The following is a 57,671-nucleotide window of genomic DNA, read 5'->3' as shown; positions in this document are numbered from 1 at the left end:
CCATCTGCAGCACGCCCTGGAATGTCTGCAGGAACTGCCTGCGTCGCAAGACCGCGACCGGCGCGAGATTGATCTGCAAATCACCATCGCGGTTCCTTTGGCGTTTGTACGAGGATACGCACACAATTCGGTCCTTTCCGCATATGCCCGGGCACAAAATTTGTGTCGTGAATACGGCGAAACAGAGCGGTTGTTCAAAGTCGTCTATGGCCAGTTCCGATCGACAATGCTGGGGGGCGAATATGCTGTATCGAAACAGAATGCGGATCGCCTGGTGTCGCTTTGTCAGGATCTGAAAAGCCCTCTTGCTATTGTATCCGCCGAGAGATCACTTGGCTCGCTGCAGACATATCTTGGCCAGCCGCAGGACGCCCTAACGCATTTGCAGGCAGGGATTGATGTCAATCTGTCGCTTGAGCACCGGTTCATGGGGCTGGATTTTGACGTCGTTGATCTATCCGTCGCGCTTCAGGGATATCGTGCGCTGTCTTGCTGGTTGTCAGGCGACACGAAAAGCGCTTTGGAAGCGATCGAAAAGGCCGTGCTTCACGCGGAAGAAACAGCGCATCCCTTCAGTCAATCCTTTGCAAATGCATTTCTGGGTTGGATCTCGCAGTTCCGCGGTGATGAAGACCTTGTACTGGAAAGCTCGGCCAATCTGATTGCGCTTTCAGAGGAGTACTCGTTTCAGTTCTGGCGTGGATGGGCGCGGATCATGAACGGATGGGCACGCCGGAACGAGTTGGGCGACGGCGCGCTGAAGGAAATCGAACTTGGTCTTCAGGAATGGCGGGATACCGGCTGCCGGCTGGGGTTGAGTTTCTTTCTGTATCTTTATGCAGACGCGGCCATCCTGCACGGACATCTCGAACTCGCAGAAGAGCTTTTGGACGAAGCCGAGCAGATCACGTTGGGTGGGGGGGAACAATTCTGGATTGTCGGTTTGACCCGGCTAAGAGGACGTCTGGCGCTTGCCCAAGGTCATGAAGAAGCGTGTATCGATCATTTCGAGCAGGCTGTCAGTTTGGCGCTGGACCGCGGGCATTTTGGTCCGCTGCTGCGTACGATCAAAGAGCTGGCAAAGCTTGATCCAACCCCCGATTGCCTGAACCGGATCAAAAAAGCGGTTGAAGAAGTCGCCGGGTTCGATGGTCCGGATTTGGCCGAGACACGCGCTATTCTGAGTTAACTTGGAACTGCAAAAACGGAGAGCTCCTCACAGGACATTTAAAAAATACGAGATAGTCAAAGCCAGTCGGGAGGACATAGCCATTATGACTAAGAAGAAATCAAAAGGTGACCGCTGCCATCAGACGAATGTCACCGGTGTCATGCCAAAACTGCCCAAGCAGTTTGATACGTTTCCCTTCTATTATGCCTCTCTGCAATGCCAATGGATGTATTGGTATACCTCGGTCGAAGCCGCCAAACCCTTCGTCAAGGGTACAGGATTGTGCGTGGCGGAGTTCCCCGATGAAAATGGAAAGAACAAAGCTGTCATTCTATTGAATTTTCAACGCTACACCGCCCACTATGACAATTCCTTGGGCTTTGTGAACGAGGTTGAATTTAACCTTCTGGCTTACCCTTCGAACCGGGTGCCCGGCGTTCCGAAGATGTCCCTGACCGAGTATCTGCACGGCCGCGATCAGACCAAGACCATCGGGCATCTGCGAATACACGTAGCCGCAGACAATGCGGTTGCTGTCAAAGCTGGGCGTCAGGCCTTTGGTGAGCCCAAGTTTCTGGGGCAGTTCAATTACAAGGTGCCGTCGCTGAACGCCAAGATGAAAGGCCATCCGCCAATCTCTCCGAAATCCTGGTGGATTCAATTGGTCAACCCCGACGACCCGCAAACCATCGTCTACGATTTGACCGCCGATTTGGGAAAGCTCAGCGGCAATCAGTGGACGACAACAAATTGCACTCCGATCCCAGAATTCGCGACCGGTCTTGGCCGCACTGTTTGGACCCGCTGGACAATCTCGGGCCTCTTCGAAACTGCAATGCTGGACAACAAGGACGGCAAGCGCATCGCCAAGAAATTCAAACTGAAACTCGGCAACAACGATTTCCCGATGACACGGGACATGCATCGGTTGTTCACCGACTTCACCCCTGTCGCCGTACAGGTTTTTGAAAGCCCCCCCGCCTGCTTCGAGCCGCGCGGGTTCTACGTGGATGCCATTGATGGAGACCGCCATGTCACAGCATGACAACAGTCCCGCCCATCAGGCCTTCCTGACGGTCAGCGCGGCATTGACGGGTTACAATAGTGCCGAGTTGCAAGGGACCGGGTGCACCGGGGAATACTGGCATCAATTCCGACAGGTTCTACCAGAAGAGATTTTGAACCGGTTTCTGTCTCACGCTCAATCCCTCGGGCAAGGGGACGATGATCAGATTATCCGCCAAACTTATCTGTCGGACAGGTGCCTTGGCCCGATTGCGCGTTCGCTGATTCAGCTTTGGTACACGGGTCAGTGGGTTCCGCTTTCGCAAGAATGGCGCGAAAGCTACGGCGCTTCTCGCTTTGATGTGGTCAAGATCATCTCGACACGCTCGTACAAGGAGGGATTGGTCTGGGACGCCATCGGTGCCCATCCCATGGGGGCAAAGCAGCAGGGTTTTGGTGCTTGGGCGCTTGAACCTCCTCGGAAACGGGAGGCGGGCCAATGAACGCGATTACAGACGACGACAGAACCTATGATGTGGTCATTGTAGGGGCAGGATTTTCCGGTGCCATTCTGGCGAAAGAGCTTGTGTCAGCAGGGCACACTGTTCTGATCCTCGAGGCCGGTGCGGATCATGGCAAAACGTGGGAGACCTACCGATCCTATCTGGATCAGTACTACCTCTCGTTGGCGAAAACACCGAACTCACCCTATCCGGATCTACCGACTTTGCCGTCACCCTCGGTGCTGGACATCACGGCGGTTCGCGGCACCGAACCGGACACAAACGGGTATTTTGTTCAGCGCGGGCCGCTGCCGTTTGGCAGCAACTATCTGCGTGCCTATGGCGGGACCTCCTTGCACTGGCTGGGCACCAGTCTTCGGATGATGCCCGCAGATTTCGAAATGCAGAGCAGGTTCGGCCAGGGGGTCGATTGGCCATTTGGCTACAAGGATATTAGATCCGACTATGAAAGAGCCGAGTGGGAAATCGGCGTCTCAGCAGACGCCGAGGAACAGACACCCAGAGCGCTGGGAATAAAGACCTCAGGCAAGCATGATAACCGTGGGTACTTTGCCAAAGGATATGACTTCCCCATGCACTCGATACCCTCGTCTTATATCGACGGGTTCTTTGCCCGGGCAGACGGCATGCCCATTGAAATTGGCGAAGACCCTAAAGACACGGTCAAACTGAAAGTCTCACGCACGCCGCAAGGCCGCAACTCAACCCCGCGTAAGCCAAAGAATGCCAATGGTATACCCGTGGGTCGCAAAATGCGGTATCAGTTTCGCCCGCGAGGATCGACCGGTCCATTTGCCTATATGGGCCAGCGGTGCGAGGGCAACTCAAGCTGCATTCCGATCTGCCCAATTCAGGCAAAATACAATGCGATGAAGACGCTGGAAGATGCCAAGCACATTCGCAAACATCACATGAAAACAATCACGCAAGCCGTGGCGTCCAAGGTCGAGCTTGCCGAAAGCGGTCGGGTTTCGGGTATCGTGTACAAGAAATACTCGTTCTCCGGTGTTGCGCAATACGAACTGCGCCGTGCCAAGGGCAAACAATACGTCCTTGCTGGTGGAGCGGTGGAAAACGTAACTCTTGCGCTGGCTTCCGAGATTTGTCGGACCAGCGGCGAACTGGGCCGCAACCTGATGGATCATCCCTACATGATGACTTGGGGTTCCGCGCCCGAGCCGGTTGGTCCGTTTCGTGGGCCGGGATCGACGTCAAGCTACGCCAATTTCCGGGACGGGACCTTTCGTGACAGAACTGCCGCCCATAGGCTTGAGATCGGAAACTGGGGCTGGAACTTTGCCACCGGGGCCCCAAACACGGATGTGGCGCGCTTTGTTGAACAGGAGAACCTCTTTGGCAAAGCGCTTCGTGACAAATTATATCACGATGTTCAAAGACAGGTTCGCATCGGTACGATGGTCGAACAACTGCCCCGCTCGACCAACCGAGTCACGATTGATCCCGCCTATCGCACACCGATGGGTGAATATCGCCCTGTGATCAGCTATGATCTGGATGACTATTCGCGGGCCGGTTTGGCGACGGCGTACGACACCTGTACGCAGATTTTTCAGCGCCTGGGTATTCGAAACCACACGGCCTACAATCCGTCTGACGCCGGATATTTCACCTATGACGGCCGGGGATATACGTTCTTTGGCGCAGGTCATCTTGTCGGAACCCATCGGATCGGAACGCACCCGCGCAATTCGGTGACTAATGACGTAATGCGAACCTGGGATCACGACAATTTGTGGATGGTAGGCGCCGGATCGATGCCAACAATCGCAACATCGAACCCGACACTCACGATGTCGGCAATGGCTTACCGAGCCTCCAGAGCAATATCGGATGCTGTTCGGAAAGGGGGGGCAAAATGACCTCGAAAGACAAACTGGAGAAAGAGCGCGCGACACTGTGTAAACTGTTTCAGGACGCGCTTATTCTTGAACTCACTACCATTCCTCCCTATGCGACTGCGTGTTATTCGATCCTCGAACAAGGCCAGTATGACCGGTCTGAGCCAACAATCGTAAACGCCGAACCCATCGAAGTGATCCGGCAGGTTATGGTCGAAGAAATGCTCCACATGGTTCTTGCGGCGAATGTCATGAATTCAATTGGCGGAACTCCGGAGCTGAACAATCCTAAGCTGCTACCCAAATACCCCCAGCCACTGCTGAACGGGCGCGGTCCAACTGTTTATCTACGCCGGTTCACGCCGGACCAAATCAAAAGCTTTCGTGCGGTTGAAACGGCACCAAAAGATGAAAGAGCTGCGAAAAGCGGTGATTATCATACGATCGGAGGTTTTTACATCTACATCCGGGAAAGGTTGCGCAAAGCCTGTAATACTTATGGGGATGCCGCGATTTTTACCGGTAATGAGGTACGACAAATCACCAACGCCGACTATTTCGGAGCTGGAGGTGAGGTGATCGAGGTGATTGGTACCCCGTCGCAGCGCCGTAAGGCCGCGCTGAAGGCGATAAAGAAAATCATGGATGAAGGGGAAGGCGCAGACCTTGGTCACAGAGCTGGCGACAATGACATCATCCCTGGCCCTGACCACCGCGAGGATGTTGCGCACTATTTCAAATTCAACGAAATCCTGCACAGCCGGTATTATAAACCAGATGACAGCATAGACGGCCCGCCCACCGGTGGCGACCTCATCGTCGATTGGAGCGCGGTATCCCCGATGCGGGATGATCCGTCCGAAAGGGACTTCAAGAACGCGCCAGAGATCGCAGAAATATCTGCCGAATTTAACGCGGCCTGGTCCGGCCTGCTTGATGGTCTTCACATTGCGTTCAACACGGACAAGACTGCGCTAAGGTCATTGGTCCCAGCAATGTATGACATCAAGTCTCTGGCGCAGAAATTGATGCGTATTCCTTTGCCGGATGGATCAGGGGAAACTGCCGGACCAACCTGGACGTATCTTGCAAAGAGAAAGAGTTGATCGCTCGTTTCGTTGCAAGTCGATGAATACACGCCGCAGCTATTTGGTCAAATTCGGAAAGCAATAATTTGCTGTATTAACAGCAGCATAGCGAAGTCCTGAATCGGCCAAAATGATCTGAGATAGCACTCGAATAGCGCTATTTATCGTGCGTTGTTTCTTGACTCACCCAGGATGCGTGAGGATTTGAATCCACGACGATGACTTCGGTCAATCGATATGAACCCACCGGGCGCGCATCACATGCCAGTTGGTGGTGAAACTGCGAAACTAACGCATCGCCGTCATCTCCCGTCAGCAATCGCTTTCAGAGACGCAAATGTGGGCACGCGAATGCTGAAGCGAAGACCTAGGGTGTTTTCTGGACCGTGAATAGCTCAATCTCCGAGGGACTGGACTTGCAAAGGTCCAGAAAACCTACCCTATTAACCGCAATCAGCCGCCGCTCAGTCGTAAGCTGCCGTCACGATCATTTCGACCTTCAATACATCACGGGCGAGCTTGGATTCTCCGCAGGCGCGGGCGGGCGCGTGGCCTTCAGGCACCCAAGCGTCCCAAACGGCATTCATCTCGGCAAAGTCTGCCATATCCGCCAACCAGATTTCGCATTTTAGGATGCGGGTCTTGTCGCTGCCTGCCTTTTGCAAAAGATCCTCAATCTTGGCCAGAATGTCCTGCGTCTGATCTGCCACGGTCGGCGCGTCCGAAGTCTGACCGCACAGGTAGGCAACGCCGTTGTGTTTGACGATCCGGCTCATGCGCTGACCGGTTTCGATGCGGGTGATTGTCATAACTTGTACTTTCTCATTGTTGAATTTAGCAGTGATTTGAGCTGCCCACGGCACAAGCGTTTAAATGCCAATGGGAGCCATAGATCAGAAGCCGGCATTACGAGGCCGAGGTTCATTCAAGTCAGATTGTCCGCCAGTTCATTTTGATATCCAAAAAGGGCCGGCAGCCCGCCGGTGTGCAGCAGAATGACCTTCTGACCCGGTTTAATCTTCTGGCTTTCAACCAGATGCATCAAACCGGCGAATGTCTTGGCGGAATAAACCGGGTCGAGGAAAACCCCTTCGGTCCGTGCCATTTTTTCTAGTGCGGCACGCGTTCTTGCGTTCACTTTGCCGTAACCTGGCGGCAATGCATCGTCATAGACATCGATCCGCGCCTGCAATCGAGCGGCATCAACATCCAGCAAGTTTGCAAGGTTCTGTAGAACGATCATCATGCGGGCGTGTTGCTTCTCGCGATCTCTGCGCACGCATATTCCAAATACCGGGGCCGTGCTGCCTTCCAGTGCTAGACCGGTTAGCAAACCGCCATGCGTAGCACCACTGCCTGACGGCACAACCACCGCATCGAAATTGGGCATCTGGGCGCACAATTCCTGTCCGCCAACGACATAGCCCAACGCCCCCAGAGGTGGATGATTCAAGCCCAGATGAATGACGTATGGCGTGCGGCCTTGGGCCTTCAATTCGTCAGCACGCGCGTGCAATGCCGCGTCGGCCCCAGCTTCGTCTTCGCCCTCGGGATAGCTCATATGCTCGGCACCCAGAATCTGTGCCAAAAATACGTTCCCGGACCTGTAATACTCTTCGTCCATATCTGGGACACGCTCTTCTAATTGAAGCACGGATTGCATCCCCAGCTTAGCGGCCGCCGCAGCTGCAGATCGGACAAAATTGGACTGAACAGCACCGGTGATTAGAATGGTATCGGCACCTTGTTGCTGAGCATCGCCGAAGTAGAATTCGAGCTGCCGTGTTTTATTGCCGCCAAACACAAGCTCCGTCAGATCATCGCGCTTGAGCCAGAGATCGATCCCCAATTCCGCCGACAACCTGTCCAAACGTTCCAGAGGTGTCGGGCCCGACATAAGCCGGGCGCGAGGAAATCTCTCCAGATTGTCGTTTCGTTGCATCGTGTACCTCCCGGGATTATGCAATCATATAGGCGCGCTGGAACAGGACACAGCAAGCGATGAAAGAAACCACGCGGATCGCGGCTATGACGACCGATTGCGGCAAGTAAGGGCCCCCTGCCCGTCCAAGCAGGCTGCCTACCAGCGTGATTATGACAAAGCCGAGCAGTTGCGGCCCGTATGTGATGGCCTGCGTTTCGGACAGGCTGTGCAACAGGAATGCAATGCCATAAGCCACCAGCGCGATGGGTTGCACCAACTTGGCCACCTCTTTTGCTGAACGGCCCTTTGCGATCAAACCAAACACCATAAGTGGGCCCGGTGTTGCTGCCCAGACGGTCGCAAGCCCGGACAGTCCTGTTATGGCTGAAAACCCAAAACGCCCGATTGTGCCGCGCAAGGGAAGCAGGGTGGTGATTAAACCGATCAACAACAAGCAGGCCGTCAAGGCCAGAACAAACGCCTCGTTCAACAACGGATAAACAGTAAGACCGGCAGCTACACCGACACAACATGCGATGATCGCATTAAGAATGAGTGGCTTGTTGTTCTTTAGTACATGACGGTCCGTCGCGACTACCGACACAAGGGTATTCAGCAACAGCAATATGGGAACTGCCGTCGAGGTGCCGAGCAGGATCATCATCGGGGGACCCGCGATGATACTGAAACCGATGCCCACGCCAACCTGCAGCATTGCCCCGAGGCAAATGGCGGCCATCAAAATGGACAGATCAATGGTCACATAGCACTCCTGCAGCTTTGGCATTGTTGCAAGACCTCAGATATCCTGAGGTTACGGCCATGGTCCATGTCATTCCTTCATTCGAATTGATTGGCACGCACTAACGCTGCCAGGGCATCAATCCAGAGTATAGCTCGCGGGCCGCTACGGAATGTGCCATTTGCGCAAGTGTCGTCAGATCATACACGGGAAGGCGCAGTTCTTCCTGAAGGCGCGATGCGTAGGGCGGCAGGTCTGTACACTCCAAAACCAGCGAGCGGATATCAGGGGCCTCAAGCATCAGGCTACGGGCTGCGTTCAGGACCTCGGCCTCGATCAGGTCTGTGTCCATACGGGTGCGGGTATTCCGCAAGATCACTTCTGCAAATTCACTAGTGTCCTCCAGTCCCTTCACCGCCACCGGAACACCGGCGGCACCGACGCCTTCAAAATGCCGGGCGGTCAAAGCAGACGCGTCTGCAGTCAAAACACCCACCGGAGCGTTCGCGCCGGTCATGTGATAAGCCAGCGGCACTTGGATCAGGCTGGAGGCAAAGACGGGAACAGAAACCGCTGCCGCCAGTTCCTTTTGAAACAGCGCAAGAAAGCCACAGCTGCCGGTAATGGCGCGCACGCCTTCGGCCTCAAGCCGTCTGGCACCTTCGATGAAGGGTTCAAGCAATTCCGGCGTAGGGTTGTTCAGAAGTGTCGGGACAGTCACCCCGTCGATCATTTCATACAGAACCGGAAATGGCAGGCTGGACGGGTTCTTGATATGGCCCGGTGGCTTTGGGAAATAGCTTTCAAGGCAAAGCACACCGATTGAGGCCCCGCAGATATTCTGGCCGCCTTGATAAATTGGCATTGTCATCAGGTCCTTTTTTGATTTGAACGTTCAAAACCGGGTTGGTGTATACGGTGCTAGATCGATATTCGGGATGCGATCCAAGACGATATCCGCCACTAGCTCGCCGGTTTTCGGGGCCATCATCAGCCCGTAATGAGAATGCCCGAACGCTGCATAGAGCCCCTCTTGGTCCTTTAAATGCCCGATTGCCGGCAAGCTGTCCGGGAATGACGGGCGCCGACCCATCCAAAACCGCGCCTCATCTGTATCAAGCTCGGGCATCATGGCCTTGGCCTGTCGGGACAGGATTTGCTTCTTCCGTGGGTCAGCGGGTGCATCGGCGCTGCCGAATTCAGCCGTACCGGCGACCCTAAGCCCCCCAAGCATCGAACTTGCGACCACCTTTGCATCCACATCCATGACCGAGTTGTTCAGTTCGACCGCAGGGGTTGGGAATTCGACATGATAGCCCCTTTCGGCCACGAGGGGCATAGGCAATCCCAATGGTTTCAACAGGTCGGCAGACCATACGCCTGCCGCAAGAACAACATGGCTGGCGGTTAGCGTATCCTGCGCAGTTGCAATCTGCCAACCACCCTCTTCTGCGGGGGTAAGCTTGGTGACTTCGGTTTGCACAATCTCAGCACCTTGCACTTGCGCCTTTTCGGCCAAAACCGCTCCCACACGTCCCGGAGCGGTTACACGCGCTTGCCCTTTGATCACGATCGCACCTTTGAACGCTTCGGACATAGCGGGCTCCAATCGGCGCAGTTCGTCACCGTCGACGCGTTCCAGATCACCGCCTTTTTCTCGGCGGATAAGATATCCAAGCCCGTCCAGATCAGCCTGTTCTGGTCGGCGAAAGGCGTGGATGTAATAGCTATCGGTGATCAGGTTCTCGTGCCCGGTACCATGTAAATGACGCCGGTACAGATCGACGGAGGGGCGACAAAGAACCTCCATCGCGTCCGAGACTTCGCGAACAGTTTTTTCTCCTGAGTTTCCGAGAAATCGCAACCCCCAAGGAATCATTTTGGGCCAGAAGCTGGGCCTGACTGACAGCGCGCTCTTTGGGTCAAGCAACATTTTGGGCAGCATTTTCCAGATACCGGGCATTGCTTGCGGAATGATCGACCAAGGCGAAACCACACCAGCATTCCCGAACGAGGTTTCCTGACCCGGCTCACCTCGATCGATCAGCCGAACCTGAATGCCCCGTTCCTGCAGCGACAAAGCGCAACAGATGCCGACGATTCCTGCGCCGATGATGGTCACTTGTTCTGTCATCAGTTCAGGCCGGAGATTGACTGCGGTTGCGCGCGATCAATTGGGTGACGATGACAGGCGAGGCAACGGCCAGCGCGATCAGGTCTGCCGTCAGGCTGGGCGCGACAAAGATAATCCCCGCAAGGGCCATCAGAATCCGCGCCGCAACATTCATCGGTTTCAGCCAGTAGCCCACAACCGCAGCCGACAGGGCGATGACCCCGGCGATACAGCTGGCGGCGGTGTAAGTGAACTCCCAGAAATTGAAGCCGGTTGAGGATACGAACAGCAGAACTGGCGCATATACGAAAGCCATCGGCGCAATCACCTTGCCCAATCCAAGAGTGAATGCCGACAGGCCAGTGCGGAACGGATTCGAGTTGGCAATTGCAGCAGCCGCGTAGGCCGACGTACAGACCGGGGGTGTGATTTCTGACACCACGCCGTAATAGAGCACGAACAGGTGGCTGGCGATGGGAGGAACGCCGAGCTGCGCCAAAGCAGGCTGTGCGACCGATACCAGCATGATGTACAACGCTGTGGTCGGGATACCTGCGCCCATCAGGATACAGACGATGGCTATGAAGACCAGTGAGATGAATAGCTGCAGGTCTTCCATGGCAAACAGCTGGAAGCTGCCGAACGAGATCATGTTGTAAATATCTGACGCCAGATTGCCCGCGCCCTGTGTCACCATGAAGCCAATGCGAAAGCCGATGCCAGTGGTGTTGATCACTCCGACCACGATGCCAACCGCAGCCGCTGCGGCACCAACGGCCAGCGAGTACTTCACGCCCAGTTCGACCGCCTGCAGCATCTCGGGCACTTCAATCCGTTTCTGTGGATTCAGCGTGGCAATAACCGACAGGCCACAGAGGATTGCGGTCATCGTCAGGTCGAACCCGCCATCTGAGAATTTCCAAAGCACAAAAGCCAGGAAAGCCGCGGCATAGATCAGCGTTGGTGGCTGCTTAATCCGCGACATGCCCGCGATAACCGCCAGAGAAATACCGCAGAAAGCGGACATGAACGGCGTGTAGCCCGTAAACAGCACCACCAGCAGACCGATCAGCGGCACGATATTGGCCCAACCTTCCGCCCAGACGGCTTTGAGTTGCGGCAGTTGCTCTTTCGCCAGACCCTTCAGGTTCAGCTTGCGTGCCATCAGGTGCACCACAGCGAAGACGCCGACATAGTGCAGAATTGCCGGGAAGATCGCTGCGATCACAATGGTGGTGTACGGAACCTCAAGGAACTCGGCCATGATGAAGGCCGCAGCGCCCATGATCGGCGGAGTAATCTGGCCGCCGGCCGAAGACGCAGCCTCAACCCCGCCCGCAAAATGGCCCGGGTATCCGAGGCGCTTCATATTGGGGATAGTCAATGCTCCGGTCGATACGGTGTTGGCCACCGATGAGCCCGAGATCGTGCCAAAGAAAGCTGAGGACACGACTGATACCTTTGCCGGACCGCCAGTATAACGGCCCGCAAGTATAGTCGCGTTGTCGATGAACAGCTGCCCCAGACCGGTGCGTTGCGCGATGACGCCGAACAAAACAAAGTGAAAGACGATAGTCGAAACCACCCAGAGCGTGACGCCGTAGATACCTTCCTGCGGAAAATACATCGACGATACGAAGGTTTTGAAATTCACGCCGGGATGCTGCAGCAGTCCGGGGAAGTACGGCCCCAGCAGGGCGTATGAGATGAAAACACAGATGATAAGGGGCAGCACCCAGCCCAGCGTGCGCCGCGCAATGTCCAGCACCAAAAGGATGATGACGACGCCCAGAAATACATCATAGTTGTTGGGGTTGCCCATCCGGAACGTCTGTTCCTCGATCCCGAGGAACGGAATGCCGCGCCAGGCTACGCCAACATAGAGCGCGGCAACGATGCCAAGCGCCATGAAAACCAGATCATAGAGCGGGATGTTACCGATGCGGAACCGGCTGACCTTAAGGGCATAAAGGCTTTTGGCCCCGACAATCGGGATTGTGGCGTAGACCAGAATGAACAGCAGGGCGAGGTAGATGCCCATGTGCCAGTGGTCTGCGGGCAGGCCGAATCCGGCCGTGAAGAATTCGTAGAACGCTAAAATCAGGGCCACAACACGTAGAACTCTTCCAGCGGTGGGCGTCACCTGCCGGACGGCGGCACCTTCATCGAACTGTTCCTCGATGGCCGCTAGTTCCTCGGCCGTCAATTCGTGGTCATCAAGTTTCTGGGTCTCGGACATGATGGCCTCCCGATTTCGCATAGTTCCAGTGTGCGGTGCCCCACATAGGGGCACCGACGATACAGTTCAGTCTGTTACGTTTACTGAAGAAATCCGGCTTCTTTGTAGAACTTCTCGGCACCCGGATGCAGCGGAACACCCAGCGCCTCTACACCATCCAGCGCGGTATCGGGCGTGATCTGCTTACCCTTGGCATGGCCGTTGTCCAGTAGCTTGCGGGTGTTGTCGTTCCACAGGGCTTTGGTCAGCTGATAGACCAGATCTTCCGACAGATCCGAGGACACAACCAGCATAGCACTGACCGCAGGGGTCTTGGTTTCCGCGTCTATGCCTTCATAGACACCACCTGGAATGGCCGAAGGGATATAGGCCGGAATGATCTCATTGATCTTGGCCAGATCTTCATCGCTGAACGAATGCAGGTTCATGCCTTTGGTCGACGACAGTTGTACCATCGCAGCAACTGGCCAGCCCGCAGCGTAGAAATAGGCGTCTAACTGACCGTCAGCCAAACGCTCGGCGCTTTGACTGTTGTTCAGTTCGGCTTCATCCATATTGTCGCGGTTCACGCCCCAGGCGTCGAGCATCTGCAGAACAGCAACCTGCGTACCCGATCCGGCCTGTGCTATGCCGACGCGCTTGCCTTCCAGATCACCCAGGTTGTTGATCGTCTGACCGGCGGGCAGCACGAGATGCAGGTCCTCGGGGAACAGATTTGCTACGATGCGAAGGTTAGGATGAGGTTTACCCTCGAACTTGCCTTCGCCCAGATACATTGAACGGGTCACATCGGCTGCGGCCAGACCGGCCTCAAGCTCACCATTCTGCACTGCGGCATTGTTGAACACCGACGCTGTCGTGGATTGCGCGATTGCGATCAGGCCCGGGACGCCACATTGGCCACCTTCTTCGCACGGGCGAGATCCCGGAGGGGCAGAAATTCCGTTGGCGATGGTGCCGCCGATGGGGAAGTAGGTTCCGCCTGCGCCACCGGTCCCGATGCGGAAGAATGTTGGATCCTGCGCCAGCGCAGGGGCGGCAAGCGCGCCTGCCAAGGCCAGTCCGGTCAAACATTTCACGAATTTCATAATCATCTCCGTTGTTGGATCGCTGGATTCGGTTTTCCCGAATTCGATCTTCTCAGCGTAGAGACGATTCGCATAAATGCAAATTTTTTATACTTCACAAAACTAAGGTTTTATTTATACATAAACCATGAACCTTATGCAGCTCACAGTGTTTCGCGAAGTGATGGAGACCGGCTCTATCTCGCAAACTGCCAAGAAACTGAATCGCACTCAGCCGGCGATTAGCCTTGCGTTGAAAAACCTGGAAAAAACGCTGGGACTGACCCTGTTTGAACGCAAGGGAAGACGCCTGGTTCCGGTTCCTGAAGCGCACTACCTTCTGGCCGAAACCACAGGCATTCTGGACCGTCTCGCCACCATCTCCAGCACAATGGAAGGGTTGATCAAAGGGCATGCAGGCAGCCTGAACATCGCAACGATGCCCGGCCCGTCCGCCTTTTTGTTCCCGCGTTTCATCAGCCAGTCGGTCGGAGAAAACCCCGATATTCGCATCACTCTTTCCACCCGCAGTTCACCTCAGATTATGGAGCTTGCAGGGACCCAGAACATCGACTTCGGATTTGCTGATTTCGAACATTCAGCGGGCAAAGAACCGCAGTACTCTGCCGAACTAATCAAAGCAGATTGCTTCTGTGCCATTGACCGCACCCACCCACTTGCTTCGCGTAAGAGCCTGACACTGTCTGATCTGAACGATACGCCCATGGGCGGCTTGCATGCGTCACACCCATTCCAGCGCAAAATCCGGCAGGAATTCGAGGAGGTCGGTGCTGAGTACAATCCGACAGTGACCTGCCAGTATTTTCAGCCCCTCATCCCCTTCGTCAGCTCCGGGCAATGTTGCAGCATCGTTGATCCGCTGACCGTCGTGACCGAGCAAGAATTGAACCTGTCCGACGGAAAGGTCGCTTTTTTGCCATTCAAGAATCCGCTCAGATATGAATACGCGATCCTTGAACCCAACCACCGGCCGCCGTCTCAACTGGCTTTAAAGATCAAAGCTGGATGGAAAGCCGAGGTCTTAAAAATGTTGGAAGACGTGAAGGCGAATCCTCACACAGAATGGATTTTCCAGGCCGGGCGTGAGTAAAACTGATCGGCCCCAATGAGTTGATCTCTTGATCGCTCGAAGCGATTTACAGCGTCAAGTTGATTTGAGAAGAAAGACGGCTGGTCGCAATTCACGGATTTAGAGTAACGCAGTTTTCGGTCGACACCGATGACGCACCAACCATCGAGTATTCATACGAATTGTTTCAAAGGAGCGTTTCAACCGTTTCAGATGGCTCAACAATTACCCCTTTTGGACACAATTTTGTCCCAAAATAAAATGTAATTGCACTCAATAGTTATCAATGTGGCATGATCATGATGCTTGTCGTCCAAATACCGGCGCTTAACGAGGAGGAAACCCTTGCCGAAGCGATCGCGGCAATTCCCCGATCGATTCCTGGCGTCAGTAAAGTTGAAGTACTGGTCATCGACGACGGCTCCACCGATCGGACCGTTGAAGTCGCCTGGAACGCCAAAGCTGATCACGTTCTGGAAATGAGCAGCCATGTCGGCCTCGCCCGTGCGTTCAGTGCCGGCATCGAGTATGCACTTTCATTGGGCGCGGATGTGATCGTCAACACCGATGCAGACAATCAGTATTGCGCTGACGACATTCCGGCCCTGATTGATCCGATACTGAAGCGTAAGGCACAAATCGTGGTCGGCGCTCGCCCGATCAGAGAGATCGAGGGCTTCTCGCCGTTGAAGAAAACCCTTCAACGGCTGGGCAGTTGGGTCGTGCGACTGGCTAGCAAGTCAGAAATCCCTGATGCGCCCAGCGGATTTCGCGCCTATTCCCGAGATGCCGCTGCCCGACTCTGTGTTGTCAACACTTATACCTACACTCTGGAAACCATCATTCAGGCCGGACGCAAACATATCCCGATGACCTCGGTGCCTGTTCGGGTCAACAAGGTAACACGCCCGTCTCGTCTGTTCAGAGGTATCGGAGAGTATGTCACCCGCTCCGCAAGAACTATTATGCGCGTTTTTGTGATCTATGCACCATTGAAGTTCTTCCTGACGCTTTCGGCAGTATTCGCCTTGCCTGGCTTAATCGGGGTTGGGCGATTTCTCTATTATTACGCGACAGACGGGGGGGCTGGGCATATTCAGTCGCTGGTTCTGTCCGGTGTGCTGCTGGCAATGGCCACGATACTGTTCGCCGTTGGTATCCTGGCCGATCTTATCGCCACCAACCGTAGTCTGCTGGAAGACATCCGGGCCCGAGAGTTGCTGCGCGCGCCGATTAGACCTACTGAAGTAATTTCCCTCGACCCGGTCAGGGCGGTAGAGAATGGATAATCCGGCGCTAGGCGATCAGCGAAACGCCGGATTGGTAGGGGCTATCACTCTTGATCGAGTGGTACGAGCGAGCATGGTCGTTGTCTTCGTGTTTATGCTGGTGCTGGCGTATACTCACAATGTGAATTGGGACGAATTCTATTTCCTGTCACATGTCCATGCCTTCCTCGACGGTCGATTGGACCGTCCAATGCAGACCTTCTTCGTGCATGGTTTCACATGGCTCGATGCGCTGCCGGGTCATGAGATGGAACAGATATTTGCAGCCCGGCTTGTGATGGTTGCATGCGTCGGGCTGACCACAATTTCTGTGCACCGTATCGCCCTGTATTTTACCGAACAGCGATTTGCCGATATCGCTGCTCTGGGTTTCCTGACTTCGGGCTACGTTTTGGCCTATGGCGCCAGTTTCCGTGCCGATCCCATTGCTGCGGCATTACTGACTTCTTCGATTGCAATCTTGCTGACCACGCGCCTGTCTGTCTGGCAAACACTGGCGGCAGCGCTTCTGAGCGCTCTGGCCGTACTGGTTACGATCAAATCGGCACTCTATCTGCCCGCATTTCTGGCCGTGCTGATATGGAGGATCGAAGATCGAATAGCGGTACGGCGCATCATTATCACGGGTATATTGGCGGCTGGCATTTGCGTGTCATTCTACCTCTGGCATGCGTCTGGCCTCCGCGTCGCCGAAGGCAACCAGACGGCAAACAATGCAAAGGACGCGCTGAATACGACGCTGTTGAAAAGCGGCATATTCCCACGATCAACTGAATTCATGAGTTGGGCTATGCTCAGTCTCCCACAGATCATTCTTGTGGGGATCGGACTGTGTGCCGGTCGGAATGCTCGGCGGGTTCTGTTGATTGCGCTCTTTGCTGCACCGCTCCTCTCGGTGGTGATCTATCGCAATGCCTTTGTCTATTTTTACCCCTTCGCTACCCCACTCCTGATGGCAGCCGTCGCGATCGGAGCACAGAGGCTTGGATCATCACGACGCTTAGCACAGCTGGTGATGGTGATGCTTGCGGGGCTTTTTGTCCAGGCAGCCCTAGCACTGCAAGATCGTGCAGGAAACCAACGCGCCACTATTGCGGAAATTCATCGCCTGTTCCCAGATCAGGTCGCCTATATTGATGACAGCCACATGATCGCAAGTTTCCCGAATCCTGGTTTCTTCATGTCAGGCTGGGGCATTGCACGCTATCAGGCGGCGGGCCAGCCCGTATTTGCCAAAATCATCGCAGAACAACAGCCGCCTCTACTTATCGCCAACAAAACTGCTCTGACGCTGACGATGGACCCAAGTTCGGCCAATGGAGCCGAGCCTGTGCTGCTGCCTGAGGACCACAAGATATTACGCGAGTCATATGTGCACTATTCGGGATCGATCTGGCTTGCCGGAGGATCAGTGACGCTGACCGACGAACCGGTTGAATTGGCACTTCCGTTCCCCGGACGATATCGGGTCGAAACCAGCCAGCCAGTACAGATTGATACAAATGCCGTCGCATCTGGAGACATTCTTAGCATTGGCGCAGAGGCAGTAACAATCAACGGACCGAAAGGTGTTGCTGTCAGGCTGATCTGGGATACTGGTGTGGCTCCGGTCGCGCCAGAAAGCTTGGATCGAGAGGTTTATACCGGCTTCCGGATGCTTTCGCCATGAATACCGATATGCCTCTTTCCCCTCCGGTGGTCAGCACCACTCCGATACCATCTGAGCCCGGCAACAAGCGGGTGATTTTTTGGGGAACATATGATCTTAGCAAACCGCGTACTCGAATTCTCCGAACTGGATTGCAAGAGCTCGGCGTAGAAGTAATTGAAATCCACGCAGAGATTTGGCCCAAACACGCGGATAAAAGCCAATTGAACATGGCTGTGATGATCCGAGTGTTGTTCAGCGCGCTCTTGGCCTATCCGCTTCTGATCCTGCATTATTTGCGTGCGCCTCGTCATGACGCAGTGATGGTTCCCTATCTTGGCGCGCTCGATACATTGGTGTTGTGGCCCTTTGCCCTGCTACGTCGGCGGCAGATCACCTGGGACATGTTCCTTTCGCTTTACGACACTGTCGTTAACGATCGAAGTATGGTTGGAGCCAAGTCACTGCCGGGCCGGATGCTTTGGGTCACTGAATGGCTGGCCTGTCGGGCAGCGCATCATGTCTTGCTCGATACGAAGGCGCATGCCGAGCATATTGCACGGATCTTCAATTTGCCTGAATCCAGGATTGGAGCAGTGCCGGTGGGAGCTGAGCCGGGATCCTTCCAGCGTCTGCCTCCTCCTGCGCGCCACGACGGTCCCACTAGAGTGTTGTTTTACGGACAGCTCATCCCGCTGCATGGGCTTAAAACGATATTGACGGCAGCTACCTCGGATCGAGGTCGCGATATCAATTGGCACTTGATTGGCACCGGGCAAGAGCGCCTATTGCTCGAGACAGCTCTGGTGGATGCGGAGCATAAGCATATCTCCTGGCAGAAGTGGGTTCCCTATGAGGAACTGACTGAGGCAATTTCAAATGCCGACATCTGCCTCGGCATTTTTGGCGCCTCAGGCAAGGCTGCGTCAGTGGTGCCGAACAAGGTTTATCAGGCGCTGTTGTCAGGGCGTTCAGTGATCACCCGGAGCTCACCTGCCATGATCGAAACATTTGGCACCGAAGCTCTCGGGGTGAAGCTTATCCCTCATTCAAATCCCGAAGCGCTGCTGGATGCCATCGCTGAATTGAGGCACGAGGGCTATCCGGTAATGCCTGAAGACAGACTGAAAATGGCCCAGCCGCATGAGATCGCGCGGACTCTTTGCGGATACTTGTTTCATTGTGCACCTCAAGCCGGATAAAACTGTGGTCGACATGACTGATACCGCCATTAATTCCGCAGAGCATAGTGCTTCTGCCATCTATCACAGGCACTTTGGCCCGGCCCTGCCGCAATCCAATTGGGTGCCCGCGCCGCGGTATCTTCTAAGGCGTGATCGGGTTATGCGGCATCTCAAAAATCTGAAGCCTTGCAGAGTGCTTGACATCGGGTGCGGACCGGCTGCGCTATTGTCAGAACTGGCAGAACAGGGTTTTGAAGCTTATGGCGTAGATCGTTCGCAGCAAGCCCTTGAACTGGCAGATAAGCTCAACACTCAAGCCAGCCCTATGACACTCTTGGCCGAGCTTGACCCGGATTGGGAAAACTCCTTCGACCTGATCATGTCATTTGAAGTGATTGAGCACTTGGAGCAAGATATTGAGGCCATGAGAGAATGGCAAACTTATCTGAAACCCGGTGGAACAATGATCTTGTCGACGCCTGCGCACCCATCCCGCTGGAATGCGGCCGACGTTTGGGCAGGGCATGTTCGACGCTACAGTAAAGAACTTTTAGTACATTCGGTTCAGGACGCCGGCTTCACCGTCGAAACTGTTGAGTGCTACGGTTTTCCTTTGGCCAATATTATGGAGTATTGGCGTGCTCGGGCCTATGGACAGATATTAGAAACCAACGCCAAATCTGGTAAAACAGCGAACGACCTTACCAACGAGAGCGGTAGCGATCGTTCCATTGAGCGGCGCTTCTGGCCTGTGTTTTCTTCCATACCCGCAGTCACGGTCATGCGGCTTTTTTTCCAGCTACAACGCCCGTTCCTTAACACCGAATTTGGAAATGGTTTTCTTGTAGTGGCGCGCAAAACGTAAACACATGGCTACCGCCCTGCGCTATATCGGCACCGCTGCTGCCCTGATCTTCATCGGAATCATTCTGGTTCGACACGCAGGAGACATTGCAGTGCTCGACCTCGGGTCAGGCCGCGCCCGTTATGCACTGCTAGGTGGGTTTACCCTTTATGTGCTGTCGCAGCTCGTAGGTGCTGTGGCTTGGGGGGTGACGCTAAACATCTATGACGTTGCCCTAACGCGCACACGCGCTGAAAGTCAGTTAATGGTATCGCAGATCGGGAAATACATCCCCGGCAATGTTGCCCACCTTTTGGGACGTTTCGCCCTCGCACGGAGTGATGGAGTGCCATCCGCAATTATTGCGTCATCTCTGTTGCTCGAGATCGGTTTTCTGCTCGCCAGCGGTGCTCTGGTCGTCGGAATTGTGCTCCTGACCATGCCCGATCTTGTCGCCGCAGTAATTGCAGACCTTCCAGGATCCTGGCTCGATGGACAGATGACAATCATCTTCCTCGGAATTCTGGCCTGCATCATGATTGGCCAGATTGTGATTTGGCGCAAAGCGGGAAAACCGAAACTTACATCTTCAAAATGCCTGATCCTGTTGTTTCTGCATAGCTTCAACTTTTTGATGCTGGGTTTGTCACTTTGGTGTGTCGCACGGGCGATCTACCCTCAGGGTGGTGCCGGTATATTGCAATGCATCGCAATCTTTTCAACAGCCTGGGTTATCGGTTTCCTGATGCCAGGCGCACCCGGTGGTATCGGTATTCGAGATGGAATTATTGCTCTCGGACTTGGCCTTTTCACTGATCAAGGAGTCGGTCTAAGCGCTGCGATCGCGCATCGCGCGATCTCGGTTCTGGGGGATGTAGCTGTGTTTGGGCTTGGCGTAACCCTGCGCCGATATCTAAGCAGTGGTGAGCACGAAGCTGTATAGGTTTAAAAATTTGGATCGGGTCAGCCAGACAATTTGCAGCGGAGTCTATCGTATCTGAAGGTCGCCATGCGCTGTCTCAGGCGCTAGGGTGCCGTCTTCAATTCGTTTCCAAACATAGTGCGACTTCTGGTGCGTACTACATTCCTTGAGCGCACCCAGCATCGCCTAAAGCCAGGGTTGAGGTCGTTCAAGTTTGACCCAAACCTATCGTGAGTTTTCAGCAGGCAACCGATCAATGTGCTTTTTTTCAACATCGTTCGAGAGGGTCGCGTTCAGTCGCCACTCACCTAACGGGATGACCCGCTTGTTTGCGGCCTGTGCGTCAGGTTCAAAAGTAACGACAATGGTTTCACGCTTGTCGCTTTCATCAAGATCAAGTTGGATCATGAGCCGTGCAACACTTGAATTCGGATTCTGCATCGCACATTCAGAATTGAATGCCGTTTCGCAAGGATTGGCTGAAAGTTGAGAGAAGGTGGCGTTTGGCGGCGACAGTATGCGCGCGGTTAGTTCTTTCCCATCCTGACGCAACGTGGCCTTGGAGCCATCAACTGTTACCTGCGCTTCGGTATGCATTGCCCACGCCGCCCGCCCCCGTTGATCAGGGCTAATTTCGTCCTGAACCAACACTGTCGTTCCATCGAGAAGAGCTATGCCTCGTCTGACCGTTCCCTTGGGCTTTCCATAGGCGTCTGAAAGATCGGCGATTGCAAAATCGAAACCTGGAAACTGCGCCAACTCCTCAACATAGGCCCGCCCCGTTTCGATTTGATTTGCCATGTCAAAGGTCAGTGTATTCTGCCCGATCGTGGCCGTTCGATAATAGTCAAAACGTTTGTCAGTAAAGTAGCCGGGCAATTGGTAATTTCCGAGCCCAAGATCCACCCCCCAACGTACACCGTCGGCTTCAAGCACAAAGGTGCCCGCATCAAGGTCATTGTGATGGCTGCTAAGCGGCCCAGCCTTGAGGCCGATATAGCTGGCCGTAGGGTCATTCCAACCAGACCGCATGGTTACGATCCCAAGCCCTCCAGACCAATAGGATGTTGATCGGGCAGTGATTGGTTCACTATTGCGTCGCTGCTGCCAGATCAGCTCGAATGCTGGATGGGAAGACCGCATTTTGCTATTCATTTTAATGTCGTAGCCCGGGCGATTGAACCGCGACGCCAACCAGGTCAACACAACAAGGTCAGTGCTTGTATCGCTGTCTCCAAAGTTAAACAGCATGCCAGTTGGTCCAGACGCATGGATCAGGAACTCCCCGAATTCCTCCAAACCTACCATTTTAGAGAGATCAAAATCATGCCCGAGGACGGAAACAAGCGCATCAAACGCCACCGCCGCGTCCCGGGCGGACAAAGCCCCGTACATCGGTCCTTCTGGCCATGCACCATCCGGAGCGAACATTGCCAACCCATTTCTAAGTGAAACCTGCGCTTGCTCAATAATATGATCAGCCAGTTCCGGTTCTGTTTCTGACACAACCAGAGCGGCGACGATCATTCCTGCATTGCAAACGATGTTCCAGTTGAAGGAAGCAACGGGCCAGGCGATATCCGCAGTAGCCGTCCCATCAGGAAGCGACGCGGGAACAGACACTGGGTTCACCCAGTGTTGGGGGGCGACCCAACCCTTGTCATAATAGAGCGTATCCAGATCGTAGATTTTTGCGACTTCTTTCAGCCCCTTCTCAACAAGTGCCGATCGAATGATTTGATGATCCTCTTCGTCCAGATTGTCACTAATCCAACTGTATCCGAGCGACACCGCCAATGTGACACGGCTTAATCCCAGAAAGTGTGCGGGCTGCCATGTCTCCAGTTCCGAAAATTGCAAGAGTTCGGTTCTGGCGCGATCGGCATAGCGACTGTCACCGGTCAATCGCCAAGCCAAAGCCAGTGTGGTGAGGCGTTCGACCGGACGTTGTCCAAATCCACGAAAAGCTTCGTGAAGCTGACCATCTCCATTCCGAACTGCCTCAACAATAGTAGGCGACTGCAAATGCGCTTCTGCACTCTCAATCAATGCCTGATACTCAGCCGCGAACACCTGATCGGCTGCGCGCTGTGTTTCTATGCGCTGGACGATCTCATCCGTTAGAACGACTTGCGGCACTGAGTTTTGGGACAAAGCGCTCGTAGCGCAAAAACAAGCGAAGGACAAAACGAACAAAAAGAAGGCTTTAATCGGATTCACACTTCTAACGGTCGCGATCATGGACTTCTTCCGCATTGGAAACACCTGCAACCCGACTCTGCAGCGGTGGCCAAATTCTGTCAAAGACATCCGATTAGTTCGGCTTAGCAAATTGATATGCTAAACGCCCCGTCCGGCAGCCTATTGGAGTAGTGTTTAAGTAGAGCCGGAAGGACAAACAATAAGAAAGCCAGCCACGAGAACCTAGCGCAAGCGATCCGAGCATTAATATTATGGTCGCATGGCTTGATCACGGAACCGAACCGGAAACGAGGCCAGTGCCCATCGATTTTCATGTGTTTGTTTTCGTTCCCGGCCTAGCGCAGACCGGGAACCACTTATTGGAGTGCCTCAGGCGATGGACATGCCGAGCGCTTCAAGTTGGTCTGTCAGGGCGCTTTCTGCTTCGGCAACACTGTTCCAGTCATCAGCCGTCAGGTTGCCAAGATCCAGATCCTCGGCCTGAACATCCTGAAGTGTAACGGTATGGCCGCCATTTCCGATAACTTCAAAGATAAGATCGCCATCAATTTCGGTGACCGACACATCGCTTTCGCTCAAAGCGTTGAAATCGATGATATCTTCATCGGCATTAAAACCGATAATCTGGGTCTTTACCCCCCAGTTCCAGGTAAGCTCTGCCACATCCACTTCAGCGCCGAAGGTCACAACTCCTGGGGTTTGGCTGTTACCGGGTTCGTTGGTTCCACTACCGATATCTGGTTGGGTCGATCCCCCTGTCAGATCTCCGACCCGTGTCTGATAACCGTCTGTCGTCGCCCCGACAGGAGCCTGTGGGGTCAGCAGTATGGTGCGAGCAACCAACGTCACATCGTTCTGGTCAAAGCCAAATGGTACCTCGAGATTGTCTTCCATCACCTGATCAAAATGGAATTCGACCAGACCCGGGATCAGGTCAGCCTTGGTCACGCCGGTCAGCGTGATGCTTTGTCCGGTCGGCAAGGATGAGATCACCAGACCATCGCTACTGTCCTCGACGCTAAGCCGCTCGCGGGTTCCGAAATACAGGAAGCTGATCTTCATCGTTGAAGGATCAAAGCCGTCAATAACTTCGTGCACGCCATATTCGTGGCTACGAACATAGACTGTGTCAGCATCGCGAGGTCCTACGCCCTGCTCCCAACTAAGAACGCCGCCCATATCCTGACGGAGGTGTTCGTTGCCGACCACACCAAAGCTGTCGATGGTCACGTCCTGGAAGGTGACACCTTGCACGATTTGCGCCGCGTCCGACCATGGGCTGTCGATAACAATCTCGCCGGCCTTGGATTTGGTGACGATCATGCCGTGAACCGACGTACCGCCAAAGTCCAACTCGTCCACACCGGGGCGGAATCCGGTTATGTCGTCAGCGTTGCTATCGGCCCGGTATTTCACCCCGCCCGTGTCTGTATTGCCGGTGATCGCGGGCGGGTTTGACCCGTCTGCATCATAACTGAGGTCATAGCCCTCTCCGTCTCCCGGCGAGACGATAACTTGCCCCAAAGCTGTGGACACTTCGTTCAACACCGTCTGATCCGTGATAGAGAAATTGCTGAGCGAAAGATCGGACAGGCCAAAGCCAGTGAATACGATCTGCTTGGTTACATTGCCCGAGGTCAGCTCAATTCTAACGGTCTGCCCCAGAGCGTCCCCACTCTCTTCGAAAATCGAGAAGTTATCAGCCCCAATGTCCGGTCCGATTTCAATGACATCTCCCATCGCGGGCAGGAAGCCTTCGACCGTCTGTGCCTCGCTGGCAAGGCCCAGCATGACGTGCATATGTTGGTGGCTATGGCCACCGCCACCACCATCTCCGCCACCATCGCCACCGCTGGTCGGCATTGAACCATCAGTGCCTATCAGCCCAAGCACTTCAGCTGCGGCGGTATTGTCCAGAATAGCGAAGTTTGCCGGGCTCAGCTCAGCAAGTGTCACACCGCTGAGGGTCGTGGCCTGGTTATTGGACGGGATCGAGAACACAACCGCGCCATCAACCTCGGCAACCTCCAACGCGTCGGCACCGACCCATGCGATGAAGATCGTATCTGTCGTAGGGTCGAAATCCGGGATCGTTGCATTCGTGCCCCAAGCCCAGTTAATCACCACATCCGCAGTATCTTCTGTGGTGTCAGCAGTCCCGTTGCCGGTCGGTTCCGTGGGTTCCGGATGTATAACCGGTGGGACAACGGGCGGCGACGTATTCCCGTTATCGGTGCCGCCATTTGTATCCGTGGGCAAGACACCGTCGGTGTATACCTTGATAGCGTCTTCGATACTCGGCGCGTCATAACCGCCGAATTGCGAGACATACCGCAGGATCGAAGTACCGTATTCATCGGTGGATACACTTCCACCCTGAAGCAGAGCCAACGTACCCCATGCCCCCCGCAGGTGCGCGGCGGCCATTATGCCAGTAAGACTGAGCGTGACAGAGACGGCCTGGCCATTTTCCAGATAAGTGCGTGTCGTGCCGAGATAGTCGGACAGGCTCTCTCCCTGATAGCCCAGCCCGGTTTCGATGACTTGAAGATTGTAGCCAAAAGCTTCTTGAATCGCGCGCTCCTGCGCTTCGGCGGTTGTGAACTCTGCCAGCGAATTCACCCCGTTCTTACCGGTCCATGTGCCATCCCAGGTGTTCGAAGCCGCGCCATTCCCATAATAGACATCATCGGTGTAATACCCGAGGTCAATTAACAGCGCCTCGCCGAACTGATATCCAACAAAACCAAGCGAGTTCATCGAGCGATAGGACATCGCGTCCCATTCATCACTGCTTAGATCAGACCAGCTGGAATAGCTTGGATAGAAGTCGGCAACGGCCCCTCCCGCCCATTGGTTCAGCTGCCAATCCTGAATGATTCCTGCGTCGTATCGATCTCGATCCCAACCAGATTCAAATGCACGCAAAGCGTCGCGAAATTCTTCATATGTTCCATTACTCATCTTGAAACAGACTCCCATCTTGTCGTTGTTTCAGCCCAAGTATTTCGGCTTTACTAGCCCGATGAATTCAGGCCCAACTTGCGTAACAAGTCAGAAGTTCAGGACACGTTAAGAGTTCATTAACGAATTAATCTGAGCGGATGCGGGCCTAGGCCAACCTTTTGATGCGCTAAAAAACGCTGTACGTCAGTGGGTTATAGCGGGGTTTGAGCAAAAGATCGGTGCAGTTGCGCGAGTCTTCGCCAAATTTGGAATGTCGCAATAATTAACTTTGCATTATTGCCAGATCGAACTGTTAAGAAAGCCTCAGCCGATCCAGACCGGCTGAAGCTTTTTTGGTAATCAGGCGATGATCAGAGACCCCAATCCTGTGATTGCTGAGCCGTCAGCTCGCTGATGTGCTGCATGACATCGAAATGCTCATCAACACCCTGTACGCTGATCACCTTTTGGCCATTTGCCGTGACCCAGTGAGTGCTGGAACGCCATTCGATCTGAAGTTGATCCAGAGACGAGATCCCGAACCCTTCCAGATCGATAACAATCGAGTCGTCAGCCTCAAAATCCCGGATCACCTGACCACCATACTGGCTGCCCGGGCCGGTGATGACAAAAGTATCGCTACCTTCGCCACCGAACATATTGGCAAACCCGGCTTCTGAAGACTGGTCCGCATCAAGGATGATGACGTCGTCGCCGTCTCCACCATTTGCATTGGTGATCATCGCGCCTTTGCGGATCAAGATGGTGTCATTGCCGTCGCCGCCGTTCAGAGTAGCGAACTGATTGAGCGCACCGCCAACAATGTAGTCATCACCAGCACCACCATTCAGGGTCAATCCACCACTGCCGGTGTCGCCGATCATGTAGTCCCAACTATCGGTGCCATCTACGGTAACGAGCTCTTCGCCGATCTCGGCATCAATCCGGTTGCCATACTTCTCGAACCACTCCAGCGTGTTTGCACCAAAGGGCGGTTCGTAGACAACCTGATAGCCTTCTTCATCGTTGCCAACCAAGCTGCGCAGGTCGATGTATGACGGGTCAAATCCGTTCCCGTCATCGTCATAGCGCACGATGATCTCGTCTGTCAGCTTGTTGAACAGCACGATCTGGCCGTTTTCGATGCGGTGATCCAGATCGAACCAGCCGGTCATCCCGTAGGCGTCGAGGTCAATCTCGATACGGTCGCCTTCATTGGCATCGAAATCGGTGATCGTGTTCTCGCCGCCGTTCAGAATGAAGGTGTCAGCTCCTCCGTTACCGGTCAGCACGTCTTTACCATCACCCGAGGTGAAGACGTTATCGCCGTCGTCGCCGATGATCACATCATCATGGTCGCTGCCATAGATGTTCTCGACGCTCCAGAGCAGATCATAGCCTTCCTTGTCGCGAATCTCGTCATTGAGATCGAACGGATTGGCGCTGTTGCCATGCCAGGCCCAGTAATACTCACCGCTGGCATCTTCCGCCTTGTTGTTCATGTCGACATAGATGCCGCTCAGGCTGTCACCATACCAGGCCGTGTCATTGCCTTCTCCACCATACAGCTTATTAAAGCCGCCACCGCCAGCCATGATATCGTCACCGCCAAAGCCGTAGAGTACATCATTGCCGTCATTACGGATTTCGGCCTCGTTTCCGCCGTGGGTATCGCGCTCGGACGTATAGGCTTGCAGAACGTCGTTGTGGTTTGTTCCCAACTGACGATCCTCGTCGTGAAAGCCGACCATCGAAACACCGCCGAACGCCCCGAATGTGACGAACTTGCTGGTTCCAAGACCTGCAAGGTCTTCACTGCTCAGGCCAAGGTCGATCTTTTGGCCCAAGCCATAATGCGCACCATCCGGCCCCGTGATCAGAGCGGTTTCTTTCAACCGTTGAATGAATGCATCTGTGTTCTGCTGCGAGATACTTGTTGCGCCCGGAAAGATGTTCGACGCCTCATCCCAATAGAAGGTTGTAATCACCTTGAACTTGTTGTCGGCCGGATCAAGCGCGACCAGATCGAATGCCGCGCCATCAACGATCGATGACTGCAGGTCCAGCGTTACTGGCCCCTCCACGTTGACTGGTACAATGATCTTGTCTTCAAGCGGGTTGAAGTCGAGGATCTCGACCAGAGACACCTTCGGCGGGTTGACGGTTTCGACAACCTGCTCCTCTGTCTTGAACATGTTCTTGATCCCGTCGATCAGGCCTCTGGCAAGGTTGATGAACAGCTTCGCGCCCGGCAGCATCTTGGCGAGTGCCAGATTACCTGCCTCTTCCAGCCACTCTTCGCCCAGACCATTCGATTGGTTATGGTTGGGATCATGAGTTGTTGGTTCAGGCACAGAGCCAATAACGAACGTGTCGGCCCCTTTTCCACCGTAAAGCGTGTCGGCAGAGGTTTCGTCGATATGCCCGGTAAACAGGACATCATCACCGTCACCGCCGACAAGAAGGTCGTTACCAGTACCACCGTACAGTTTGTCGCCTTCATTCCCGGCAATCAGGATGTCATCGCCCTCGCCGCCAACAAGGATGTTCTTGCCTCCGCCGCCAATGATCTTGTCGTTGCCGGATTCGCCGAACAGCTGATCATCACCTTCACCTCCATCGATGTAATCGTGGCCACCGCCACCATAGATGACATCATTACCGCCATCACCGAACAACTGGTCGTTCCCACGGTAGGCGATGATGATGTCATCTCCGTCACCGCCCGAGATATTGTCCCGATGATGATAGTTGGAATAGTAATTCTTGATCGAGGTGCCGCCATCATAGTTATCCCAGTTTTCGGGGTTCCAACCGTGGATGACGTTATCCCCGTCATTCCCTTCGATACGGGTGTAAAGATATGTCCCCTTGCTTTGCCCACTTGAGAGACGGTGCATCAGGTTTTCAAAGCTCACCTCACCATCGGCCATATTGTATTCACCACGGGCTTTGACATCGCGGCCGACATAGGTGCCGCTGGTGTCATGCAGATGGGTCCCATATTTATCCCACCAACCGCTGTGGCCATCGCCAGGTGATTTACCACCGGTCCAGACGGGAATATCAGGTTTGTTGCTGGCCACAGTCTCGTCGTCCGAGGCTGAATCTTCCCAGACGTAGTCCTGCAATTCGCTGCTTTCTTCCGACAGCAGACTAACCGGCGGGATCACGATAGGATCGTCATCCGTTTCACCAAGACCAACCGATATGTTGAGCGTGCTCGCTGAGTTGGGCTGGAATTTTGATTTGCTAACATGTTTCATGTCTTTCCTCCTGTTTCCTGGATGGTCGACACCCGAGGTTCGGGCCCATACGCATCACAGATCATAGGAAAGATGTGGTTTTTCAGGCTGTTGATCTCAACAGGCGAAAGCCAGTTAAGTTGTTACAAAGTATGACAAAAATGGAATCCACGGCCTGAGAAAACCAGCAATCCGGCTGGCGCCTGTTTCAGGCCCCAGCCGGTGAGTTTAGTTTTCCCTCTGTTTGCCCGGGCGTCCGTTTCAACAGGAACTAAGACGCCCGGATTTTGGTTGTGCAGCGATAGATGATCGCTGAGTTTTCGCCCCACTTAGGCAACCATATCGACAAAGAAGCTGTCGGTCGGAACGGGGGTTCCGCAGATGTCTTCGCCGCCTGCAGTCGGTACGATTTCGCACAGCGGCGGAGGCGCCATTTCCGTCAGGTCATACTCATTCTCCGGTACTTCGGTGCCGCATTTGGGCAGCGGCAGGATCGGGGGTACAGCGATGACGTCATCACCCTGATCCAGAACGATCGGATCAAAGGGCAGCGGGTTCACTGCAACCAGATCTTCACCGTCCTGAGGCACTTCGGTGCCGCAACGTGGATCAGGCATGATCGGGGAAACTGCGGTCACATCGTCACCTTCACCAGCAGGAACCGCACCATAAGGAAGCGGGGCTACTGCGATCAGGTCTTCACCATCCTGCGGAACCTCGGTACCACACCGGGGGTCAGGCATGATCGGGGAAACTGCGGTGACGTCGTCACCTTCACCGGCAGGAACCGCACCAAAAGGCAGCGGGTTCACGGCAACCAGATCTTCGATGGGATCGGCAACCAGCGGATCAATCGGCAACGGATTTACAGCCACCAGGTCTTCACCATCATTTGGCACCTCGGTTCCGCACTTTGGAAAAGGCTGAATTGGGGGCACGGCGATGACATCGTCGTTGGCTTTCTCGAAGCTCGTAGCGGTTACATGTTTCATTGTATTTCTCCTTGTTACACACTTTGTTTAGCACCCAAAAAATCTTAGAAACTTCCTCCTCGGGTATAACAAAAAGGTGGTTATCCGGCCCCTTCATTACAACGCAAAAAAGGGGGCTAAATTGTTACAAAGTATGACAAAAATAGGCTCTTAAGCCGGGCATCATCTCTTTTCAGACAGGACGCGCTTCCAAGATGTGGACCAGCACCCGCTCAGGTACCACCTTCGCCCCTCCTCGCCTTCAGGATCGAAAAAACCAGCGCCATTTCTGGCGCTGGTTTTAGCTGTTTCTTCCTATTGGGCAGCTCACATCATGCGGTCGATCAGACCTCCCGGAACGTGGTCCGGATTTGTTTACTGAGAGGATCAAGAAGGTACTGGAACAGGGTACGTTCGCCGGTTTCGATGAAGACGTCAGCCGGCATACCCGGCAGCAGGCTCAACTGGCGGTCAGACAAAAGTCCGATAGCCTCCTCGCTTAGTGCAACCCGCGCCTCGTAGTAGGGTAAGCCAGTCATCTGATCTGTTTTCAAATCAGCCGAGACAAACTCAACGTGCCCATCCAACCGAGGGGCAACATGTTGATCGAACGCCCCGATCATCACGCTCGCAGCCTGGCCCAAGGCGACATTGTTGATGTCCTGTGGCATGACACTAGCGGTCACCACCAACCCGTCATCCTCGGGCACGATCTGCATCAGCGTTTCGCCCGGAGACACCACGCCGCCGATTGTATGCACACCCAACTCGTGCACGATGCCATCCGCCGGAGCCCGAAGGTCAACCCGCGCCAGCTGCAACGCGGCCGCGCTCCGACGTTCTTTCAAGCCATCCAGTTCGACCTCCAGCGAGGAGATCTCGTTCATCACCTGCTCGCGGAAAGTCTTTTCCAGTTGCAGGATATGGATACGCGTCTCGCTGATACGACCACGGGCGACTGCGATCCGAGAGGTCAGGCCGCCACTATTACCGACAAGACTGCTTCTTTGACGCTGCAAAGTCGTCACCCGGGTGCCTGGCACTAAACCCTTTTCAAAGAGCTGCGTCAGACCCTCCAATTCGCTGTCGATCAGTTTGATCTCTTCTTCGGAAGCTTCGCGCTGCGCCTCCAGGCCCACAATTTCCTGCTCTGCCTGTTCGATTTTCTCTTCCAAGGCCGCGACCTCACCATCCTGCGACAGACGACGTGCTTCCATCACCGCGCGCTGCGTTGCGAGTGCGCGGTCAACTTTGTCTTCGTCTTTCCGGGACGCAAGCTCCTCGGACAGTACGAGATCGTCCAGACCATCGCGCTCGGCCGTGAGACGAACCAACTGCGCTTCAAGCGCCACAAGCCTGTCATCGACCAAGGCTTGGCTGCCTGACAACAGCTGATCATCAAGTGTCAGAACAACATCGCCAGCCTGAACCCTATCTCCGTTTTTGACGTGAATGGCGCCGACAATACCTCCGTCGGGATGTTGCACAGCTCTGAGGTCGGACGAGACCACCACACTACCAGCCGTCACGACCGCCCCGGACATCGGGGCTTTCATCGCCCAACCACCGAATCCTATGGCGAGCGCTGCAATTGCGACCAGACCAAAGCCGATGGATCGGGCAGAACGATCCCTAAACCCTTCGGTCTTCGTGTTGGAATTCTTGTTGGTATTCATGACTTCCTCCATTCATTCTGTTTACAGCGCGGGACTGGGTCAGCCCGTGGCGGCAACGATGTCTGTTTGTTGGGGTTGTTCGACGGTCTTCTGTTCAGCGGCAGGCCGTGCAGCTCCGGCGGCGGCCTGATTGCGTTGACGCAACCGCTCCATCACTTCTGTTCGAGGACCAAAATCTCCAGCGCGACCGTCTTCAATGATCAGAATCTTGTCGACTGAACCCAGCACACTCGCCCGGTGCGCGATGACGATCACAATCGCCCCGCGTGCCTTGGCGGCGAGAATGGCATGGTTCAGTGCGGCCTCACCCACGGCATCCAGATTCGAGTTGGGCTCGTCCAGAACCACCAGAAATGGATCACCATAAAGCGCTCGTGCAAGGGCAACACGCTGTCGCTGACCACCGGACAAGGCCGCGCCACGCTCGCCAACCGAGGTGGCATAGCCGTCTTTGAAGCTAGCGATCAGTTCGTGAACACCCGCTGCCTTGGCGGCGGCAATCACCATCTCGTCCGTCGCCTCGGGATCAAAACGCGCGATGTTCTGGGCGATCGTTCCGTCAAAGAGCTCAACATCCTGCGGCAGAAAACCGATCTGGGGGCCAAGCTCCTCAGGCAGGTACTGGTCGATCGGCACACCGTCGAGGCTGATGCTGCCTTTGGCCGCCGACCATGCACCAACAAGTGTGCGCGCCAAGGTTGATTTTCCGCTGCCGGTCGTCCCAATCACAGCCAGTGCCTCGCCTGCTTTCATATCGAAACCAACACCTTTGAGAACAGCGGCAGTGGCCATCGGAGGGGCAGCGATCAGGCCGTCAACGGTCAGCGACTTCTGTGCCTTGGGCATAGAAATACGATGGTCAGCTTCGTCACCAGAAAGAGTTTGCTTCAGCTGAGCCCATGCTTGCCGGGAAGCAACCAGATTGCGCCAACTACCGACCAGAGTCTCGATAGGCTGCAAGCCACGGGACATGATGACCGATGCCGCAACGATTGAGCCAGCCGATATATGTCCATGGATGGCAAGATAAGCGGCGACCGCAAGAACGGCGGACTGAAGTGCCAGGCGGAACACTTTGGTAAAGCTACCAGACACTCCGACAGTAGTGGCCGCCTTAGCACTCGCACCAAGGTGGAGATCGTTCACATCCTGCCAGGTCTTGCCAAGATTGGACTGCATCCCCATCGCGCGAACCATTTCGGCATTCCGGCGGCCGGCTTCTGCCAGACGGTTGCGCTTGGCTGAATGCTCAGACTGAACGCACGCGGCAGCGCGGACCTTGATATCCGTAACGATGGCAATGGCAACCAATGCCAGCGCGCCAATTACACCGACCATACCTAGCCACATGTGCATGGCAAAAACCAATCCCAGATAGACCGGGATCCACGGCAGATCGAACAAAGCTCCGGCACCTTGGCCCGACAGGAAACCGCGAATTTTTTCGACATCTTGAATTGCCGCCGCAGGGTTGCCACCCGGACGGTTGCGTGACGGCTCGGACAAAGTGCAATCAAACGCTGTTCGGGTGAGCCTTTGTTCAAAGCGATGCCCCATGGCAACCAGCACACGGGTCCGCGCGCCGTCAATCAAGGCCATGAACAAGTACAGACCGGCGACAAGTGTGCTGAGCGCGACAAGCGTATTCACGCTTTGGCTAGACATCACGCGATCATAGATCTGAAGCATGAAAATCGGCCCTGTCAGCATCAATAGGTTCACAACACCGCTGAAAACGCCGGTGGCAATCAGATTGCCCCTCAGCGCGCGCCGGGCGCTGGCAAGTTGTGGATGAACGGATGAATGCTTTGACATAGCTGGCTCCCAATAAAAACTCTGTGGGTGATACTTGGAGACCAGCCGCCGATGCCCCAAGGGCTTGTCACACTTTGATTCAATTGACGAATTTGGCCGGTTGTTTACCGAGCTGACGAAGCCGGGTGCCCCGAAATGCGGTACCGGTGGGTGAAACCCCTTTGCATCATCAGCGGCATGGCGGTTGCAATTTCCGCTTGGGAATGCGGCGGTATTTGAATTAGCGTCCCCAGTCAGGGGGATGGGACAGGGAGCCTACGCGCAATGCGCTGGAATGATCTGACACTTCGAACACAAGTTATGAGCATCGTGCTTATCAGCTGGACGATTGTCGGCGTGTTCTCGGTAGTCACCGACGTGGTCCAGATCCGAAACTCTCGCGCTGAAGAGATCCGAAACAGGGGCGATGCCTTTCTTGCGCAGGTGGTTTCAACCCTGGCCCGCGTGCCCCCTGACAGCCGCTCCGAAGCAGCGCTTGGTTTCTTTCCTGCAGAATGGAGTGTCAGGGTCGGCACGCAGGATGCAGCAACCACTTTGGCCAATGGCCGCGACCGCCCGAATCTGGCTAACTGGCTGACGGCGCGGCTGGAACACCGTGGGATCGCCGTCGCGGAACTGTCCGTGGCAGACACGGTCGTTGACGCCAAACACGACCAAAGCGCGCTGTTGCAACTGTTCAAGAGCCACTCGGGCGAACCTATCGATGCAGAAAGCGTTGACGCGTTTCTGGTGAGCGTTTTTTCGGTCCGGCTCAAGGATGATGACGAATGGCTGAACTGCTATTTGCTCATGAAAAACAAGAACATCGTACCTTTGGTCATCGTTGGCTCAATCGACAGTCTGGTCGCGCTTACCCTGCTTTGCGCACTTGCGTTTCTTATTCAGAAAGTGATGCGACCGCTGAGCGCGATGGCCGTCAATGCCGAGTTGATCGGCCGGGGTGAAGAAGTCGGCCCACTCGTCGAGGCGGGTGCCATTGATATCCGCCACACAATTATTGCGTTCAATCGCATGGAAGCCCGGATTGTTCTGGCGCTTGAGTACAAGACAACCTTGCTTCGTAGCCTCGGGCATGACCTGAAGGGACCGATTGCCCGGATGCACGATGAGATCCGGAAACTGGAACCAACGGCACCAAAAGAGCAACTGCTCAAGCGGTTGGAAACCATCAGCGATATTGTGAACTCCGTCACCGACCTCAATCGTGAAACGCATCACGATGGAGAGCTTGCACGCCTGGATTTGCGCTCACTGGTTGAGGCGTTGGTAGACGAGCAGGTTGAGGCGGGTCGCGATGTGACCTGCACCATCGAACAGTCTGCGGTGGTCAAAGGAAGACACAACGCGCTTACCCGGGTTCTTAGAAACTTGTTGGAAAATGCGGTCAAATACGGGGGCCGAACAAGTGTCTCTTTGACCACCTCGAATGATATGGCCGCAATTCACATAGACGATGAAGGACCAGGTATCCCAGCCGAACAACTTGAAACAGCGTTTGAGCCTTTCCAGAGACTAGGCGCCACCGAACCCGGAACGGGCCTCGGCCTCGCCATAGTCCGGGCGATTGTGGTTGATCAGGGGGGCACTGTAACGCTTGAGAACCGCCTGAGCGGAGGCCTTAGGGCAAATGTGCTGTTGCCGCTTGATACCGGAGTTCAGCCGGGACGAAAGATGTAACCCTGCCCCCAGACCGTTCGAATATATTCCGGATTTGAAGGGTCGCTCTCAATCTTCGATCGCAACCGTTTGATCAGAGCATCAACGCTTCTGTCTCCTGCACCGCCATGCTGTCGGGTCCGGGCAACGGCAAGAAGGTCTTCTCGGGTACACAACACGTCCGGGTTTTCAGCAAAGAAGCGCATAACCCGCACTTCGCTTGAGGTGAGTGTGATGAGACGACCATCTTCACTTTTGAGATGTCGCTCGTTTTCAACGAGCTCCCATTCTCCGAACCGGGTAACCCGGGATTTTCCCTGCGTGCCACCAGCACGCCTGCGCAGCACAGCACGCACGCGCGCGAGGAGTTCCAACTCGTTGAATGGTTTAATGATATAATCATCCGCGCCCAGTTCCAGCAGGGAAATCCGCTCGGCGTCGTCATCAATCGAACTGATCATGATGATCCCGGCATCTATGCGCGAAGCAATCTCGTGACATAACACCTTACCACTAGTTCCTGGCATCACGAGGTCCAGCAGAAACAAGCTGTAGGTTTCATCAGCCATCATCAACCGCGCAGCGGGTACATCTTGCGCGTGTTCGATTTTGTACCCTTTGTCAGTCAGAAATGCACAAACACCCTGAGCAAACTCGATGTCATCGTCACAAATCAGAATGTGCTCATCATAGCCAGCGGATTGATCCGCGACGTCTTGCATAGCTCTTCTCCTCGGGACGATGCCTGCCGTTACGATAACAACATTTGCTATTCGAAGCTGTCAATGTTGCAGAGAACGATCAAACTGTCCGGTACGCAGCGACCGCAATCGCCACTCATGGCTAAACCAGACAATCATCCACCGGGGCATTCCGGACGATTGAAAAGTTTGTCACGCCAAACAGCAAATTCCTCCAACTTCCGGGACATTCCGCAGGTGGCTGCGTGCAACAAAGCAACCTTTGTCAGAGACTTGGTAGCAGGCCTTGTATTTGGTGTATCGCGTGCGCCCCGACTTAAGTGCAGTTTTGATCGTAACAGTAGGCTCTGAACAAGATTTGGGTGCTTCTGAAACCCTTAAAAGTTACTGCTGCATCCACGCTACGAATGAGGCTCCAAGTCCGACAGAGTAATATCATAGTCAGTTTCCACCAGAGCTATCTACGGCCTTGCGGAAATCCGGCTTAGATTGTTTCGATTGTCTCCAGCCAGCGCAGCAGCGCCGCCGTGGTTTGCCGCGGTTGTTCCAGAGTTGGCAAATGCCCCGCGTGTTCGATGACTTCCAACCGGCTTTGCGGCAACAGGTCATGCATCAATTCGTGGCGTTCGACTGGGCATAACGCGTCATGACGACCGCAAAGGACCAGCGCAGATCCCTTGAAAGCGCGCAATGTGGGACTTTGATCCGGGCGATCTCGTAGGGCCATGGATTGGTTAACAAAAATCTCCGGCCCCAAGGCCATAGCCATATCCATGCATAGGTCCAAAATTGCCTGTCGATCAGGGCCATCGGTCAGATAGTTGGGCTTCATTTCCTCGGCCATCACATCGCGTAGCCGACCGTTTTTAACCGCCTCTATCTGGGGCTCACGCCTCACCTTGACCTGATCCACCTCTGCCAGCGGGTTGGTGTCCATCAACGCCATCCCCGCTACACGCCCCGGTGCTTGCCGCAGTATTTCCATCGCAACAATGCCTCCCATGGAAAGACCGGCCAAGGCGAACCGGTCGGGCGCATGACTTAAAACCTCGGCGGCCAGAGCCTGCATCGTATCATGTGCACCAATGGGGGCGACAAATATCGGATATCTGCCAGACAATGCACCAATTTGCGGCGAGAATAGCCGAGCATCGCACATCATGCCCGGCAAAAGGACAAGTGATGTCATTTGACCAGAGCAGCCCCTTCGGCCAGCGCACCCAGTTTGGCATAGGCGATATCAGGATCGACAGCGCCAAACCCCGCAAAAGTGCCAAAACCGCAATCCGATCCGCCGATCACCCGCTCCGCTCCCACGATGTTCACGAACCGCTCAAGACGTTGCACGACCAGTTCGGGGTGTTCCACAAAGTTTGTGGTGGTATCGACCACGCCCGGCACAAGTACCTTGTCATCGGGTATCTCGGACTTGCGGTCGCGGAACACCGTCCATTCATGTGCATGGCGCGGGTTCGAGGTTTCAAACAGCACATAGCGCGACTTGGTTGACATCAAAGTCGAGAACACCTTGTCCATTCCGATATCGCAGCAATGCGGACCTTCGTAATTGCCCCAGCAGATGTGAACCCGAACCTTGTCGGCGGGCACATCCTGCAATGCATGGTTCAGCGCTTCGACATGCATTTCGGCAATACTGACAAATTCCTCGTCAGAAAGATCGGTGAACAGCATATGGCGCGACAGGGCAAGATCGGGACAATCCAATTGAAGATCCAGGCCCGCCGCGACGATGGTTTCATATTCGGATTTCATCGCATCGGCCAGCGCGGCCAAATACGCCTCGCGCGTCGGGTAATAGTCGTTCTGCAGAAAAAGAGAGATCACACCCGGGCTGGCAGCATTCATAAATCCGCGCTCAATCCCGTGCTCAGCCATGGCTCTTTTGAGGTTGTCGATATCCTTCTGCAACTCGCCCTGCCCTTTCGAGCGCACGTCGCCTACGCACATGGGCCGCGCGTATTGCGGAGTTCCGCCATCATTCGCCAAACGTTGAAGAAAGCCCGGAAACATCTTCAGATCAGCCGGAGCGTTGCGCGGGCTGTCGCCTGCAAACCCGGTGTAGCGGTCCTTGACGTAGGTCGCGTAAGAGATTTTCGAAGTCTCGCCATCTGATACAATATCGATCCCCGCTGCAGCCTGTTTGCCTACGGTCTCGGACACCGCGTTCGTCATGCAGGCATCAAAATCTGTCTGATCGAACGGTTCCTCCCGCTCACGCGCGAAGATGAAATCGACGACTTCCTGACTACGCGGCAGACTCCCCACGTGGGTGGTTGAAATTCGGGTCATCATGTCATCTCCAATTCAATTACTTCCCTGTGCCGAGTCCAAAGCGAAGAACGGGTCACATACTGCGCGCCCCGAAGGAGATCGGAGCGCGCAACTTTGCCTTTAAGCACCGGTCCAGGTAGCACCGGCGGGATCGTCCGTTGCCGTGATACGATACAGACCGGCCTCTCCGGTCATTGAGGGCACGATACTGTAGCTTTCACCTGACAGAATCAGCGCTGTGTCGCCTGCGGACAAAGTTGTTTCATAGCCATCGACTGTAATCCGCCAATGACCACTCGCAGGCATGAGGACGACGGGCATATGCGCCGCGACGGGTTCGTTCAAACAAGAGCCGCGTCCGAGGAAATCGACCTCAAACCCCGGCTTATCCTTGATCAGGGCATCTTCGCCAATAACTTTGGCTGGCTTGTTAGCGGAAAGCGCCATCAGATCCCAATAGCGTGCCACATATTTGCCGATAACATCTTCGACCGGAACTTCCGGATAGCTCTTAAGCTCTTCTTCGGTCAGCAGCGGCATGGGGCGCACGTTGTGGGGCAGTTCCTGACCCTTCTTGCTGTCATACAGCACGCCATTGTCGCCCAGCATCAGCCCATGCGCCTGCGCGTCTTCGATCACCTGTGGTGCCCAGGTGACACCGCCACCCGCATCATCGCCGCCCAGGATCGACATGATCATCCCATAATCCTGCCCGACATTTTCGAAACCGCGAAAGATGCCAGTTGGAATGTTAAATATGTCACCTTCCTCGGCAATAAACTCACCCGCAGTGCCATAGCGACCCCAGAAGAACCGCCAACGTCCTTTGGCGACAAAGAACACCTCGGCCGTGGTGTGGCTGTGCAGCGAATTCCGGCATTTCGGAGGTTGCCCCGCCGCGCCAATATTGAAACCGATTTTGTCGGTGATGTGGACATGCTGATCGGGGCTTTCGGATACGCCACCGCCTACGATGGTAAAGTTTTCCTTCTGGTCCGAACCAGGCGTGTGCGCGTCAATAAATGCGGTTTTACAAGGCTGCAGTTCGCCGTAGCGGACAATGCGTTGTTGGATCGTGCTCATAATAGTCTCCGTTCATTGAATTGGTACAAGAGGTCTCGATCCTCATGCACCCGGAGGGCGATTATTCAGCCGCCGCGCCCGCAAGGACGCCCGGTGGCCGTGGTACCGCCGGGTTCCTTCACTGGCATCCAATGCGACGCGCGTTTGAGGCATCAGAGATCCCCGGTTTCCAACAGAAGCTGTTTCCAGACCGCGGTTTCATCGAACAAGGTCCATTCGCGTCGCAGCCTGATGTCGCCTCCAACCAACTCGCCCCATTCGGCATGGCTGATCCCCAGCACATACAACTCAGCACCTGTTGGTTTGCCGAACACGCCCCAACCGTCATGCTTGCCATGCAAGCTCCAGCGCAGGGCCGAGCGGGGTGGCATATTCGGATCATCGCGCCCGATCTGATGATGGATGGTGAAGGTTGCGCTTGGCATGGCTGCACGCAAAGACATCCAGAACCGATCAGCCGAATCCCAGCCATGGCCCGTGACACCGCCGGGATATTCGGTCTGCACGCCTCGGTCATACTCTCGTTCAATCGCGCCCATATCTGCATTCATTATCCGTGTCAGCAGATCCGCGTGGCGGCGTCCCCATTCATTGTCATTGCCGTGCCCCTTGTAGGGGCCTTCGATGTCGTTCTTAGGTGACAGAGGCTTCACACTGGCCTCGGCCCCACCTTCACGCGTTATCAGATCGGCGGCATATTCCTTGGGATCCCAGCCCATTTGCCGGACAATCGCACCCTGATCTCGGATAAGCCATTCGTCATCGATCATGTTGTCGATGGCGTGGCAGTCGGCCAGAATTCGGTATCGCAAGCGTGTTCCGGTGGCTTTGCCATAGACACCATTGCCCCGATGCGTGGCGGTCGACAGGATACGATGCGAGCTCAGCATGCCTTCTTCCGGGGTGCCCGACCAGATCACATCCTCGCCCAGCAGCTGACGGTCGGGGAACTCGGCCAACGTGGCCATTGTTGCACCAATGACATTCTGGTTACCCAACACAACCGAACCGGGCGAGCGGACGACGATGTCTGGGCTGTAATATTGATGCAGAGTCGCAATGCCACGGTCTTCCCAAATCTCTTTGGTGATGCCGATGATATAATCCGGGAAATCTTTGAATTTGGGATCAAATCCCTTCATGTCTTCCATCCTTCAGGTATGCGGGCGGAGCCGCGAACGATCAAAGGTCCGTCAATCTCGGTGCGGCGCGGCGCAGCAGCGGGATTTTCGATCTTGCTAAGTAGAATATCGACGGTTTCGGCAACCATCCGATTGGCAGGCTGACGAATAGTTGTCAGATTGTAGGCTGGCCAAGAGGCAACGGCGACATCGTCATATCCCAGAACCGAGACGTCGGCCGGAATTTGCAGGCCCAACTCGAACCGCAGCGTGTCCATCACAGAGATCGCCATATGATCATTGGCCACGAACACAGCGTCCGGTGGATCGGACGCGAACATGCGTAGCGTTGCCTCACGCGCCTGTTCTGCGATGAAGTTTCCGGCTCCACGGGCGTGCAGTTTGACACCCGCCTCTTGCAGGGCCGCTACGAATCCCGCTTCGCGATCGCGTTGGGTCGAAGCGCCCTCCCATCCGGCGATATATCCGATCTTCTCATGACCGCCAGCCAGCAAAAACTCGGCTGCCTTTCGGCCACCGGCGACATTGTCGGATGTAACCGATGACATAGTGAGGTCATCCTGTGCCCGATTGAACAACACCATCGGTACGCCAACGGTCCGACAACGCTCATACAAGGTCGACGAAAGGGCCACCGATGCCGCGATTATGCCGTCGACTTGAAAGTCGAGCAATTCCTCGACCACGCTATCGACGTTTTCGGCCTGGTTCGACGCCATGAATATCATCACATGGTAGCCGCGCTCCTGCAGCGTATTCGTCAACCTTTCCAGTGCTTCAGGATAAAACTGATTATTCAGATACGCCACAACAAGCCCAATGATCCGGCTTTTGCCGGACACTACGGCACGCGCAAGGACGTTCGGCCGATACCCCAGTTGCTTGGCGGCCTGACGAACCTTTTCAATCGTCTTTTTCGATGCCGACGCCCCCGGGGTAAACACACGGCTTACGGCAGACTGGCTGACCCCGGCAAGGCGGGCGACCTCCATGGATGTAACTTTCTGCGCCGCCATCAGTCTGCTGTCCAACCTCCGTCTATCATCAACGCGGTGCCCGTCACCAAAGCCGATGCATCCGAGGCAAGATAAACCACTGCCCCCATGATGTCTTCGATCTCGCCCGGGCGGCCCAACTTGATCTTATCCAATATCCATGCGCGCTTGTCCGGGTCATCAAAGGTCGGCTTGGTCAAATCGGTCAGAATAAAGGTTGGGCAGATCGTGTTGACCCGAATTTTTGCAGGACCGAACTCCAGCGCCATCGCCTTGGAAAAGCCTTCGACCGCGAATTTTGACGCGCAATAGACCGCCCTTTCCCGCCCGCCTACATGGCCCATCTGGCTGGAGATGTTCATCAGCGATCCGGGGCGCCCAGCTTCTAACAATCCTTTTGCCACCGCTTGGGTCAGAAAATAGGCCCCCCGGACATTGACATCCATTACCGCATCAAAATCCTCGGGCCGTGTGTCCACGGCCCTGCTGTGTCGGGCCAGACCGGCTGAGTTCAGCAGGATATCAAACGGCCCGTTTTGCGCCACAGCATCAGCAGTGCCTGCAACGTCAGAAACATCCAGTTCAAGTATATTCGCCAACCATCCCCGAGCGGTCATCTCTGTTGCCAGATTCTGCAACGCATCCTTGCGCCGCGCCGCCAGTGTCACTTCGGCACCATGCTCTGCCAGTGCTACGGCACAGGCCATGCCGATACCGGACGACGCGCCCGCGACCAATGCGCGTTTGCCGTTAAGATTGAAACTTGGGGTGCTGGGAAATTGGGACATATCAGACCTCGCCAACCGGAAATGGAATGCGGCCCGGAACGCGCGCCTTGTTGAACTCTCGCAAACGGGCAAAGACGTCAACACCCAGCTGGCGATAGGTATCCAGCAGATCAACCAGAACCCAGTTCTCGCGAATCTTGCCATTTTCAAGCCGCCAGAAATCGAGGCTGCGCAGCGTGATCTTCTTGCCCGACGGTGCGATCCCCATCCAGCCATCATTGGTGACAGTCTGGATCATGTTGGGCCAACCCGTAACAGCCGCATAGTCACCGTCGCCAAAGAAATGACAGGTGATGTCATCTACATCCTGCCCGCGATCCGGCATTGCATTGAGGAATGGAATCTGATGCCAATTACGGAACCCCGCAATACCCCGCCCTGTGCCGATCCCCGAGGGGCCGTACCAGTTCATCCGAGGATGCCAGAACCGCTCCAACTCCATCACCTCCGGACCACCTTCTGCGGGATGTTTGGTCAGATGATCCAGCATGTCGACAATGTGCTGGCAGGTCTCTTTGCCCTTGGCCTTGTCATACGGGCCGGGCACCAGCCCGTCCTGCGTCGCGGGTCCCGGAACATGCCATTCCCGCCCCAAACCGGGTGCCATGGGCCAAGCCTGCGCTTGCATCATCACTTCGGGGATATCCCAAAGCGCCTGCACCTCGGCGACTTTGCCATTTTCGATCCGGTAAAACTCGTGAAACCGCATGGTGACCTGATGGCCTGTCGGCGGAATCTCCAGCCATGGCCCCGCGAAAGTGCCGGTATAGTAACCGCCGCATCCAACCCAATCAGCCCCGAATTCATCAGGTCCAGCCATGACGATATAATCGCGGCGCTCAAGATCGGGCCATGCGGTCAGAAGATCGCGATAGCAACAATCGTAATAAGCATTAATCCCTTTGGTGTCGCCAAACGGATAGCTCAGATGGAACACAGCGTCGGGAGAACAAATCTTATCCAACGCCTGCCGGACACCGGCTTCGGTAAAGTCATACATCGCAGCCCTGACCTGTGCGATCAGGGTCTTGTGCTCAGTATGCCTGTCACTCATTCTGCGGCGTCCCTGTAAGGTGCAGGCGCGCCGTAGGGGACATTGATGCCGCCGTAACGCCTTACGCGGACGTTACATTGCTCGGCGTGCCCCACAAAACCTTCGAGCATGCATAGGCGCGAGCCATATTCGCCGATCAAGGTTGCTGCCTCATCAGTCAGAACCTTTTGATAGCTATGTGTTTTCAGATATTTACCTACCCATAGACCACCAGTATAGCGGCCAGCTTTTTTGGTAGGTAGCGTGTGATTGGTGCCAATAACCTTATCACCGTTCGAGACATTGGTACGCGGGCCAAGGAACAGTGCGCCGTAACAAGTCATGTTCTCAAGGAACCAGTCGTCGCGATCGGTCATGACCTGCACATGTTCAGATGCAATGTCATCAGCAACCCGCAGCATCTCATCATACGTGTCGCAGACGATCACTTCGCCATATTCCTCCCACGATACTTTTGCGGTGCCCGCGGTCGGTAGAATGCCCAGCAGCCGGTCCACCTCGGCCATCGTGTCCTCGGCCAGTTTGCGAGAATTGGTCAGCAATACGCAGGGGCTGTTATATCCATGTTCGGCCTGACCCAGAAGATCGGTCGCGCACAGCTCTGCGTCTGCGGCGGTCTCATCAGCAATCACCATGGTCTCGGTCGGGCCGGCGAACAGGTCGATACCGACGCGGCCAAATAGCTGACGTTTAGCTTCTGCGACAAAGGCGTTACCCGGACCGACAAGCATGTGGACTGGATCAATCGTCTCGGTTCCCAACGCCATGGCGCCGATAGCCTGAATGCCGCCCATCACGTAAATCTCATGCGCCCCACCCAAATGCATGGCGGCGATCACCGCTGCATTGGGCTTGCCCTGAAACGGAGGGGTGCAGGCGATGATGCGCGGCACGCCCGCCACCGAGGCCGTCGCCACCGACATATGCGCCGAGGCCACCATCGGGAATTTTCCACCGGGCACATAACAGCCCACCGATTGTACGGGGATGTTCTTGTGGCCCAAAATGACGCCCGGCAGAGTCTCAACTTCGATATCCAGCATCGAATCGCGCTGAGCTTGTGCAAAGTTGCGCACTTGCTCCTGCGCGAATTTGATGTCCGCCAGCTCTCGATCCGTTAGCTGATTGATCAGGTCGCCGATCTGGTCTTGAGACAACCGAAACGATGCTGGCGAATAGTTATCGAACTTCTCGCTTAGCTCGCGTACCGCAGCATCGCCACGTGTTTCGATGTCTTTCAGCGTCGCTTCGACGACAGCGCGTGTTTTGGCGTCATCCTCGGCTCGGTCAGCATCGGACTTACCACGTTTCAGATACTCGATTGTCATTGTCCTAATCCTTAGTTTCAGGCCGGGGCGGAGACTTCTCACCCCGGTCAAATGCTTCCCAGCCTTCACCGTTAAACAGATCGACACCCAGCTGTGCCGCTACATGGGCGAAATCCACATTCACCCAATTGTCGACGATCTTGCCGTCGACCACTTTCCAGAAATCCATATATCGGATCTCGACCCGCTTTCCGGTGGGGGCGATCCCCAGGAACTCACCCGAATGGGTTGCTTCCTGTCGGCCAAACGCAGCCGCCCACTCGCCCATGTAAAGGCGCGCTTCGTCGATGCATGTCTTGTCCGAAAAAGCCGCCTGAAACGGGCGTTGCCAATTGTCCTGAAACTGTTTCAGGCCAGTTTTTGTGCCACAGCCCTGATTGCCCATCCAGCGGAAGCCTTCCGAGAAGAATTCGCCGATGTCATCGATACGGTGATCGTTCAGACCATCCACCATGGTTTCAATCACACGGCGGGTGTCTTCTGTTTTGTCGAGGTCCGTATCACGTGTCAGCACGGCCTGTTCCGGGCGGGAACCCTTCATCTTTCTCATCCTTGTATTAGTGCCAATAGAAATTCTGTCTTCATCGGGTAGCTCAATCAGCTGACAGAAAATCCCTCGGCATCCGGTTGAGCGCCGGGTGGCGGCCAACGGCGTTATGTCTTGCAGAGCTGCTCATGCGGCTTGCTCGGCGATGTCGGCAAAAAGGTCATATCCCAGCTGCAACAACACATGCGGGATGTCGACGAAAACCCAGTTTTCGACCAACAGATCGTCCTCTCGACGCCACCAGTCGCAGACCCGCATGAAGACGCGTTTTCCGCTTGCGGGCTGGTCGAGGAAGGGTTTCACCTGGACACCGGTCAAGGAAGGCCAGCCGCCCGAGCATACGTAATTGCCTTCGCCGAAGCGGGTGAAATGCGCAGTCATGCCATTTCCCGCACTGCCGCCGGACCAACCTTCGAAGGTGGCCTCGAAAGGCACCTGGAAGCTTGCAAAACTCTCGAGCCCGACGAAAGAACCGAAGGCGCCGGGGCCGTACCAGACCATGTTGTCATGCCAAAACGGGCGCCAGGCCTCGTTCTTGGTGGCAAGCTTGGCCAGCATTTCTGTGACCATACGATAGCTCTTGGCCCCCTCGACTGGGTCTTGCGGCGTGGTCAAGATGCCATCATGGCTTGCTGGACCCTGAATCATCCCGGTGAAGCCACGGGTCTTGCCCGGGCTATCGGTGATCGGCCATTGCCCTGCAGCCAGCATCAGTTCTGGGATATCGAAGAAGATATAGCTCTCCACCGCCTTGCCATCCTGCATGCGGTGGAACTCGCCGAAGCGCAGATAGGCAAGCTCACCTGTGGCGCGGATACCAAGCCAGTCGCGCGAGAACCGACCGACGAAATAGCCGGTGGCGCTGATCCAGCCCTGTCCTTCAAATACACCGGCCATGACGATATCATCGCGCCGAAAAAGCCCATCGAAGGAGGCTGCGAGCGGGGCGATGACGTGATCGTGCAGCCCGAGGCCACCCGCGACCTCGTTGAAAGGATGCACCACGTTGACATGTGCACCGGGGGCGAAGAATCCCTCATAGGCTGGCCGGAAATTGCCTGGATGGCGTTGCGCGGCGGTGAAATTCAGAAAGGGTTTACGGTCGAGGCGTTCCATTAACTTTGTCTCTATAGGATCTGTTCAAGGCGTCTGCGGAGAAACGCCCCGCAAGGCCCTGCGCGCATCAAAGCAAAAGGAATTCGCCCTGGTCGCCTTGCCCGGCACGCAGCCATATTCAGGCTGGCTGCGTGCGCATGGGCAAATACGGACTGAGGATGCGTGCGTCCCATCAGCGTCAGCCTTTCACAGCCCCGGCGGTCAAACCGCCCACAATCTGACGCTGGAAGAACATCACCAAGATGAACAGCGGAACCGTCGCAGAAACCACGGCCGCAACGGCGAACATTACGTTGCCCTCGGTTTGCGTTGTACCAAGGAACGCGGCGATGGCTGGAACCATTGTGCGGTTGCTTTCTGACAACAGCATCGCCCCAACGGCAAAGTCGTTATAGGCCAGAAGAAACGAGAACAGCCCCGTGGTGATCACACCCGGCCACATCACCGGAATGATCACGCGGCGGAAGGCCTGAAACTGGTTGCAGCCGTCGACCTTTGCGCTTTCGTCAAGCTCGCTGGGGATGTTCTTGAAGAAGGCGTGTAGCATCCACAGAGTGAACGGCTGGTTGATCGCGACAAGTACGATAATTGTCGTCGGAAGTATCCCCCAGATATTCCATTCAAAGAAGGGCAACAGATAACCCGAAACCAACGTGATCGGCGGCATCGCGCGGAAGATCAGCGCCGTGATCAAAAGCCAGAATGTGTAGTTATAGCTCGACCGCGAAAGCGCATAGCCCCCCAGCGTTCCGATGGTCAGCGAGATGGCGACCACAAAGACGCAAACGATCCCCGTGTTCAGAACATTCCGCCAAAATTCTTCCTGAATCCAAGCCCCTTCGTAACCGGTGGTGGTAAAGGGTGAGCCATAAACTGCCTCGGTCCGCGCGCCGGTTAAGGCGTTGGTCCAATCGGCGATCGAGAAGAAATCCAGCTCTACCTTGAACGACCCCCAAACCGTCCAGAGGAACGGGAAAGCGGCCAGGATGAACCAAAGGATCACAAAAAGCGACGAAGCAATCCGAAGGCTTTTGGGCATTCTTTGCGCACGGCTGGCCATGTTATCTAGCTCCTTTGAAGTCACGCCAGGTGCGGACAAGCACGGGCGACAACAGAATGGCGACCCCGATAATCGTGATCACAGACGTAGCGGCTGCAGAGGACAGTTGTCGCGTTTCACCGCCGAGGTCGTTGAAGATGAAAGTACTGAGCGATTGCGCATGGGCACCGGCGCTGAAGCCAATAATCGGTTCAAACACCTTGAAATTATCCATCAACTGGATCAGCGCAACAAACGTAACCAGTGGCATGAGATGGGGAACAACCACGAATTTGACCTGTTGCCAGCGGGTTGCCCCATCGATCTGGGCCGCCTCGATCTGATCTTTGGGCAAAGTTTGCAAACCGGCATAGAACACCACGAAGGCAAAGGGGGCCGAGCTCCAGACGCCATAAACCATCAGCGCCACCCACATCAGCCCGGTCGAAGCCTTTAGACTGAAATCCGGATCTCCGGCCAAGTTTACAAGGGCATTGCCGATGACGCCACGACTGTCAATCATCCAAAACAGAATGAGCGAGCCGATCAGCGGTGTCACAATCATGGGCAAGAGCGAGAAGAAGATCATCAAACCCTTGAGGTGCCGGTGCAGTGAGTTGACCGCCAGCGCAATCACCAGCCCCAGAATGATCGTGAGGGGTGTCACAATGAATGTGAAGGTCAGCGTAAAGGCCATGGCCCGATAGAAGGGCAAGTTTCCGACCTCTGAGAAAAGGTCACCCCACGTGTCACTCGCCGCCCAGATTTCGCCAACCTCCTGTATCGCCAAGTGGCCGCGATCAAAGTAGATATCCAGCCCGACAAATCTGCCCAATGGTTGTTCGGCACGAAGCGCTGCGGTGGCTTCCTGATCGATGGTGGTCTCGGTTGTGCACCCGACAAGCGGAGTACAGTTTTCGACTTCCACCAGAACCGCCGGGTGTGGGGCGTAAATGGATTGGATCACCACCGAGACGATGGGCATTGCAATGAACAGCAGCATTGCAAGTCCTGTGGGCAGGAAAAACCAAAGGAATGTCTTATGGCGCATGTCGCAATTCCCGTGTCGGCTTGATTGGGCGGGTGCCCGAATTGGGCACCCGCGAGGGGCGTTTTACTGTAGGAAGCCCTGTTCGATTGCCGCGGCGCGATAGGCGGCCTCGACATCGGCCAGCGCCTGTTCAGCGCTTTCCTTGCCCTGCATGAAATCGGCAAGTTCATTGCCAAGTGCACTGTGCATCAAACCCATGTAGGGCAGCATCGGATAAGGCGTCGTGCCCATTTTGGCAGCGTCAAATACACCCTGCGCGTCGTCTGCGGGTTCGTACCCTTCGATCAACCAGACTGCCAGCGGCGTGGTTTCATCGTTCAACATTTCGGGGCGGACGCCATGCGTCATCGCGACAAAAGTCGCCTCAGCCTCTTCATCCGAGATGTTCTTGCCGACGGTCCATCCGTCCCACCAAAGGGTCGAGGCCGGAGTCGTGCCGCCACCCACGGTCAGCGGCGCTGCAATGGCATGGCCATCGATTACTTCCTGCAAGACACCTTCGGTTGTGGTCTGCTGTGACGCCCGTGACCCCCACATATTCATGATCGCCACATTGCCCGCGCGGTATTCCGCGTTGGTGGCATTGGAATCATGGGTTAGAAAGTCGGGGTTCATATACTCGGACAAAGCCTTCATCATGTTCAGCGCTTTGACACCGGCCTCGGTATTGACGTTGGGCTCTGCGCTGCCGGGCTTGAAATGAGTACCTCCATAGCCAAGGAACATGTTGTTGAATTCCTGCGCCAGATTCCATCCCGCAGCGTAAGCACCACCAACCGGGTTTTGCATTATGCCCTGCGCGCGAATGGCTTCGGCCGCCTCGAGCAGTTCTTCATACGTGGTTGGCACTTCGACGCCTGCCTGTTCCAGAACGTCCTTGCGGTACATCAGGTGCTGAGCATTGGCCATGAAGGCGATGGCCATGATGTCATCGCCGATCTTGATCAATTGTCCCGGCTGCAGGTTCTGACCATGTTTTTCGACCAGGTCATTGAGCGGTCGGATAACGTCTTCATTCATCAACGCCACAATCGAGCTGTTGGCGATGATGGCTGAGGTGTATTCCGACGGATTACCCGACAGACCGGCGACGTTGATGGTTTGGTGTTCGGATGTCAGGTTGGATTCAACAGATGCGCCCGTGCATTCCTTTGCAGCAGCGGCCACAGCCTGAATGGCGGCAAATTCGTTGCCGACGATGTTGACCCGATCCGTGATCTCGCAGGCATAACCCGCGCTCGAAGCAAAGGCGGTCAGTGACCCGGCCAATGCGATTTTCTTTAGAAACATTTTGATTCCTCCCTAGGTGATTGGGTGCATCTTCGAAGCCTGCACCCGAGATTGTCCCGTCATTGCGGGATTGGTTTTCGTCTCTCAGATCTCAAGGCGCGCGCCGGTTTGCGCATCGAACAGGTGACAGTGATCGGTATGGATATGAACCGACACCTGATCGTCGATTTCAGCACGATAGGTTTTGTCGGCCTTGACCGAGACCAGCGCTCCGCCTATCCGAACCGAGACCATGGTGCTGTCGCCCAGCAATTCCTGCGTATAGATGGGCGCGTTAATCTCGCCCCCGCTTTCTACGACATTGGCGTCCTCGGCGCGGAAACCCAAAGTTATTGGGCCATCCGGAGCATTCAGACCATGCACTTCGGTATTCTGCGCGCGGAACACACCGCCCTGAACATCGCCATCAACCAGGTTCATCGCAGGGTTGCCGATAAAGCTGGCGACAAACGTGTTCGCAGGCTCGTCGTAGATCGCCGTCGGAGAGCCAACCTGCTGGACAACACCCTGCTTCATGATCACCACGCGATCGGCCAGTGTCATCGCCTCGATCTGGTCATGTGTCACATAAATCGTAGTCACCGCCAGTTCATGGCTAAGGTTCTTGATCTGCGCGCGAGTCGAAACGCGCAGTTTTGCGTCAAGGTTGGACAACGGCTCATCCATCAGGAACACGTTGGGCTCGCGTACAATCGCACGCGCCAGAGCCACCCGTTGACGTTGCCCACCTGACAGCTCTGCCGGCTTACGATGCAGAAAGTCGTCCAACTCTACCATCGCCGACGCACGGCGCACTTTTTCGTCATGGGTGGAAGCGTCGATGCCACGTACCCTCAGCGGGAAACGAATGTTCTCGTAGACATTCATGTTCGGATACAAAGCGTAAGACTGGAACACCATCGCAACGTCGCGGTCTTTTGGCTCCATATCGTTGACGCGGGTACCGTCGATCAGAATATCACCCTCGCTTGCGTCTTCCAAACCTGCGATCATGCGCATCGTCGTGGTCTTGCCACAACCCGACGGGCCGAGAAGCACCAGAAATTCCTTGTCGGATATTGTCAGGTCGAAATTGTCCACTCCAACAAACGAACCCCAACGTTTTCCAACATTGCGCAGTTGAATCTCGGCCATACTGTCCTCCCAGTTGCACCTGAGTGCATACGTTTGCAAAAGCATAGACATCCAAAGGAACATCTGGCAAGTATTTTTTGCAAGCGAATGCAAAAGCGCCCGCAATCTTGCTAAAGACTGACGCTTCCCTCCGGGCAAAGCATTGAAAGTAATAGATATGTCTTACGAAGCCGAGAAAGAAATTGTCCTGAACTTCTACAAAGCTCTGAGCGATGCAGAGGAATCAGCCCACTCTGATGTGATCGCTGAGTATTGCGCCGAGGACCTCCTGTGGCGCGGCTTTCACCCGTTCAACGAGTTGCGTGGCGCTAGCAACGTGGCGCAAAAATTCTGGCAGCCGCTGAATCACAGCCTAACTAACTTGCAGCGTCGGATGGACGTGTTCATGGCTGGTCAAAATGAAATCGACGGGTTCAATTCAGTCTGGGTTGTTTCGATGGGCCATCTCATGGGGCTGTTTGACAAGGACTGGCTGGGCATTGCGCCAACCGGAAAAATGGCCTTGCTGCGCTATTGCGAGTTCAACTGGATTGAGCACGGTAAGATTGTCGAAACCGCGATGTATTTCGACATCCCGCATTTCATGATTCAGGCCGGGTTGCAGCCCTTCCCGCCGCAGACCGCCGCACAACTTGTCCAGCCCGGGCCCATGACCCATGACGGCCTGATGTTCACGCCTCAACCCGCCGAAGACGGCCAAAAGACATTGGCCGCTATCAACGCGATGATCTCCGATCTTGGGCGGTGGGACAGCGGGCTCAGCCTTGAAGATGAGTTGCGCCGCACATGGTGCGAAGACATGATCTGGTGGGGGCCATCCGGTATCGGTGCGACCTACACAATCGAACGTTACGCCAAACAACACGCTGGCCCGTTCCGTGCTGGGTTTGCCGACCGGTCAAAAACCAACCATATCTGCCGCATCGCCGAGGGCCACTATGGCGGCTTTTTTGGCTGGCCGAACTTTACCGCCCGACCAACCGGCGGGTTCATGGGGATGCCTGCCACTGACAAAGCCGGTGAGTTCCGGGTGATAGACATTTATCGTCGCAAAGGTGATAAACTGGCCGAGAACTGGATTTTCATCGATCTGCTTCATTTCTGGAAGCAACAGGGTGTCGATATTCTGGACCGCATGACCCACGGTGGTTCTTAGATCATAGGCAGGCCGATCATTTTGGTCGGAATACGGTAAACGGACGTGCTGGCAGTGATGTACAGCATGCTGAACTCGGCTCCACCAAAGCAGAAGTTGGTAGATTTCTGCGGCGTCAGAATGACACCAAGGCAGTGCGCTTGGGCATCAAACAGATGTACACCGCCGGGACCATTGCACAAAATCTGGCCGTCGCGGGTGCACTTCATACCGTCCGGTACCCCTTCCCCATCGCCAACAACATCGGCCCAGACCACCCCACCGGTCAGTGAGCCATCAGTGGCGACATCAAAGACGCGGATATGGCCACCCCAACTGTCATTGACAAACAGCCTTGTTTCGTCAGCTGACAAACACAACCCGTTGGGTTGCTGAAAATCATCCGCGACAAGGTGTAAGGTGCCGTCGGGATCCAGCCGGAACACGCCTTGCACCGGCAGTTCCTGCTCTCTCAGAATGCCAAGATCCTCTCGGATACGACCAAAACTGGGATCAGTGAACCAAATCCGACCGTGCGAGTCGCAGATAACATCGTTGGGGCTGTTTAGTTCTTTGCCATCAAAATGCGTGGCGATCGAAGTAACCCGCTTGCCGCCGTGATCATGGCGTACCAAATGCGAACTGGCGTGCTCGCAAGAGATCACTGCCCCGCTTTTGTCGAAGCAATTTCCGTTTGCTTGGTTGGATGGGGTGCGAAAAACGCGAACTCCCTCACCCTCGCTCCACTTGTATTGATGGCTCTCCTGAATGTCCGAAAATACCAGCCAATGCTCTTCGGGGTGCCATATTGGCCCTTCGGTAAACCCCAGACCGCTAGCGATTTCTTCCAGTTGAGCGTCAGAGTGCACCAGATCTGTGAAGCATTTGGAACGGATATCGAATACCATGTGAACACCTTTTCAGAGTTGCGCCTGCCAACACTACCGGCAAGCCTCGACAAGAACAGCGTTTCGGGTGAAAACGCAATAACGACTGTTCGATAGTCTGGCCCTGCCAACGTCAATGCTCTACGCTATGGCCGATGTTTCCAAACCGCTTGGCTGCCAATTGCCATGTGCCGCCCAAACAAAACCGTCAGGACTTTCCTATGAATTTCAAACAACGCATGCTTTCTGGCGAACCTCTCGTCGGAACGTTTCTCAAGACACCAGCCCATGAACTGGTCGAGATAATTGCCAAGTCGAAACTGGACTTCCTGTGCCTGGATGCGGAACACGCACCCTTTGACCGGGGTCGGTTGGATATCTGCCTCGCCGTCGCGCGCGCACTGGGGCTGCCGACGTTGGTGCGGGTGCCGACTGGGTCGGCGGACGAGATTCTCAAGGCGCTTGACAGTGGCGCGACAGGTATTGTTGTGCCGCATGTTGACAGCGCCGAAAAGGCCCGTCGCATTGCGCGCGAGGGTCGTTTTGGCCATGGTGGTCGCGGCTATGCCGGATCAACCCGGTGGGCAGGGTTTGCGACTCGATCCATGGCTGATGTCCTCAAGCAAAGCGAAGAAGAGACAATTATCATTGCCCAAATCGAAGAACCAGAAGGCGTCGCAGAAGTTGATGATATCGCCGCGACCGAGGGCATCGACGGGATTTTTGTAGGACCTGCGGATCTTGCGGTGTGCTACGGCGTGACTGATCAGTCCGACCCACAGGTTCTTGATGCAATGCGACGCTCGGGCGTTGCAGCCAAAGCACATGGCAAGACGCTGATGACCTTTGCAGCCAGCGCAGAAGCCGGACTCAAGCTGCGCGACTATGGGGTGACCATGATCTTCGTCGCTTCGGAACACGCCTTCATGCTTCGCGCTGCAAACGCGGAAGCTGAGAACTTCCATGGCACCGCGAGGACGTGAAACGCACAGGGCTTTTTAGTGGAAAGGGCCTTGGGATCGAAATATCCGCGGGCTGGTAAATGCTGCGACGACAGTACTTTCTTTGCTAGAAATGCGATGCGCGATTGCGGATTATTCGCTTCGCTGAATAGCGGTGTCCTGTCGGTTTTTCTCCAGTCCGCCGTACCCGCCTTGATCAGGCAAAAATCGCTAAACGGGCTAGGTTTATAGTAACAGTCGAGATCAGAAACTGCACGGCGTTGGCCCAAGAGCAGTTCGTCTAGCAGTTCACCAGTCACCGTCGCATATCCTAAACCGCACACGTTAATCCCCATAGATGTCCAGAAACCAGAGGTAAGAGTTTGCAAACGCGGCAGACCATCTGCCGCATCCGTAATGTAGCCGTTCCAGCACTATTTTATCGGCGATTCCGCCAGTAGCAGGAAAAACTCGAGCACCTTGCGCCGAACTGGTTCGTAGGGTTTATGATCGTCTGTTTGACGCAGAGGTTCGCGGCGGCCGGATAGGAAACGCTCGTCCGCCTCAAGCCGGAAACTGTTGACCAGTTTCTCGAGATCCGCCGCAGATTTGCCACCAGCGCAACGCCATTAAGAAAAAGCGGTCGACGAATTCACTAAAGAAGAGACCAACGCCCGGCTTCATTGATTAAGATCGCACTGCATGCCTCACGGCATCGATAACGGAACTTTGAAATGCGTGATCTTTTCAGGCTGGCTGGCGGGCAGATCGCACGTCTAAGCCCTTCTTGCCGAACTCGCTTGGAAAGCCCCGGGTCGACGATAGGTGTGTATTTAACGGAATAATTTTCTTCAATCACAATGGCTTGCGCTGGCGTGGCGCTCCTGTCGCTTATGGCCCGTGCAGGACCCTCAACAGCCGACGGAAGCGCCGTTGCAAACGGCAAAACCGCAACGAGATCATGTCCGACAGACTCAAGAGTTGGAGACGCATGGCGACGCGCTTTGACCGATGTCCAAAGGTCTTGCTCGCAGCCAGCGCTCGCGGAAACCGTCATCTATTAGTATGGTATCATGAAGCTAATAAGGCTTGGGTATCGACTGCTTATGTAGGGTTAATCTGTAAAAATTCGCGTAGAAGAAGACTTCGAAATTTGATGGGAATTCGAAGTACATCACACACCAAGACAGCTGCGCGTATCATAGAATTGAAGGAAAGTGATTGCGCCAGCCTGTTTCGAACGGATTGGGATTCTCCCCTTCGATTGGAATTCGCTTTCGACCGCTCATTTCAAGATCGGGGACAATAACTGGTAGCATTTGTGGGGGGATACTTAGGCTTGGAAAACAAATCCTCGGCGCCGGAATTCTCGGCCAGCCTAAACCTACACATTCTAAGCGAATATCGGTTCCTCACAGTCGGCTAGACGCAGGCATCGCCGCTCCTGTGTCCTATGTGTCAGCGGTTTGGGATTCCTTGAAGGAGAACAAGAAAGCGCCACGGATGTTCAAACCCAACCGAAGCTTTCAGGAATGAAATTAAGCAACTGAGATAAAGTAATTTCACGCAACGGGTCGTGAGCCAAATAATCTGTGGAACGCCCCGTTTCAGACGAAACGGGGCGTTAAGATATCAATAGGTGCGCTTGATGTCGCTGTAGGCACCGCGCAGCTTCACGGTGATCGTGATGTCCTGCTTATCACGGTTGCGCCAGAACCAGCCGTGATTGCCGGTGAATGCGGCAACCAATGTTCCCTTTGCACCGGTTTTGCCACGGCCTTTCTCATAGCTGATGGATTCGTCAGCGTTGTCACCATGGAGTTCAAAATTTGCTCGACCGCCTTCGGCAACCCAGTCAAATTCGGTCACAGCACCTTCATCCATGACCAGCTTCCACTCGATTCCTTCTCCAGGGGTCAGAGTGAACGAGAATTCATCCGCCCAGGGCTCGGCACTTTGCTGCGCATAGGCGGCGCCCACAAAGGCGCCAAAGATATCCTTAAACAAGCTGGATTGATCTTCTGGTGCCTGCTGCGCGTCCCGAGCGGCCTCTTCGGCCAGATCGGTCTTGATCTCTCCCATCTCGGTCAGACCGAGAACACTACCGATCCGAGTGGGATCAATGCCATATTCTGCGGGCAGAACCACGGTCACCAGCAAAACCACAGCGGCCACGGCCGCAATGATAGTGGACTTGATCAACTGGGCCGAGCTAGGCAGTTCTTCGGGGCTTGGTTTTTCAGAATTGTACATGTGTATCTCCGTTTATTCAGGCTGAGACGAACAGGCCGGTCAGCTGATATCCCATCAGCACGAAACCAGCCGCCATCATCGCGACGTTGACGCCATAGGCGTGTTTCCAGAAGAATTTGGATTTGCGCCAAAACCCCATGAAGATCAGGATCAGGGCAAGGGCTATGAACTGGCCGATTTCGACGCCGACGTTGAAGGCCAGCAAGTTGGGCAACAGCCCGTCTTCGGGCATATCATAGTCCAAAATCTTGGCTGCGAGACCAAGGCCGTGGAAAAAGCCGAAGATCAGCGTGGCCCATTTGGTATTGGGCTGATAGCCGAACCAACGCTGATACGCTCCCAGATTGTCCAGCGCCTTGTAGACGACAGACAAACCGATGATGGCATCAATAATGTAAGCATTGACGTTCCAGCCGTAGTAGACGCCAAGCAGCATGGTCGTGGAATGGCCCACGGCAAAGATGCTGACATAGGTGGCGACATGTTTGGCCCGGTACAGGAAAAACACGACCCCGAACAGAAACAGGATATGGTCATATCCCGTCACCATGTGCTTGGCACCCAGATAGGCGAAGGGGATCAGTTTGACGCCCCAGATCTGTTGAATATAGCCGGCATCGCCAGCCGTGACGTTATGGGCTGCGGCATAAGACGCGCTGTAGGCGAGCGCCGCAAAGACAAGGGCTGCCAGCGTCAGGGATTGGCGCACAGCCTCCCCTAACCGGCCCCTTTGGACGGTTTGCATGAGATATTTCTCCGCTATGTTGTGTGATTGATCGTCAAACCCCGCAAAAGCGGGTTCGGTCACACGCGCGGAGGTCGGTCAAGCCTATATATGGGGTCAGGTTTGTCCAGAAACGGTTCCAGCGCATCAGGCAACCTAAATCTGTCGACCGATTCCGCCTCGGCAACCAGGAACAGGATCGCCGAGCTGTGATCATGATCGACCGCATCGTGACTATGGCCATGCAGCGCCCAGTAATTGTCCAGTGCTTCGCCATGGGAATGGCCGTGATCACCCATTATCTGGCTGCGTTCTGACACGCTAAGCAAATAGTTGGCAGAGTGTGTGAAAGACGGGGCCACTGACCAGGCGAATACGCACAGAACCATGAACGCTATAAACGCGTGTCTGATCCAATCAGCCAGTTGTCTGCCCGACACAATCTGCATCACTGTTCCTGCCCGCGACGGTTTTCCGTCCGTTTTTCTTCATGCGCTATCCTACTCACTTAGCGTCAATAATCGTTATCTCGCAACCCTGGATATCATTGTCAGCGGGAAGTCTCCGATCTGCCGAAAAGGCCGAAAGATCTCCTTCTCGACAGATCAGGATTTCAATTTGCGTGTTCTCGCGCTGCAGCCGAACCAGGAAAATAGCACGCAACTGCGTGTTCATTGTGTTGACCTGTGAGAATTGGCCCTTTTTGCCGGCATATGTCTTGCGCCCGCTGACAGCGCGTCTGGAAACGGCATCCGGGTGGCGGGTCCATTGGGCTGGGCGGGTCACCGTGCAGTACGATGCGCTGCCTGGTTGCCTCAATACGCGGGTCGGGAGACGGGACAGCAGACAAAAGCGCTTGGGTATAAGGAGGTTGTGCATCGTTAAACAGGTTCTCGGTTGAACCTTTCTCCATCATGCGACCCAGATACATCACTGTCATGTCACTACACA

General features: G+C 55.1%; 48 protein-coding genes (1 of these 48 only partly in view). 15 read left to right on the top strand and 33 right to left on the bottom strand.

Features of this window, described 5'->3' with window-relative positions:
• From I5192_RS20015 to I5192_RS19995, 5 genes are all read left to right on the top strand, one after another.
• Positions 1-1,189: the 3' end of an adenylate/guanylate cyclase domain-containing protein gene (locus tag I5192_RS20015; protein WP_223118604.1), read on the top strand. Its footprint begins 2,129 nt before the window's first position; the window shows 1,189 of its 3,318 coding nt (coding positions 2,130-3,318); the start codon falls outside the window, past its left edge; its stop codon occupies positions 1,187-1,189.
• Between the two features lie 85 nt (positions 1,190-1,274).
• Positions 1,275-2,216, top strand: a complete 942-nt coding sequence (locus I5192_RS20010; RefSeq protein ID WP_223118603.1) for a hypothetical protein — start codon at positions 1,275-1,277, stop codon at positions 2,214-2,216.
• A complete protein-coding gene (locus I5192_RS20005) occupies positions 2,203-2,679 on the top strand; it encodes a hypothetical protein (RefSeq protein WP_170732660.1) in 477 nt (158 codons plus the stop codon). The genes I5192_RS20010 and I5192_RS20005 overlap by 14 nt, the downstream gene beginning before the upstream one ends.
• A complete protein-coding gene (locus I5192_RS20000; RefSeq protein WP_170422667.1) occupies positions 2,676-4,580 on the top strand; it encodes a GMC family oxidoreductase in 1,905 nt (634 codons plus the stop codon). Before I5192_RS20005 ends, I5192_RS20000 begins: the two co-directional genes overlap by 4 nt.
• A complete protein-coding gene (locus I5192_RS19995; RefSeq protein WP_223118602.1) occupies positions 4,577-5,665 on the top strand; it encodes a ferritin-like protein in 1,089 nt (362 codons plus the stop codon). Before I5192_RS20000 ends, I5192_RS19995 begins: the two co-directional genes overlap by 4 nt.
• Positions 5,666-6,111: 446 nt before the next feature.
• On the opposite strand, the gene I5192_RS19990 is transcribed toward I5192_RS19995, so the two are convergent.
• The 7 genes from I5192_RS19990 to I5192_RS19960 form a co-directional block, all read right to left on the bottom strand.
• Positions 6,112-6,456 (bottom strand): RidA family protein, encoded by a 345-nt coding sequence (locus I5192_RS19990; protein ID WP_223118601.1) that lies wholly within the window; start codon positions 6,454-6,456, stop codon positions 6,112-6,114.
• A 116-nt stretch (positions 6,457-6,572) separates the two neighbouring features.
• A complete protein-coding gene (locus I5192_RS19985; RefSeq protein ID WP_223118600.1) occupies positions 6,573-7,589 on the bottom strand; it encodes a D-cysteine desulfhydrase family protein in 1,017 nt (338 codons plus the stop codon).
• A gap of 16 nt (positions 7,590-7,605) precedes the next feature.
• Positions 7,606-8,334: a TSUP family transporter gene (locus tag I5192_RS19980; RefSeq protein WP_170511778.1), complete on the bottom strand. Its 729-nt coding sequence runs from the start codon at positions 8,332-8,334 to the stop codon at positions 7,606-7,608.
• Positions 8,335-8,434: 100 nt separating this feature from the next.
• The gene (locus I5192_RS19975) at positions 8,435-9,184 is read right to left on the bottom strand and encodes an aspartate/glutamate racemase family protein (protein ID WP_370644475.1); all 750 of its coding nucleotides are present in this window, start codon (positions 9,182-9,184) and stop codon (positions 8,435-8,437) included.
• A gap of 24 nt (positions 9,185-9,208) precedes the next feature.
• Positions 9,209-10,447 (bottom strand): FAD-binding oxidoreductase, encoded by a 1,239-nt coding sequence (locus tag I5192_RS19970; protein WP_223118599.1) that lies wholly within the window; start codon positions 10,445-10,447, stop codon positions 9,209-9,211.
• A 4-nt stretch (positions 10,448-10,451) separates the two neighbouring features.
• Positions 10,452-12,665: a TRAP transporter fused permease subunit gene (locus I5192_RS19965; RefSeq protein WP_223118598.1), complete on the bottom strand. Its 2,214-nt coding sequence runs from the start codon at positions 12,663-12,665 to the stop codon at positions 10,452-10,454.
• An 80-nt stretch (positions 12,666-12,745) separates the two neighbouring features.
• Complete coding sequence (locus I5192_RS19960; protein ID WP_223118597.1) at positions 12,746-13,753, bottom strand: TAXI family TRAP transporter solute-binding subunit; 1,008 nt, start codon at positions 13,751-13,753, stop codon at positions 12,746-12,748.
• Between the two features lie 148 nt (positions 13,754-13,901).
• Here I5192_RS19960 and I5192_RS19955 point away from each other — a divergent pair, with 148 nt between their 5' ends.
• The 6 genes from I5192_RS19955 to I5192_RS19930 all read left to right on the top strand — a co-directional run bounded on the left by I5192_RS19955 (position 13,902) and on the right by I5192_RS19930 (position 20,730).
• Positions 13,902-14,843, top strand: a complete 942-nt coding sequence (locus tag I5192_RS19955; RefSeq protein WP_255612243.1) for a LysR family transcriptional regulator — start codon at positions 13,902-13,904, stop codon at positions 14,841-14,843.
• Between the two features lie 281 nt (positions 14,844-15,124).
• On the top strand, positions 15,125-16,111 hold the full coding sequence (locus I5192_RS19950; protein WP_370644474.1) for a glycosyltransferase family 2 protein: 987 nt from the start codon (positions 15,125-15,127) through the stop codon (positions 16,109-16,111).
• Positions 16,104-17,780, top strand: coding sequence for a hypothetical protein (locus I5192_RS19945; protein WP_223118595.1), 1,677 nt, complete (start codon positions 16,104-16,106; stop codon positions 17,778-17,780). Before I5192_RS19950 ends, I5192_RS19945 begins: the two co-directional genes overlap by 8 nt.
• Complete coding sequence (locus tag I5192_RS19940) at positions 17,777-18,961, top strand: glycosyltransferase (RefSeq protein WP_223118594.1); 1,185 nt, start codon at positions 17,777-17,779, stop codon at positions 18,959-18,961. The genes I5192_RS19945 and I5192_RS19940 overlap by 4 nt, the downstream gene beginning before the upstream one ends.
• A gap of 13 nt (positions 18,962-18,974) precedes the next feature.
• Entirely contained in the window at positions 18,975-19,808 is an 834-nt protein-coding gene (locus I5192_RS19935) for a bifunctional 2-polyprenyl-6-hydroxyphenol methylase/3-demethylubiquinol 3-O-methyltransferase UbiG (RefSeq protein WP_223118593.1), read from the top strand.
• A 4-nt stretch (positions 19,809-19,812) separates the two neighbouring features.
• Positions 19,813-20,730: a hypothetical protein gene (locus I5192_RS19930; protein WP_223118592.1), complete on the top strand. Its 918-nt coding sequence runs from the start codon at positions 19,813-19,815 to the stop codon at positions 20,728-20,730.
• Positions 20,731-20,934: 204 nt separating this feature from the next.
• Here I5192_RS19930 and I5192_RS19925 read toward each other — a convergent pair whose 3' ends face one another.
• The 6 genes from I5192_RS19925 to I5192_RS19900 all read right to left on the bottom strand — a co-directional run bounded on the left by I5192_RS19925 (position 20,935) and on the right by I5192_RS19900 (position 33,564).
• A complete protein-coding gene (locus I5192_RS19925) occupies positions 20,935-22,848 on the bottom strand; it encodes a heparinase II/III family protein (protein ID WP_223118591.1) in 1,914 nt (637 codons plus the stop codon).
• Between the two features lie 432 nt (positions 22,849-23,280).
• Entirely contained in the window at positions 23,281-25,875 is a 2,595-nt protein-coding gene (locus tag I5192_RS19920) for a hypothetical protein (protein ID WP_223118590.1), read from the bottom strand.
• Positions 25,876-26,228: 353 nt separating this feature from the next.
• On the bottom strand, positions 26,229-29,123 hold the full coding sequence (locus I5192_RS19915; protein ID WP_223118589.1) for a calcium-binding protein: 2,895 nt from the start codon (positions 29,121-29,123) through the stop codon (positions 26,229-26,231).
• Between the two features lie 308 nt (positions 29,124-29,431).
• On the bottom strand, positions 29,432-30,094 hold the full coding sequence (locus I5192_RS19910; protein ID WP_223118588.1) for a hypothetical protein: 663 nt from the start codon (positions 30,092-30,094) through the stop codon (positions 29,432-29,434).
• 323 nt (positions 30,095-30,417) lie between these two features.
• Entirely contained in the window at positions 30,418-31,749 is a 1,332-nt protein-coding gene (locus I5192_RS19905; protein WP_223118587.1) for an HlyD family type I secretion periplasmic adaptor subunit, read from the bottom strand.
• 39 nt (positions 31,750-31,788) lie between these two features.
• Positions 31,789-33,564, bottom strand: coding sequence for a type I secretion system permease/ATPase (locus I5192_RS19900; protein ID WP_223118586.1), 1,776 nt, complete (start codon positions 33,562-33,564; stop codon positions 31,789-31,791).
• A 264-nt stretch (positions 33,565-33,828) separates the two neighbouring features.
• On the opposite strand from I5192_RS19900, the gene I5192_RS19895 reads away from it, so the two are divergent.
• Complete coding sequence (locus I5192_RS19895) at positions 33,829-35,241, top strand: ATP-binding protein (RefSeq protein WP_223118585.1); 1,413 nt, start codon at positions 33,829-33,831, stop codon at positions 35,239-35,241.
• Here I5192_RS19895 and I5192_RS19890 read toward each other — a convergent pair.
• The 15 genes from I5192_RS19890 to I5192_RS19820 form a co-directional block, all read right to left on the bottom strand.
• A complete protein-coding gene (locus tag I5192_RS19890; protein WP_170394071.1) occupies positions 35,220-35,942 on the bottom strand; it encodes a response regulator in 723 nt (240 codons plus the stop codon). The two genes, I5192_RS19895 and I5192_RS19890, sit on opposite strands and share 22 nt — an antisense overlap.
• A 463-nt stretch (positions 35,943-36,405) precedes the next feature.
• A complete protein-coding gene (locus tag I5192_RS19885) occupies positions 36,406-37,110 on the bottom strand; it encodes an alpha/beta fold hydrolase (RefSeq protein ID WP_223118584.1) in 705 nt (234 codons plus the stop codon).
• A complete protein-coding gene (locus I5192_RS19880; RefSeq protein WP_223118583.1) occupies positions 37,107-38,231 on the bottom strand; it encodes a cobalamin-independent methionine synthase II family protein in 1,125 nt (374 codons plus the stop codon). The genes I5192_RS19885 and I5192_RS19880 overlap by 4 nt, the downstream gene beginning before the upstream one ends.
• Positions 38,232-38,333: 102 nt before the next feature.
• Positions 38,334-39,296, bottom strand: a complete 963-nt coding sequence (locus I5192_RS19875; RefSeq protein WP_170394077.1) for a cupin — start codon at positions 39,294-39,296, stop codon at positions 38,334-38,336.
• Positions 39,297-39,448: 152 nt separating this feature from the next.
• On the bottom strand, positions 39,449-40,438 hold the full coding sequence (locus tag I5192_RS19870) for a nuclear transport factor 2 family protein (RefSeq protein WP_170663398.1): 990 nt from the start codon (positions 40,436-40,438) through the stop codon (positions 39,449-39,451).
• Positions 40,435-41,454 (bottom strand): LacI family DNA-binding transcriptional regulator, encoded by a 1,020-nt coding sequence (locus tag I5192_RS19865; RefSeq protein WP_170465610.1) that lies wholly within the window; start codon positions 41,452-41,454, stop codon positions 40,435-40,437. Before I5192_RS19865 ends, I5192_RS19870 begins: the two co-directional genes overlap by 4 nt.
• Entirely contained in the window at positions 41,454-42,221 is a 768-nt protein-coding gene (locus tag I5192_RS19860) for an SDR family NAD(P)-dependent oxidoreductase (RefSeq protein WP_223118582.1), read from the bottom strand. Before I5192_RS19860 ends, I5192_RS19865 begins: the two co-directional genes overlap by 1 nt.
• A 1-nt stretch (position 42,222) precedes the next feature.
• Positions 42,223-43,275, bottom strand: a complete 1,053-nt coding sequence (locus tag I5192_RS19855) for an ester cyclase (protein ID WP_170509126.1) — start codon at positions 43,273-43,275, stop codon at positions 42,223-42,225.
• Positions 43,272-44,603 carry a histidinol dehydrogenase gene (gene hisD / locus I5192_RS19850; protein ID WP_223118581.1) on the bottom strand — a complete coding sequence of 444 codons (1,332 nt, stop codon included), beginning with the start codon at positions 44,601-44,603 and terminating at the stop codon, positions 43,272-43,274. The genes I5192_RS19855 and hisD overlap by 4 nt, the downstream gene beginning before the upstream one ends.
• 4 nt (positions 44,604-44,607) lie before the next feature.
• On the bottom strand, positions 44,608-45,144 hold the full coding sequence (locus I5192_RS19845; protein WP_170407056.1) for an ester cyclase: 537 nt from the start codon (positions 45,142-45,144) through the stop codon (positions 44,608-44,610).
• 132 nt (positions 45,145-45,276) lie between these two features.
• Complete coding sequence (locus I5192_RS19840; RefSeq protein WP_170407053.1) at positions 45,277-46,266, bottom strand: nuclear transport factor 2 family protein; 990 nt, start codon at positions 46,264-46,266, stop codon at positions 45,277-45,279.
• 178 nt (positions 46,267-46,444) lie between these two features.
• A complete protein-coding gene (locus I5192_RS19835) occupies positions 46,445-47,326 on the bottom strand; it encodes a carbohydrate ABC transporter permease (RefSeq protein ID WP_170394093.1) in 882 nt (293 codons plus the stop codon).
• A gap of 1 nt (position 47,327) precedes the next feature.
• Positions 47,328-48,356, bottom strand: coding sequence for a carbohydrate ABC transporter permease (locus I5192_RS19830; RefSeq protein WP_170394095.1), 1,029 nt, complete (start codon positions 48,354-48,356; stop codon positions 47,328-47,330).
• Positions 48,357-48,419: 63 nt separating this feature from the next.
• A complete protein-coding gene (locus I5192_RS19825; RefSeq protein WP_170422627.1) occupies positions 48,420-49,646 on the bottom strand; it encodes an ABC transporter substrate-binding protein in 1,227 nt (408 codons plus the stop codon).
• 84 nt (positions 49,647-49,730) lie between these two features.
• The gene (locus tag I5192_RS19820; RefSeq protein WP_223118580.1) at positions 49,731-50,780 is read right to left on the bottom strand and encodes an ABC transporter ATP-binding protein; all 1,050 of its coding nucleotides are present in this window, start codon (positions 50,778-50,780) and stop codon (positions 49,731-49,733) included.
• 157 nt (positions 50,781-50,937) lie between these two features.
• On the opposite strand from I5192_RS19820, the gene I5192_RS19815 reads away from it, so the two are divergent.
• Positions 50,938-51,936: an ester cyclase gene (locus tag I5192_RS19815; protein ID WP_223118666.1), complete on the top strand. Its 999-nt coding sequence runs from the start codon at positions 50,938-50,940 to the stop codon at positions 51,934-51,936.
• On the opposite strand, the gene I5192_RS19810 is transcribed toward I5192_RS19815, so the two are convergent.
• Complete coding sequence (locus I5192_RS19810) at positions 51,933-52,823, bottom strand: SMP-30/gluconolactonase/LRE family protein (protein WP_223118579.1); 891 nt, start codon at positions 52,821-52,823, stop codon at positions 51,933-51,935. The genes I5192_RS19815 and I5192_RS19810 overlap by 4 nt on opposite strands.
• 200 nt (positions 52,824-53,023) lie before the next feature.
• On the opposite strand from I5192_RS19810, the gene I5192_RS19805 reads away from it, so the two are divergent.
• Both I5192_RS19805 and I5192_RS22805 read left to right on the top strand, forming a co-directional pair.
• Entirely contained in the window at positions 53,024-53,785 is a 762-nt protein-coding gene (locus tag I5192_RS19805; protein WP_223118578.1) for an HpcH/HpaI aldolase/citrate lyase family protein, read from the top strand.
• A 745-nt stretch (positions 53,786-54,530) separates the two neighbouring features.
• Entirely contained in the window at positions 54,531-55,052 is a 522-nt protein-coding gene (locus I5192_RS22805; RefSeq protein ID WP_370644473.1) for a hypothetical protein, read from the top strand.
• Between the two features lie 323 nt (positions 55,053-55,375).
• Here the strand turns inward: I5192_RS22805 and I5192_RS19795 are convergent, their stop codons facing one another.
• The 4 genes from I5192_RS19795 to I5192_RS22650 all read right to left on the bottom strand — a co-directional run bounded on the left by I5192_RS19795 (position 55,376) and on the right by I5192_RS22650 (position 57,633).
• On the bottom strand, positions 55,376-55,996 hold the full coding sequence (locus tag I5192_RS19795; protein WP_170625629.1) for a transmembrane anchor protein: 621 nt from the start codon (positions 55,994-55,996) through the stop codon (positions 55,376-55,378).
• Positions 55,997-56,012: 16 nt separating this feature from the next.
• Positions 56,013-56,741: a HupE/UreJ family protein gene (locus I5192_RS19790; RefSeq protein ID WP_170663624.1), complete on the bottom strand. Its 729-nt coding sequence runs from the start codon at positions 56,739-56,741 to the stop codon at positions 56,013-56,015.
• Positions 56,742-56,800: 59 nt separating this feature from the next.
• A complete protein-coding gene (locus tag I5192_RS19785) occupies positions 56,801-57,169 on the bottom strand; it encodes a hypothetical protein (RefSeq protein ID WP_170611916.1) in 369 nt (122 codons plus the stop codon).
• A 164-nt stretch (positions 57,170-57,333) separates the two neighbouring features.
• Positions 57,334-57,633, bottom strand: a complete 300-nt coding sequence (locus I5192_RS22650) for an oligopeptide/dipeptide ABC transporter ATP-binding protein (protein ID WP_255612258.1) — start codon at positions 57,631-57,633, stop codon at positions 57,334-57,336.
• Positions 57,634-57,671: the final 38 nt, after the last annotated feature.

Origin of the sequence: Ruegeria sp. SCSIO 43209, assembly GCF_019904295.1 — a bacterium.
Classification (GTDB): domain Bacteria; phylum Pseudomonadota; class Alphaproteobacteria; order Rhodobacterales; family Rhodobacteraceae; genus Ruegeria.
The sequence above is the reverse complement of the archived record's forward strand: the minus strand, read 5'-3'. Positions and strand labels throughout refer to the sequence as shown.

What these genes read in the sequence shown, in the direction of transcription:
- I5192_RS20010 (WP_223118603.1), top strand. Translation starts at nt 1,275, where the DNA reads ATGACTAAGAAGAAATCAAAAGGTGACCGCTGCCATCAGACGAATGTC.
- I5192_RS20005 (WP_170732660.1), top strand. Translation starts at nt 2,203, where the DNA reads ATGTCACAGCATGACAACAGTCCCGCCCATCAGGCCTTCCTGACGGTC.
- I5192_RS20000 (WP_170422667.1), top strand. Translation starts at nt 2,676, where the DNA reads ATGAACGCGATTACAGACGACGACAGAACCTATGATGTGGTCATTGTA.
- I5192_RS19995 (WP_223118602.1), top strand. Translation starts at nt 4,577, where the DNA reads ATGACCTCGAAAGACAAACTGGAGAAAGAGCGCGCGACACTGTGTAAA.
- I5192_RS19990 (WP_223118601.1), bottom strand. Translation starts at nt 6,456, where the DNA reads ATGACAATCACCCGCATCGAAACCGGTCAGCGCATGAGCCGGATCGTC.
- I5192_RS19985 (WP_223118600.1), bottom strand. Translation starts at nt 7,589, where the DNA reads ATGCAACGAAACGACAATCTGGAGAGATTTCCTCGCGCCCGGCTTATG.
- I5192_RS19975 (WP_370644475.1), bottom strand. Translation starts at nt 9,184, where the DNA reads ATGACAATGCCAATTTATCAAGGCGGCCAGAATATCTGCGGGGCCTCA.
- I5192_RS19970 (WP_223118599.1), bottom strand. Translation starts at nt 10,447, where the DNA reads ATGACAGAACAAGTGACCATCATCGGCGCAGGAATCGTCGGCATCTGT.
- I5192_RS19965 (WP_223118598.1), bottom strand. Translation starts at nt 12,665, where the DNA reads ATGTCCGAGACCCAGAAACTTGATGACCACGAATTGACGGCCGAGGAA.
- I5192_RS19960 (WP_223118597.1), bottom strand. Translation starts at nt 13,753, where the DNA reads ATGAAATTCGTGAAATGTTTGACCGGACTGGCCTTGGCAGGCGCGCTT.
- I5192_RS19950 (WP_370644474.1), top strand. Translation starts at nt 15,125, where the DNA reads ATGCTTGTCGTCCAAATACCGGCGCTTAACGAGGAGGAAACCCTTGCC.
- I5192_RS19945 (WP_223118595.1), top strand. Translation starts at nt 16,104, where the DNA reads ATGGATAATCCGGCGCTAGGCGATCAGCGAAACGCCGGATTGGTAGGG.
- I5192_RS19940 (WP_223118594.1), top strand. Translation starts at nt 17,777, where the DNA reads ATGAATACCGATATGCCTCTTTCCCCTCCGGTGGTCAGCACCACTCCG.
- I5192_RS19935 (WP_223118593.1), top strand. Translation starts at nt 18,975, where the DNA reads ATGACTGATACCGCCATTAATTCCGCAGAGCATAGTGCTTCTGCCATC.
- I5192_RS19930 (WP_223118592.1), top strand. Translation starts at nt 19,813, where the DNA reads ATGGCTACCGCCCTGCGCTATATCGGCACCGCTGCTGCCCTGATCTTC.
- I5192_RS19920 (WP_223118590.1), bottom strand. Translation starts at nt 25,875, where the DNA reads ATGAGTAATGGAACATATGAAGAATTTCGCGACGCTTTGCGTGCATTT.
- I5192_RS19915 (WP_223118589.1), bottom strand. Translation starts at nt 29,123, where the DNA reads ATGAAACATGTTAGCAAATCAAAATTCCAGCCCAACTCAGCGAGCACG.
- I5192_RS19910 (WP_223118588.1), bottom strand. Translation starts at nt 30,094, where the DNA reads ATGAAACATGTAACCGCTACGAGCTTCGAGAAAGCCAACGACGATGTC.
- I5192_RS19905 (WP_223118587.1), bottom strand. Translation starts at nt 31,749, where the DNA reads ATGAATACCAACAAGAATTCCAACACGAAGACCGAAGGGTTTAGGGAT.
- I5192_RS19900 (WP_223118586.1), bottom strand. Translation starts at nt 33,564, where the DNA reads ATGTCAAAGCATTCATCCGTTCATCCACAACTTGCCAGCGCCCGGCGC.
- I5192_RS19895 (WP_223118585.1), top strand. Translation starts at nt 33,829, where the DNA reads ATGCGCTGGAATGATCTGACACTTCGAACACAAGTTATGAGCATCGTG.
- I5192_RS19890 (WP_170394071.1), bottom strand. Translation starts at nt 35,942, where the DNA reads ATGCAAGACGTCGCGGATCAATCCGCTGGCTATGATGAGCACATTCTG.
- I5192_RS19885 (WP_223118584.1), bottom strand. Translation starts at nt 37,110, where the DNA reads ATGACATCACTTGTCCTTTTGCCGGGCATGATGTGCGATGCTCGGCTA.
- I5192_RS19880 (WP_223118583.1), bottom strand. Translation starts at nt 38,231, where the DNA reads ATGACCCGAATTTCAACCACCCACGTGGGGAGTCTGCCGCGTAGTCAG.
- I5192_RS19875 (WP_170394077.1), bottom strand. Translation starts at nt 39,296, where the DNA reads ATGAGCACGATCCAACAACGCATTGTCCGCTACGGCGAACTGCAGCCT.
- I5192_RS19870 (WP_170663398.1), bottom strand. Translation starts at nt 40,438, where the DNA reads ATGAAGGGATTTGATCCCAAATTCAAAGATTTCCCGGATTATATCATC.
- I5192_RS19865 (WP_170465610.1), bottom strand. Translation starts at nt 41,454, where the DNA reads ATGGCGGCGCAGAAAGTTACATCCATGGAGGTCGCCCGCCTTGCCGGG.
- I5192_RS19860 (WP_223118582.1), bottom strand. Translation starts at nt 42,221, where the DNA reads ATGTCCCAATTTCCCAGCACCCCAAGTTTCAATCTTAACGGCAAACGC.
- I5192_RS19855 (WP_170509126.1), bottom strand. Translation starts at nt 43,275, where the DNA reads ATGAGTGACAGGCATACTGAGCACAAGACCCTGATCGCACAGGTCAGG.
- hisD (WP_223118581.1), bottom strand. Translation starts at nt 44,603, where the DNA reads ATGACAATCGAGTATCTGAAACGTGGTAAGTCCGATGCTGACCGAGCC.
- I5192_RS19845 (WP_170407056.1), bottom strand. Translation starts at nt 45,144, where the DNA reads ATGAAGGGTTCCCGCCCGGAACAGGCCGTGCTGACACGTGATACGGAC.
- I5192_RS19840 (WP_170407053.1), bottom strand. Translation starts at nt 46,266, where the DNA reads ATGGAACGCCTCGACCGTAAACCCTTTCTGAATTTCACCGCCGCGCAA.
- I5192_RS19835 (WP_170394093.1), bottom strand. Translation starts at nt 47,326, where the DNA reads ATGGCCAGCCGTGCGCAAAGAATGCCCAAAAGCCTTCGGATTGCTTCG.
- I5192_RS19830 (WP_170394095.1), bottom strand. Translation starts at nt 48,356, where the DNA reads ATGCGCCATAAGACATTCCTTTGGTTTTTCCTGCCCACAGGACTTGCA.
- I5192_RS19825 (WP_170422627.1), bottom strand. Translation starts at nt 49,646, where the DNA reads ATGTTTCTAAAGAAAATCGCATTGGCCGGGTCACTGACCGCCTTTGCT.
- I5192_RS19820 (WP_223118580.1), bottom strand. Translation starts at nt 50,780, where the DNA reads ATGGCCGAGATTCAACTGCGCAATGTTGGAAAACGTTGGGGTTCGTTT.
- I5192_RS19815 (WP_223118666.1), top strand. Translation starts at nt 50,938, where the DNA reads ATGTCTTACGAAGCCGAGAAAGAAATTGTCCTGAACTTCTACAAAGCT.
- I5192_RS19810 (WP_223118579.1), bottom strand. Translation starts at nt 52,823, where the DNA reads ATGGTATTCGATATCCGTTCCAAATGCTTCACAGATCTGGTGCACTCT.
- I5192_RS19805 (WP_223118578.1), top strand. Translation starts at nt 53,024, where the DNA reads ATGAATTTCAAACAACGCATGCTTTCTGGCGAACCTCTCGTCGGAACG.
- I5192_RS19795 (WP_170625629.1), bottom strand. Translation starts at nt 55,996, where the DNA reads ATGTACAATTCTGAAAAACCAAGCCCCGAAGAACTGCCTAGCTCGGCC.
- I5192_RS19790 (WP_170663624.1), bottom strand. Translation starts at nt 56,741, where the DNA reads ATGCAAACCGTCCAAAGGGGCCGGTTAGGGGAGGCTGTGCGCCAATCC.
- I5192_RS19785 (WP_170611916.1), bottom strand. Translation starts at nt 57,169, where the DNA reads ATGCAGATTGTGTCGGGCAGACAACTGGCTGATTGGATCAGACACGCG.
- I5192_RS22650 (WP_255612258.1), bottom strand. Translation starts at nt 57,633, where the DNA reads ATGGAGAAAGGTTCAACCGAGAACCTGTTTAACGATGCACAACCTCCT.